The organism is Streptomyces sp. NPDC013455 (genome assembly GCF_040632975.1).
Classification (GTDB): domain Bacteria; phylum Actinomycetota; class Actinomycetes; order Streptomycetales; family Streptomycetaceae; genus Streptomyces.
Genome location: NZ_JBEYCX010000012.1, coordinates 164493 through 222163, shown reverse-complemented (window position 1 = coordinate 222163; position 57671 = coordinate 164493). Strand labels below are relative to the sequence as shown.

At 73.2% G+C, this 57671-nt stretch carries 47 protein-coding genes (1 of these 47 only partly in view); 29 read left to right on the top strand and 18 right to left on the bottom strand.

Features of this window, described 5'->3' with window-relative positions; translation table 11 throughout:
* Positions 1-1275: the 3' portion of a S41 family peptidase gene (locus tag ABZ576_RS21040; RefSeq protein WP_360742710.1), read on the top strand. The gene continues 69 nt to the left of window position 1, outside the view; the window shows 1275 of its 1344 coding nt (coding positions 70-1344); its start codon lies beyond the left edge, outside the window; the stop codon is at positions 1273-1275.
* Between the two features lie 6 nt (positions 1276-1281).
* On the opposite strand, the gene ABZ576_RS21035 is transcribed toward ABZ576_RS21040, so the two are convergent.
* Both ABZ576_RS21035 and ABZ576_RS21030 read right to left on the bottom strand, forming a co-directional pair.
* Positions 1282-2760 (bottom strand): glutamate--cysteine ligase, encoded by a 1479-nt coding sequence (locus ABZ576_RS21035; protein WP_360742629.1) that lies wholly within the window; start codon positions 2758-2760, stop codon positions 1282-1284.
* A 393-nt stretch (positions 2761-3153) separates the two neighbouring features.
* Positions 3154-3963 carry an SAM-dependent methyltransferase gene (locus tag ABZ576_RS21030; protein ID WP_360742626.1) on the bottom strand — a complete coding sequence of 270 codons (810 nt, stop codon included), beginning with the start codon at positions 3961-3963 and terminating at the stop codon, positions 3154-3156.
* Positions 3964-4735: 772 nt separating this feature from the next.
* Between ABZ576_RS21030 and ABZ576_RS21025 the strand changes: the two genes are divergently transcribed.
* The 3 genes from ABZ576_RS21025 (at position 4736) to ABZ576_RS21015 (ending at position 8818) form a co-directional block, all read left to right on the top strand.
* Positions 4736-5440 carry an SDR family oxidoreductase gene (locus ABZ576_RS21025; protein WP_360742623.1) on the top strand — a complete coding sequence of 235 codons (705 nt, stop codon included), beginning with the start codon at positions 4736-4738 and terminating at the stop codon, positions 5438-5440.
* A gap of 165 nt (positions 5441-5605) precedes the next feature.
* Positions 5606-7210, top strand: coding sequence for an ABC-F family ATP-binding cassette domain-containing protein (locus ABZ576_RS21020; RefSeq protein WP_360742620.1), 1605 nt, complete (start codon positions 5606-5608; stop codon positions 7208-7210).
* A gap of 156 nt (positions 7211-7366) precedes the next feature.
* Entirely contained in the window at positions 7367-8818 is a 1452-nt protein-coding gene (locus ABZ576_RS21015; protein ID WP_360742617.1) for a WGR domain-containing protein, read from the top strand.
* A 225-nt stretch (positions 8819-9043) separates the two neighbouring features.
* Here the strand turns inward: ABZ576_RS21015 and ABZ576_RS21010 are convergent, their stop codons facing one another.
* Both ABZ576_RS21010 and ABZ576_RS21005 read right to left on the bottom strand, forming a co-directional pair.
* Positions 9044-10615, bottom strand: a complete 1572-nt coding sequence (locus tag ABZ576_RS21010) for a glycerol-3-phosphate dehydrogenase/oxidase (protein WP_360742614.1) — start codon at positions 10613-10615, stop codon at positions 9044-9046.
* Positions 10612-11211, bottom strand: a complete 600-nt coding sequence (locus ABZ576_RS21005) for a TetR/AcrR family transcriptional regulator (protein WP_360742611.1) — start codon at positions 11209-11211, stop codon at positions 10612-10614. Before ABZ576_RS21005 ends, ABZ576_RS21010 begins: the two co-directional genes overlap by 4 nt.
* 105 nt (positions 11212-11316) lie before the next feature.
* On the opposite strand from ABZ576_RS21005, the gene ABZ576_RS21000 reads away from it, so the two are divergent.
* The 3 genes from ABZ576_RS21000 to ABZ576_RS20990 all read left to right on the top strand — a co-directional run bounded on the left by ABZ576_RS21000 (position 11317) and on the right by ABZ576_RS20990 (position 16638).
* Entirely contained in the window at positions 11317-12909 is a 1593-nt protein-coding gene (locus ABZ576_RS21000; protein WP_360742608.1) for an FAD-binding oxidoreductase, read from the top strand.
* A gap of 37 nt (positions 12910-12946) precedes the next feature.
* Positions 12947-13828, top strand: coding sequence for a diacylglycerol kinase family protein (locus ABZ576_RS20995; protein WP_360742604.1), 882 nt, complete (start codon positions 12947-12949; stop codon positions 13826-13828).
* Between the two features lie 278 nt (positions 13829-14106).
* Positions 14107-16638, top strand: a complete 2532-nt coding sequence (locus ABZ576_RS20990; RefSeq protein ID WP_360742601.1) for an AAA family ATPase — start codon at positions 14107-14109, stop codon at positions 16636-16638.
* Positions 16639-16671: 33 nt separating this feature from the next.
* On the opposite strand, the gene ABZ576_RS20985 is transcribed toward ABZ576_RS20990, so the two are convergent.
* Complete coding sequence (locus tag ABZ576_RS20985) at positions 16672-17145, bottom strand: GreA/GreB family elongation factor (RefSeq protein ID WP_360742598.1); 474 nt, start codon at positions 17143-17145, stop codon at positions 16672-16674.
* Positions 17146-17444: 299 nt separating this feature from the next.
* Positions 17445-17765, bottom strand: coding sequence for an STAS domain-containing protein (locus tag ABZ576_RS20980; RefSeq protein ID WP_360742595.1), 321 nt, complete (start codon positions 17763-17765; stop codon positions 17445-17447).
* Positions 17766-18149: 384 nt separating this feature from the next.
* On the opposite strand from ABZ576_RS20980, the gene ABZ576_RS20975 reads away from it, so the two are divergent.
* The 3 genes from ABZ576_RS20975 (at position 18150) to ABZ576_RS20965 (ending at position 22479) form a co-directional block, all read left to right on the top strand.
* The gene (locus ABZ576_RS20975) at positions 18150-19022 is read left to right on the top strand and encodes a trypsin-like serine protease (protein WP_360742592.1); all 873 of its coding nucleotides are present in this window, start codon (positions 18150-18152) and stop codon (positions 19020-19022) included.
* A 426-nt stretch (positions 19023-19448) separates the two neighbouring features.
* Entirely contained in the window at positions 19449-20453 is a 1005-nt protein-coding gene (locus tag ABZ576_RS20970) for an urea transporter (protein WP_360742589.1), read from the top strand.
* A 439-nt stretch (positions 20454-20892) separates the two neighbouring features.
* On the top strand, positions 20893-22479 hold the full coding sequence (locus tag ABZ576_RS20965) for an LCP family protein (protein ID WP_360742706.1): 1587 nt from the start codon (positions 20893-20895) through the stop codon (positions 22477-22479).
* A gap of 115 nt (positions 22480-22594) precedes the next feature.
* On the opposite strand, the gene ABZ576_RS20960 is transcribed toward ABZ576_RS20965, so the two are convergent.
* The 3 genes from ABZ576_RS20960 to ABZ576_RS20950 form a co-directional block, all read right to left on the bottom strand.
* A complete protein-coding gene (locus tag ABZ576_RS20960; protein ID WP_360742586.1) occupies positions 22595-23374 on the bottom strand; it encodes a DUF1206 domain-containing protein in 780 nt (259 codons plus the stop codon).
* Positions 23375-23637: 263 nt separating this feature from the next.
* Positions 23638-24165: a GNAT family N-acetyltransferase gene (locus ABZ576_RS20955; protein WP_360742583.1), complete on the bottom strand. Its 528-nt coding sequence runs from the start codon at positions 24163-24165 to the stop codon at positions 23638-23640.
* Between the two features lie 186 nt (positions 24166-24351).
* Complete coding sequence (locus ABZ576_RS20950; protein ID WP_360742703.1) at positions 24352-25494, bottom strand: MFS transporter; 1143 nt, start codon at positions 25492-25494, stop codon at positions 24352-24354.
* Positions 25495-25796: 302 nt separating this feature from the next.
* On the opposite strand from ABZ576_RS20950, the gene ABZ576_RS20945 reads away from it, so the two are divergent.
* Complete coding sequence (locus ABZ576_RS20945; protein WP_360742580.1) at positions 25797-26459, top strand: ScbR family autoregulator-binding transcription factor; 663 nt, start codon at positions 25797-25799, stop codon at positions 26457-26459.
* A 147-nt stretch (positions 26460-26606) separates the two neighbouring features.
* Here the strand turns inward: ABZ576_RS20945 and ABZ576_RS20940 are convergent, their stop codons facing one another.
* Entirely contained in the window at positions 26607-27428 is an 822-nt protein-coding gene (locus ABZ576_RS20940; protein ID WP_360742577.1) for a DUF1684 domain-containing protein, read from the bottom strand.
* A 364-nt stretch (positions 27429-27792) separates the two neighbouring features.
* Between ABZ576_RS20940 and ABZ576_RS20935 the strand changes: the two genes are divergently transcribed.
* Entirely contained in the window at positions 27793-29982 is a 2190-nt protein-coding gene (locus ABZ576_RS20935; protein ID WP_360742574.1) for an MMPL family transporter, read from the top strand.
* Positions 29983-30148: 166 nt separating this feature from the next.
* On the opposite strand, the gene ABZ576_RS20930 is transcribed toward ABZ576_RS20935, so the two are convergent.
* Positions 30149-30571 (bottom strand): RidA family protein, encoded by a 423-nt coding sequence (locus ABZ576_RS20930; RefSeq protein ID WP_360742571.1) that lies wholly within the window; start codon positions 30569-30571, stop codon positions 30149-30151.
* A 409-nt stretch (positions 30572-30980) separates the two neighbouring features.
* Between ABZ576_RS20930 and ABZ576_RS20925 the strand changes: the two genes are divergently transcribed.
* The 9 genes from ABZ576_RS20925 (at position 30981) to ABZ576_RS20885 (ending at position 38678) form a co-directional block, all read left to right on the top strand.
* Positions 30981-31703 carry an FAD binding domain-containing protein gene (locus ABZ576_RS20925; protein ID WP_360742568.1) on the top strand — a complete coding sequence of 241 codons (723 nt, stop codon included), beginning with the start codon at positions 30981-30983 and terminating at the stop codon, positions 31701-31703.
* Between the two features lie 109 nt (positions 31704-31812).
* A complete protein-coding gene (locus tag ABZ576_RS20920) occupies positions 31813-33240 on the top strand; it encodes an MFS transporter (RefSeq protein WP_360742565.1) in 1428 nt (475 codons plus the stop codon).
* A gap of 53 nt (positions 33241-33293) precedes the next feature.
* Positions 33294-33755 (top strand): ATP-binding protein, encoded by a 462-nt coding sequence (locus ABZ576_RS20915; RefSeq protein WP_360742562.1) that lies wholly within the window; start codon positions 33294-33296, stop codon positions 33753-33755.
* 179 nt (positions 33756-33934) lie between these two features.
* The gene (locus ABZ576_RS20910) at positions 33935-34804 is read left to right on the top strand and encodes an MBL fold metallo-hydrolase (RefSeq protein ID WP_360742560.1); all 870 of its coding nucleotides are present in this window, start codon (positions 33935-33937) and stop codon (positions 34802-34804) included.
* A 186-nt stretch (positions 34805-34990) separates the two neighbouring features.
* A complete protein-coding gene (locus ABZ576_RS20905; protein WP_360742557.1) occupies positions 34991-35248 on the top strand; it encodes a DUF6400 family protein in 258 nt (85 codons plus the stop codon).
* Entirely contained in the window at positions 35235-35492 is a 258-nt protein-coding gene (locus ABZ576_RS20900; protein ID WP_360742554.1) for a hypothetical protein, read from the top strand. The genes ABZ576_RS20905 and ABZ576_RS20900 overlap by 14 nt, the downstream gene beginning before the upstream one ends.
* Positions 35493-35732: 240 nt before the next feature.
* Complete coding sequence (locus tag ABZ576_RS20895) at positions 35733-36305, top strand: hypothetical protein (RefSeq protein ID WP_360742551.1); 573 nt, start codon at positions 35733-35735, stop codon at positions 36303-36305.
* A gap of 334 nt (positions 36306-36639) precedes the next feature.
* The gene (locus tag ABZ576_RS20890) at positions 36640-37752 is read left to right on the top strand and encodes a Gfo/Idh/MocA family oxidoreductase (RefSeq protein ID WP_360742548.1); all 1113 of its coding nucleotides are present in this window, start codon (positions 36640-36642) and stop codon (positions 37750-37752) included.
* Positions 37749-38678 (top strand): PmoA family protein, encoded by a 930-nt coding sequence (locus tag ABZ576_RS20885; protein WP_360742545.1) that lies wholly within the window; start codon positions 37749-37751, stop codon positions 38676-38678. The genes ABZ576_RS20890 and ABZ576_RS20885 overlap by 4 nt, the downstream gene beginning before the upstream one ends.
* A gap of 150 nt (positions 38679-38828) precedes the next feature.
* Here the strand turns inward: ABZ576_RS20885 and ABZ576_RS20880 are convergent, their stop codons facing one another.
* Positions 38829-39968 carry a glycoside hydrolase family 19 protein gene (locus tag ABZ576_RS20880; protein WP_360742542.1) on the bottom strand — a complete coding sequence of 380 codons (1140 nt, stop codon included), beginning with the start codon at positions 39966-39968 and terminating at the stop codon, positions 38829-38831.
* 406 nt (positions 39969-40374) lie between these two features.
* Between ABZ576_RS20880 and ABZ576_RS20875 the strand changes: the two genes are divergently transcribed.
* On the top strand, positions 40375-41589 hold the full coding sequence (locus ABZ576_RS20875; RefSeq protein WP_360742539.1) for an alginate lyase family protein: 1215 nt from the start codon (positions 40375-40377) through the stop codon (positions 41587-41589).
* 158 nt (positions 41590-41747) lie between these two features.
* Here the strand turns inward: ABZ576_RS20875 and ABZ576_RS20870 are convergent, their stop codons facing one another.
* Both ABZ576_RS20870 and ABZ576_RS20865 read right to left on the bottom strand, forming a co-directional pair.
* Complete coding sequence (locus tag ABZ576_RS20870; protein ID WP_360742536.1) at positions 41748-42632, bottom strand: DUF6424 family protein; 885 nt, start codon at positions 42630-42632, stop codon at positions 41748-41750.
* A gap of 224 nt (positions 42633-42856) precedes the next feature.
* Complete coding sequence (locus tag ABZ576_RS20865) at positions 42857-43333, bottom strand: SRPBCC family protein (RefSeq protein ID WP_360742533.1); 477 nt, start codon at positions 43331-43333, stop codon at positions 42857-42859.
* 247 nt (positions 43334-43580) lie between these two features.
* On the opposite strand from ABZ576_RS20865, the gene htpG reads away from it, so the two are divergent.
* Entirely contained in the window at positions 43581-45491 is a 1911-nt protein-coding gene (htpG, locus tag ABZ576_RS20860) for a molecular chaperone HtpG (RefSeq protein ID WP_360742530.1), read from the top strand.
* Positions 45492-45809: 318 nt separating this feature from the next.
* Here the strand turns inward: htpG and ABZ576_RS20855 are convergent, their stop codons facing one another.
* On the bottom strand, positions 45810-46013 hold the full coding sequence (locus tag ABZ576_RS20855; protein ID WP_360742527.1) for a hypothetical protein: 204 nt from the start codon (positions 46011-46013) through the stop codon (positions 45810-45812).
* Positions 46014-46353: 340 nt separating this feature from the next.
* Between ABZ576_RS20855 and ABZ576_RS20850 the strand changes: the two genes are divergently transcribed.
* A complete protein-coding gene (locus ABZ576_RS20850; RefSeq protein WP_360742524.1) occupies positions 46354-47898 on the top strand; it encodes a carboxylesterase family protein in 1545 nt (514 codons plus the stop codon).
* A 70-nt stretch (positions 47899-47968) separates the two neighbouring features.
* Here the strand turns inward: ABZ576_RS20850 and mmuM are convergent, their stop codons facing one another.
* Entirely contained in the window at positions 47969-48886 is a 918-nt protein-coding gene (mmuM, locus tag ABZ576_RS20845) for a homocysteine S-methyltransferase (protein WP_360742521.1), read from the bottom strand.
* 339 nt (positions 48887-49225) lie between these two features.
* Between mmuM and ABZ576_RS20840 the strand changes: the two genes are divergently transcribed.
* A complete protein-coding gene (locus ABZ576_RS20840) occupies positions 49226-50305 on the top strand; it encodes a glycoside hydrolase family 43 protein (protein WP_360742519.1) in 1080 nt (359 codons plus the stop codon).
* Between the two features lies 1 nt (position 50306).
* Positions 50307-51716, top strand: coding sequence for a family 43 glycosylhydrolase (locus tag ABZ576_RS20835; RefSeq protein WP_360742516.1), 1410 nt, complete (start codon positions 50307-50309; stop codon positions 51714-51716).
* Positions 51717-51722: 6 nt separating this feature from the next.
* Here ABZ576_RS20835 and ABZ576_RS20830 read toward each other — a convergent pair whose 3' ends face one another.
* The gene (locus ABZ576_RS20830; RefSeq protein ID WP_360742513.1) at positions 51723-52661 is read right to left on the bottom strand and encodes an NADP-dependent oxidoreductase; all 939 of its coding nucleotides are present in this window, start codon (positions 52659-52661) and stop codon (positions 51723-51725) included.
* A gap of 95 nt (positions 52662-52756) precedes the next feature.
* Here ABZ576_RS20830 and ABZ576_RS20825 point away from each other — a divergent pair, with 95 nt between their 5' ends.
* The gene (locus ABZ576_RS20825) at positions 52757-53152 is read left to right on the top strand and encodes a helix-turn-helix domain-containing protein (RefSeq protein WP_360742510.1); all 396 of its coding nucleotides are present in this window, start codon (positions 52757-52759) and stop codon (positions 53150-53152) included.
* Between the two features lie 4 nt (positions 53153-53156).
* Here the strand turns inward: ABZ576_RS20825 and ABZ576_RS20820 are convergent, their stop codons facing one another.
* Positions 53157-54836 (bottom strand): rhamnogalacturonan lyase B N-terminal domain-containing protein, encoded by a 1680-nt coding sequence (locus tag ABZ576_RS20820; RefSeq protein WP_360742507.1) that lies wholly within the window; start codon positions 54834-54836, stop codon positions 53157-53159.
* A 190-nt stretch (positions 54837-55026) separates the two neighbouring features.
* Between ABZ576_RS20820 and ABZ576_RS20815 the strand changes: the two genes are divergently transcribed.
* Together ABZ576_RS20815 and ABZ576_RS20810 are read left to right on the top strand one after the other, a co-directional pair.
* Entirely contained in the window at positions 55027-56097 is a 1071-nt protein-coding gene (locus ABZ576_RS20815; RefSeq protein ID WP_360742504.1) for a rhamnogalacturonan acetylesterase, read from the top strand.
* A 67-nt stretch (positions 56098-56164) separates the two neighbouring features.
* A partial coding sequence (locus ABZ576_RS20810; protein WP_360742501.1) for a DUF2264 domain-containing protein occupies positions 56165-57671 on the top strand: 1507 nt, incomplete at its 3' end.

The following is a 57671-nucleotide window of genomic DNA, read 5'->3' as shown; positions in this document are numbered from 1 at the left end:
GTGTGGCGGACCGACGGCTACGGCACCCTGCTCGTGCTCGGCGGGCACGCCCTGCGGGAGTACCAGACCACCTCCGTCAGCTGCGTCGAGGGCGACTCCGCACGCCGGACCGGCCCCGGCAGGTACGTCACGCCGGACGGCACGCTGCTCACCGTACGGACCGCTCCCGACGGCGAGCACGCCCGGCTCACCGCCGACAGCTCCGTCGGCCACCGGCGGCTGACCCGCGTCCGGGCCCTGCCCGCCGACTGCACGCGAGCGCCGTCCAGCGATCCGCGTGCCGCCTTCGACGTGCTCTGGCAGACGTTCGAGGAGAACTACCCCTTCTTCGCGCGGAAGGGCGTCGACTGGCACGCCGTCCGCGACCGCTACCGGCCCCGGGTGCACCGCGACACCACCAGGGCCCAGCTCTTCGACATCTTCAGCCGCATGCTGCGACCCCTGTACGACGCCCATGTCGCGGTCCGGGACGGCGACCGTGTCCTCGCCGAGGTACGGCCCGGCACCGAGCAGCCCAGCGAGGAACTGGACGCCGAGGTCAAGGCCTACGTCGTAACCCGCGACCTCGAGGGCGCCGTCCACCGCCAGGACTTCGGCGCGGGGCGCATCACCTACGCCGACCTGCGCGGCGGCCTCGGCTACCTGCGGATCTCCGGCTTCGGCGACTACGCCGGCGACGACGCGCCATACACCATGGACCAGGCGGAACTCGACCGGGCGCTCGACACCGTCCTGACCCCGGGCCGCACCCGGAGCCTGCGCGGGCTGATCATCGACCTGCGGGTCAACGGCGGCGGCTCCGACGCCCTCGGCATCCGCATCGCCGCACGGCTGACCGACACCCCGTACACCGCGTACGCCAAACGCGCGCGCAACGACCCGGCCGACGCCACCCGGCACACCCGGCCCGAACCCGTCCCCGTCGTCCCGGCCGACGCGCCCCGGTACACCGGCCCGGTCGCCGTCCTCACCGGCGGATCGACGGTCAGCGCCGGCGAGACCTTCACCCAGGCCCTGCTCGACCGGCCCGGCCGCACCGTACGGATCGGGCAGCCCACCCAGGGCGTCTTCTCGGACGTGATGGTGCGCGATCTCCCCGGCGGCATGGTCTGCGCGCTGCCCAACGAGGAGTTCCTGACCCGCACCGGCCGCACCTTCGACGCCACCGGCATCCCGCCCCAGGTGACCGAACCGGTCTTCACCGAGGAGGAGTTCGCGGAGCACCGCGACTCGGCTTTCGACCGCGCGGTGACCCTGCTGCGGCCGCGCGGCTGAATCCCGTCAGTCGACCGGCCAGGTGTGCACCGGCGCGTTGAGGTGCATGTAGTCGATGTACATCTGGGTCATCCGGCGCAGCGCCTCGTGCCGGCCGGCGCGCGTGGTGGCGGCGATGTGATGGAACATCTCCTTCTGCCACACGGCCCCGTTGCGCGCCGTCACACAGCGCTGCTCGATGATGCCGAGCCGCGGCTCCCGCCACGCCTCGTCCATGCCGGAGTGCTCCAGACCGCGGTGCGCCAGCGGCAGCAGCCGCCGCAGGACCAGCTCCGGCGCCGGCACCTCGCCCATCCCGGGCCAGTACAGCGGCGCGTCGATGCCCTGCCGGGCGGCGGCGTGCAGGTTGTCCTCGGCGGCCGAGAACGACATCCGCGACCACACCGGCCGGTCCTCCTCCACCAGGGCCCGGGTGAGCCCGTAGTAGAAGGCGCCGTTGGCGAGGGTGTCGGCGACCGTCGGGCCGGCCGGCAGCACCCGGTTCTCCACCCGGATGTGCGGCCGGTCCTGGGCGACGGCGTACACCGGCCGGTTCCAGCGGTAGATCGTGCCGTTGTGCAGGGTGAGTTCGGACAGCTCCGGGATGTCGCCGCGGTCCAGAGTCTCGGCCGGGTCCTGCTCGTCGCAGAGCGGGAGGAGGGCCGGGAAGTAGCGCAGGTTCTCCTCGAAGAGGTCGAAGACGCTGTTGATCCACCGCTCCCCGAACCACACCCGGGGCCGTACCCCCTGCACCTTGATCTCCTCCGGCCGGGTGTCGGTGGCCTGCTCGAACAGCGGGATACGGGTCTCGTGCCACAGCTCCTTGCCGAACAGGAAGGGGGAGTTGGCCGCGAGCGCGACCTGCACCCCGGCGATCGCCTGCGCCGCGTTCCAGTAGCCGGCGAACTCCTCGGGCGACACCTGGAGATGGAACTGCGTGCTGGTGCACGCGGCCTCCGGGGTGATGGTGTCCGCGTAGGTCCGCAGCCGGTCGGTCCCGTCGATCTCGATGCGCAGGTCCTCGCCGCGGGCCGCGAAGATCTGGTCGTTGAGCAGGTGGTAGCGAGGGTTCTCCGACAGGGCGCCGCCGTCGATGTGCTCCTGGCGCAGCGTGGGCAGGATGCCGACCACGATCAGCCGGGTGCCGACCGAGCGGGCCCGCTCGTCGGCGTGGTTCAGCGCGGCCCGGATCTCCGACTCCCAGGCGTCCGGGCCGCCCGCGATCAGCCGCCGGGGCGGAACGTTGATCTCCAGGTTGAACCGGCCCAGCTCGGTGGACCAGGAGGGGTCGGAGATCGCCTCCAGCACATCGGTGTTGCGCATCGCCGGCTCGGCGTCGTCGTCCACCAGGTTCAGCTCTATCTCCAGGCCGACCTGCGGCCGCTCCGACTCGAAGCGTGCCTCGCGCAGCATCTGCGCGAACGTGTCCAGGCACTCCTGCATCTTGATCCGGTACCGGCGGCGGTCCTCGCGGGTGAAGACGAGCGCCGGGACGTCGCGCCCCATCGGCCCTCCAGGTCCCCTCGTCGGACACCTTCCCTCCAGCGTCGCACCAGCACGCTACCCGCACCAAGCCGGCCACCGCCCCGCCTGGTGCGAGCCCATGCCCCACCTGGTGCGAGCCGCTGCCCCACCTGGTGTGAGCCGCTGCCTGCGGCCACTGCCCACTCGGTGCGAGTCCCTGCCTGCGGCGCCGCGGGCCCGTGGGGCGGGTCCCCTGCGAAGTGGGCCGTGCCGGCTCGGGGCGGGTGAGCCGCGTCGGCCGGCGGGCGCGGAGAGCGGTGCCGGCGGGGCGGTCCGGGCGGTGTCGTGCCCGCGGTGGCCGCAGGTGCGGCCGGCAGTGCTCGTCAGGCGGTGCGGTCGGCGGTGCTCGTCAGGCGGTGCGGTCGGCGGTGCTCGTCAGGCGGTGCGGCCGGTGTTCTTGCGGGCCACGCCGCCGTAGAAGCCGATCTCGTCGGACCGGGGCGGGGGCGGGGTGTCCGGACGCCAGAACGGAACCTGCGCCAGGCCCGGTTCCACCAGCTCGAAACCGTCGAAGAACCGCTCCACCTCCGCGCGGGTGCGCAGGTTCAGCGAAGCGGTGGCGTTGGTGTACACGGCCTGGGCGGCCGTGCGGTCCGCGAAGTCGCCGGTGGCGTGGGAGAGCACCAGGAAGCTGCCGGCCGGGAGCGCCTCGCGCAGGGTGGCGACGATGTCGGCGGGCCGGTCCGCCTCGGTGAGGAAGTGCAGGATGGCCACGAGGAGCACGGCGACCGGCTGGTCGAAGTCGATGAGCTGGCGGACGTCGGGGTGGTCCAGCACCGACCGCGGGTCGCGCAGGTCGCCGAGGATGATGCGGGTCGTACCGGACCGGCTGAGCAGGGCGTTGCCGTGCGCGGCGACGATCGGGTCGTTGTCGACGTAGGCCACGCGCACGTCCGGCGCCGCAGCCTGGGCGATCTCGTGCACGTTCGGCGAGGTGGGCAGGCCGGTGCCGATGTCGAGGATCTGGCGGACCCCGCTGCCGACGACGTACCGGACGGCGCGCCGCAGGAAGGCCCGGTTCGCCCGCACGCCGATCCGGGCCTCGGGCGCCGCGGCGACGAGTGCGTCACCCGCCCGCTGGTCGACCTCGTAGTTGTCCTTGCCGCCCAGGAGGTAGTCGTAGATCCGCGCGGGGTGCGGTCGGCTGGTGTCGATGTCCACGGCCTCGAAGCCGTCCTGTATCACGCTGAGCTCCTCTCCCCGGCCGGCACGCTTTGGTCCGTACCGGCCGGGCACAGCTTCCCACATCAACTTTCCGCTCTGCGCAGGGAGTTCCCGCAGGCCGCTGCCACAGGGCCGGACTCGGGTGCCTCGCGGTCGGGGCCGGGTGCCTCGCGGTCGAGGCGGGGTGCCTCGCGGTCGGGGCCGGGCGGGTGGAGGCCAAACGGGCGGGCGGACGGAGGCCGGGCCGGGGGGAGGCCGGGCCGGGGGGAGGGTGGACGGTGGCCGGGCCGGGGGGGGGAGGGTGGACGGAGGCCGGACCGGGGGGGGAGGGTGGACGGAGGCCGGGTCGGCGGGGCAGGTGGCGGGTCGCCTGCCCCGCCTCACCCGGCCGGACCTTCCCGGATGGCCCGCGGGCGCCCGGCGTCGCAGGGTTCGAACAGGATCGGTGATGCGGGCACGTCCGTCGCGGCGGTGCCCCCGGAGACCGGCCCGCCGCCTTCGCAGGCACCCGGCGGAGGGCCGACCGGCAGGGACGGGGAACGGTTAATCCATGCGCTCGGGCCGTTCCCCGCCCCGCCGGCCACAGGCCACCCGTCGCCCGCCGACCACGGGCCACCCGTCGGCCACCAGCCACGGCCTGTCTCCCGTCGGCCCGTCGGTCCCGGTTCCCTCTTCCCACGGCACGCGCGGAGCGTCGTCATCACCCCCTTGTGCTTGCCGTTGGAAACCGATCGGTTTACGGTTGACGCGGAAACCGATCGGTTTCCCCTCCTGTTTCCCCCTGGAGACGCACATGACGTCGATCAAGAACTCCGTCGCGCTGGTCACCGGCGGCAGCCGCGGGCTCGGCAAGGCGCTGGTGGAGGAGCTGTACGCGCGCGGTGCCGCCAAGGTGTACGCCACGGCCCGCGATCCGCGCAGCGTGACGCACCCCGACGCCGTACCGCTCGCGCTGGAGGTCACCGACCCCGCTTCCGTCGACGCCGCGGCGGCGCGGGCCCAGGACGTCACCGTCCTGGTCAACAACGCCGGCATCTCGCTCGGCGCCCACTCCCTCCTCGACGCGCCGCTCGACGACGTACGCCGGGAGTTCGAGACCAACTTCTACGGGCCGCTGCTGGTCGCCCGGGCCTTCGCGCCGGTCGTCGAGCGCAACGGCGGCGGACACCTCTTGAACGTCCACTCCGTGCTCTCCTGGATCGGCGTCGCCGGTTCCTACAGCGCCAGCAAGGCGGCCCTGTGGTCGCAGACCAACTCGCTGCGGCTGGAGCTGCGCCCGCGGGGCATCGGGGTCACCGGCCTGCACGTCGGCTACATCGACACCGACATGGCCGCGCACGTGGACGCCCCCAAGTCCACGCCGCGCGACGTCGCCGCGCTCGCGCTCGACGGCGTGGAGGCCGACGCGTACGAGGTGCTGGCGGACGACCTCAGCCGACGGGTCAAGGCGGGGCTCTCCGGGGACCTGGCCGCGTTGTATCCGCAGCTGGCGGCCTGAGCCGGACCCGGTGCGACGCCAGGGACTCCGGTCGTCGGGAAAACGGCGTGCTGCGCCGCGGCCCCCCGCGCTACCGTGACCGCATGTCGACGCCCCGCATCTCCTAGCCGAGGACCCGCTTCCACGCCAGAAGTGTGTCCTCTCGCTATTTCGGAGCGTCTTCCCATGATCACCGTTCGTGACGCCGAGCTGCGCGCCGGCGCCCGTCTCCTGCTGTCCGGCGTCTCCTTCACCGTCTCGCCCGGCGACCGGATCGGCCTCGTCGGCCGCAACGGCGCCGGTAAGACCACCCTGATGAGCGCCCTGGCGGGCCGGTCGCGGCCCGCCGCCGGCGACGTCACACACACCGGGCCGGTCGGCTACCTGGCCCAGGACTCCCGCGCCGCCGACCCCGCCGTGACCGTCACCGACCGGATCCTCTCCGCGCGCGGCCTCGACGGCGCGCTGCGCGCCCTGCGCAAGGCCGAGACGGCGATGGCCGGCGCCGCCGACGCGGCGGCGCTGGAGCGGGCCCTGCGCGCCTACACCCGCGCCGAGGCCGCCTTCCAGGCCGGTGGCGGATACGCCGCCGAAGCCGAGGCGGCCCGGGTCGCCGCCGGACTCGGACTGCCCGGACGGGTGATGGACGAGCCGGTCGGAGCGCTGTCCGGGGGGCAGAAGCGGCGCGTGGAACTCGCCCGCATCCTGTTCGCCGGAACCGACCGCACCCTGCTGCTGGACGAGCCGACCAACCACCTCGACGCCGACTCCCTCGCCTGGCTGCGCGCGTTCCTCCAGGCCCACCAGGGCGGTCTGGTCGTGATCAGCCACGACACGGGCCTGCTCGCCGACGTCGTCAACCGCGTCTTCCACCTGGACGCCACCCGGGCGACGATCGACATCCACAACACGGACTGGCGGACCTATCTGGGCAGGCGGGACGCGGAGGACCGCCGCCGCACCCGGGAACGGGCGAGCGCCGAACGCAAGGCCGCCGCCCTGCACGCCCAGGCCGGCCGCATGAAGGCCCGCTCCGCCACCGCGACCCTGGCCCGCAGCATGGCCCGGCGGGCGGACCGGATGCTGGCCGACCTGGAGCCGGCCCGCCGCACCGAGCGGACCGCGCGGATCCGGTTGCCCGAGCCGGCCCCGTGCGGCCGGACACCGCTCGGCGCGGTCAGCCTCGTCAAGTCCTACGGCGGTCACCGGGTCCTGGACGGGGTGGACCTGGCGGTGGACCGGGGCAGCCGGCTGGTCGTGCTGGGCCTCAACGGCGCCGGGAAGACCACGCTGCTGCGCCTCCTCGCCGGGGCCGAGCGGCCCGACGGGGGGCGGGTGGTGCACGGACACGGGCTGCGCCTGGGCTACTTCGCGCAGGAGCACGACACGCTGGACACCGGGCGCACGGTCCGGGAGAACCTCGCCCTGGCCGCGCCGCACCTGAGCGAGGGTGAGGCCCGGCGCGTCCTCGGTTCCTTCCTGTTCGGCGGCGACGACGCCGACAAGCCCGCGGGCGTGCTGTCCGGCGGCGAGAAGACCCGGCTGGTGCTGGCCGGCCTGGTCCACTCCGGGGCGAACGTGCTGCTGCTGGACGAGCCGACCAACAACCTCGATCCGGCCTCCCGCGACGAGGTGCTGGCCGCGGTCGGCTCGTACCCCGGAGCGATCGTGATGGTCACCCACGACGAGGACGCCCTCGACGCCCTGCGCCCCGACCGCGTCCTGCTCCTGCCGGACGCGGACGAGGACCTGTGGAACGAGGACTACCGCTCCTTGGTCGCCCTCGCCTGACGCGGGCTCCCCCCGGCCGGGCCCGACCGGCGCCGGACCGCCCCGGCCGTCGGGGAGGCCGTCGGCCGAGGCCGTTGTCAGTGGGTCCCTCTACGGTGAGGAGCAGTTGAGGACCTGCTGGGAAGGCCGCGGGTCCGTCTGGGGGAGGGGTGTGCCATGTCCACGGCGTCCGCGGTGTCGACGACGTATCTGGAGCTGTCGCAGGAGGGCGGCGGCGCGCACAAGTTCTACGAAGTGACCGTCGCCGGCCAGGTGGTGACGGTGCGGTACGGCAGGATCGGCGCCGCTGGGCAGACCCAGACGACGACGTTCGCCACCGTGGAGAAGGCGCGGGCCGCCGCCGCGAAGAAGGTGGGGGAGAAGGTCCGCAAGGGGTACGCCCCGGCGGTGCCGGGGCAGCGTGCGCCGCGCGCGGTGACCCGCCGTCAGGTCAGCTCGGCCCCGTCCACCGCGCGGGCCGTGGCACCCGTGCTGTGGCGGTTCCGCACCGGTTCCGCCGCGTTCGGCATCCACGTCGACGACGACCGCTGCTGGGTGGGCAACCAGGCCGGTGACGTCTACACCCTGGACCACGAGGGCGCCGTCCTGGCCCGCTTCAGCCTGCCGGACGGGGTGAAGTGCCTGGTCGCCGACGACTTCTGGATCTACGCCGGCTGCGACGACGGCAAGGTCTACGACCTCTCCTCCAAGCTGCCCTTCGCCGCCTACGACATCGCCGCCGACGTCGACATCTTCTGGCTGGACATCCACGAGGGCATCCTGGACGTGTCGGACCGCGACGGCCGGCTCACCGTCATCGACCACGAGGACGAACACCAGTGGTCCCGCCGCAGCCAGGGCGAACACGCCTGGATGGTCCGGGCCGACGACCGGGCCGTCTACCACGGTCACCACCGGGGCGTCACCGCCTACGCCCCCGACGGCGGCGGCGAACTGTGGCACACGCCCACCAAGGGCGGCGTGCTGTTCGGCTGGCAGGAACAGAACGCCGTGTACGCGGGCACCGCGCACCGCGTCGTCCAGCGGCTGGCGAAGGACACCGGCGCACTGGAGGCGACGTACGCCTGCGACAGCGCGGTGTACTCGTGCGCCACCTCCCCGGGGGGCCGGTTCGTCTTCGCGGGGGACGCGGCGTCGTCCGTCTACTGCTTCGACCAGGACGGCACCCGGCTGTGGAAGCTGGGCACGGGCAGCGGTTCGGCGCTGTCGATGCAGTACCGCGACGAGCGGCTGTACCTGGTGACCACGGACGGCTCCCTCGTCTGTGTGGACGCGAGCGAGGCGGCCATTGCCGCGGCCCAGCAGGGCACGGTGCCGGTGGCGCGCGACGTCAAACTCGCCGCCGCCCTGCCGACGTACGCCCCGGCCACCGCCGTGGCCGCCGTGGCCACGGTCACCCAGGCACCCACCGGATCGGTCGTGGTCGAGTGCATCCAGCAGGGCGGCCGCCTCCGGGTCCACGTCGTCTCCGACGGCTACGACCCCTCCTGGAACGTCCAGTTCCCCCGCGCGATACGCCAGCCCGGCGCCCGCTACGTGGTCGACGCCCTGCACCCGGCGGCAGGCGGCTTCTACCGCGTACGGGGCGACATCCGACGGCTGCTCTGACGGATCCACCACGCCGCTGCGGCACCCGGCGCCGACTCGCGCGTCGTGTCACACCGGTGCACCCCTGAGTACCCGGCAGGGTGGCTCCCGCTCGCCGGCGGTCCCCTGCAGCGGGCCGCCGGTCCCCGGCGCGTCGGCACCCGCCCGGTGCAGCACGCGCCCCGTCGCCGGGTGAGGCCGCAGCGGGTGGGGGCGACCGGCGGGGCGGGGTGTCCGCCCCCGGGCTCAGGAGCGGACGGTTTTCTCCCGTTCCAGGATCTGTCGGGCGGTGGGGAGGGAAGCGGTGCGGTCTGCGGGGATCAGGCCGATGCGGGTGCGGCGGTCCAGGAGGTCTGATTCGTCCAGGGCGCCCTCGTGGTGGACCGCCCAGTGGAGTTCGGCGCGGGTGACGGGGTGGCCGGGCAGGACCGGTTCGGCGAGGGAGGGGTCCTGGGCGGTGAGGGCGTGGACGGCCGTGGCCTCGGTGCCGTAGCGGCGGACCAGGCGGCCGGGCGCGGGCAGCGCCCGCAGCCGTTCGGGGGCGGCCGCGCCGACCAGCGGCAGGGCGGCGGTGGGGGAGGGGCCCACCCGCAGGCCGCGCGCCGCGGCCGCGGCGTCCACCGCGTCCTGGGCCATCCGCCGGTAGGTGGTGAGCTTGCCGCCGACCACGGTGGTGACCCCGTCGGGCGAGGTCAGCACCGCGTGCCGGCGCGAGATGTCGGAGGTGCGGGCCGGGCTGTCGCCGTCGGAGGTGTCCAGCAGGGGACGCAGGCCGGCGAAGGCGCCGACGACCTCGTCGCGGGCGACGGGGACGTCGAGGACCGACCCGAGGACGTCCAGGAGGAAGCCGATGTCGGTCTCGGGCACCTCCGGCACATCCGGTACACCGCCGTCGACCGGCTCGTCGGTGAGGCCCACGTAGACGCGGCCGTCACCCTGGGGGAGGACCAGTACAAAGCGGTTGGTCTCCCCGGGGATCGGCACGTGCAGGCCGGCCGGCAGGGCGCCGAGCCGCTCCAAGCGCAGCACCAGGTGGGTGCCGCGGGAGGGCCGTATCCGGATGCCGTCGGCGAGGGCGCCCGCCCACACCCCGGTGGCGTTGATCACCGTGCGGGCCCTGATCTCGCCCTCCTCGCCGGTGAGTTCGTCCCGGATCCGGGCGCCCGCCCCGGTCAGTTCCAGCGCCCGCACCCGGGTCAGCACCCGGGCGCCGTGCGCGGCGGCGGTCCGGGCCAGGGCGGTCACCAGGCGGGCGTCGTCGGTCACCTTGCCGTCCCAGGACAACAGCCCGCCCCGCAGCCCGGCCGCGCGGACCGAGGGCACCAGGTGCCGGGCCTCCGTCGCGGACAGCCGGCGCGGCGCGGGCAGCACCTGCCGCGGTGTCCGGGCGGCCAGCCGCAGCACGTCCCCGGCCCGGAACCCCGTCCACGCCAGCGAGGTCTGCGCCCGGGACACCAGCGGGGTCAGCGGCAGCACGAACGGCTGCGCGGCGACCAGGTGCGGGGCCGTACGGATCATCAGCACCCCGCGCTCGACGGCGCTCTCGTGGGCGACGTCGAACTGCGCGGAGGCCAGGTAGCGCAGCCCGCCGTGGATGAGCTTCGAGCTCCAGCGGGAGGTGCCGAAGGCCAGGTCGTGGGCGTCCACCGCGACGACGTCCAGTCCGCGGGCCGCCGCGTCCAGCGCGGCCCCGGCGCCCGTGGCGCCGAGCCCGACGACCAGCACGTCGGCCACCCGGCCGTCCGCGGCCTCGGCCAGTTCCCGGCCGCGCCGGTGTGCGCTGAGGGACGAGCCGGGCGCGGCCTCGGTGTGGCTCATGGCGTCAGGGTCCTCTCCAGGAGGGTGCGCAGCTCCTTGAGGAAGGCGGCGGAGTCCAGCTCCGGATCGTCCTCGTCGGTCATCGTGCGCAGGGACAGAGTGAAGGACTGCACGGTCAGCAGCAGGGCCCGCGCCTGCCGTTCGACGTGGCCGGGCCGCACGGACCCGTCCGCGTGGCCCTCGCGCAGTGCGTCGCCCAGCAGCGCCAGCAGCGCCTCCTGGCTCGTGCCGCGCCGGTCGAGCACATAGGGCAGGAGCAGTTCCGGGTCGACGTCGACGATCTTGCGGAAGAGGGGGTGCTCCCGGAACGCCTCGACACCCGCCACCAGCCCGTCCACGATCCGGGCGCGCGTGGCGGTGCCCTCGGCGGGCTGCGGTATGGCCCGGGTGGCCACGTCGATCCACTCCCGGGTCATCAGATCGCCCACCAGTGTCCGCAGGTCGGGCCAGCGCCGGTAGAGGGTCATCCGGGAGACGCCGGCGCGACGGGCCACGTCGGCGAGGGTGGTGCGCCGTACCCCGACGGCCAGTACACAGTCGCGTACCGAGTCGAGGACGTGATCGCTGTCCGAACCGTTGTGACGAATAGGCGTCATGTGTAACAGTGTAACGCCCCGGGGTCCGGACGGAAGCGGTCCACCCCCAAGACGGCAGCCGAGCCGCGCGAACCGACCACACCGACCTGTGAGGACGACCGTTCAATGGACATGCTGTGGAACGGCTGGGGCGACCCGGCCAAGGCGGCACCGCTGCCCGAGACGGTGACCGGACTGCTGCGCGACCTGCTCGGCGTCACACCGCGCACCGCCCCCGCGCTCGCCCTGGAGGACGTCCGTCCACCCGCCCCCACCGCCGGGCCCGCCGCCCTCACCGCGCTCGCCGAGGCCGTGGGCGGCGACCAGCACGTCCGCACGGACGCCGAGAGCCGCATCCGGCACACCCGCGGCAAGTCCACCCCCGACCTGCTGCGGATCCGCGCCGGCGACCTCGCCGACGTCCCCCAGGCCGTCGTCCTGCCCGCCACCCACGACGAGGTCCTCGCCGTCCTGCGTGCCTGCGCCGCGCACGGCCTCGCCGTCGTCCCCTTCGGCGGCGGCACCTCCGTCGTGGGCGGACTCGCCCCGCAGCGCAGCGCGTTCATCGCCCTCGACCTGCGCCGCATGAACGGCCTGCTCGACCTGGACCCCGTCTCCCGCACCGCGGTCCTCCAGCCCGGCCTGCGCGCCCCCGAGGCCGAAGCCCTGCTCGCCGGACACGGCTTCACCCTCGGCCACTTCCCGCAGTCCTTCGAATGGGCCACGATCGGCGGTTTCGCCGCCGCCCGGTCCAGCGGACAGGCGTCCGCCGGATACGGCCGCTTCGACGAGATGGTGCTCGGCCTGACCCTCGCCACCCCCGAGGGCACCGTCGAGACCGGTCGCGCCCCCCGCTCCGCCGCGGGCCCGGACCTGCGCCAGCTGATCCTCGGCTCCGAGGGCGCCTTCGGCGTCATCACCTCCGTCACCGTACGGATCCGCCCCCTGCCCGAGGTACGCGTGTACGAGGGCTGGCGGTTCGCCTCCTTCGAGGAGGGCGCCACCGCGCTGCGCCGGCTCGCCCAGGACGGGCCCCGGCCGACCGTGCTGCGCCTGTCCGACGAGACCGAGACGCTCATCGGCCTCGCCCAGCCCGACGCGATCGGCGACGGCCTGGCCAAGGGCGGCGCCGGCTGCCTGGCGATCGCCGGGTACGAGGGGACGGCCGAGGACACCGCGCACCGCCGGGAACGCGCGGCGGCGGTGCTGACGGACTGCGGCGGCACCCTGGCCGGCACCGAACCCGGCGAACGCTGGGCCCACGGCCGCTACTCCGCGCCCTACCTGCGCGACGCCCTGCTCGACGTCGGCGCCTTCGCCGAGACGCTGGAGACGGCGGCCTTCTGGTCCCGGATCCCCGACCTGTACACGGCGGTCCGCACCGCCCTGACCGACACGCTCACCGGCGCCGGCACCCCGCCCCTGGTCATGTGCCACATCTCGCACGTGTACGAGAACGGCGCCTCGCTGTACTTCACCGTCGTCAGCGCCCAGGGCGAGGACCCGGTGGCCCACTGGACGCCCGCCAAACACGCCGCCAACGAAGCCGTGCTGGCCGCCGGCGGCACCATCTCCCACCACCACGGGGTCGGCACCGACCACCGCGACTGGTACGTCCGCGAGGCGGGCCCGCTCGGCGTCTCGGCCCTGCGCGCCGTCAAGCGCCGCCTGGACCCGGACGGCCTGCTCAACCCGGGCGTCCTGCTGCCCACCGACTGACCCACCCGATCCGACCGCCTGCCTCGGAGGCACACCGATGCGCCAGTTCACCGCCGTCGTCAATCCCACCGCGGGCGGCTCCACCGGGGCGGCGACCCTGCTCTACCTGGCCCGGCTCCTGCGCGAGGGCGGGGCCGAGCTGGAGACGGAGTACAGCCACAGCCTCGCCCACGCCCAGGACATCGCCCGCGCGGCGGGGGAGCGCGGCCGGATCGTCCTGGCCGTGGGCGGAGACGGCATCGCCGGCGGCATCGGCGGCGCGCTCAGCGGCACCGGCACCGTGCTCGGCCTCGTACCCGCAGGGCGCGGCAACGACTTCGCCCGCGCCCTCCACCTGCCCGCCGAGCCGGCCGCGCTCGCCGGCATCCTGCTCGGCGCCGAACCCCGGCCGGTCGACACCATCGAGGTCGAGTCGGCCGTCCACCCGCGCACCGTGGTGCTGGGCAGCGTGTACGCCGGCGTCGACGCCGAGGCCAACCGGCACGCCAACAACGCCCGGCTGCTGCGGGGCTCGGCCTCCTACTACGCGGGCGGCCTGCGCGCCGTCACCGCCTGGCGGCCGGCCGGCTACCGCGTCACCGTCGACGGCGAGGTGCACACCCACCGCGGTTACACGGTCGTCGCCGCCAACTCCCCCTACTACGGCTCCGGCCGGCTCATCGCCCCCGGTGCCCGCGTCGACGACGGGCTGCTGGACATCGTGCTGATCCGCGAGGCCCCGCGCCGGCTGTTCTTCACCCTGATGAACGAGCTGAAGACCGGCGCCCACGTCCGCCGTCCCGAAGTGCGTGTCCTGCGCGGCCGCGAACTGCGTATCGAGGCCGACCGGCCCGTACCCTACGGCGCCGACGGCGAGGTCGACGCCACCCTGCCGGTGACGCTGCGGGTACGCCCCGGGGACCTGCCGGTGCTGTACTGACCAGGCGCCAGGACACAGTGCGGTCCGCAACGCTCGCTCGCGGCACCCCCGCACCGGCTCCGGCTTCTCCGTTCGCGCCGCTCCCGGCACCGGTTCGGCGGCTCGGGGTTCTCCGTCCACGGCGGCCGCGGCACCGGACCGGGGCCCTCCGTCCGCGGCGGCCCCGCCACCCGATCGGCGTCCCGGTTGCTCCGCTTGCGGCACCCCCGGCGCCGGGGTTCAGTGAGTATGACCCCACGGCCCCCACGGATACCGCCCCTCGCGCGCCAGGAGCTGTCATGTCGATGTCGTTCGGTGCACCCTTCGGTTCGTCGGATCCGTTCAGTGAGCTGCTGAATCGTTTTTTCGGTATGTCACCGGCGTCATCGCCCCCCGCGGTGCAGCGCGTGCCCATCGGACGGCTGCTGACCGAGTCCTCGCAGGGACTGCTGGGCCTGGCCGTGCAACGGGCCGTCGAGGACGGCACCTCCGACCTGGACACCGAACACCTGCTCTGGGCGGCCACGCAGGTCGAGCCCTCCCGCCGCCTGCTCGCCCAGGTGGGCATGGACCCCGACACGCTCGCGGCCGAGCTGGCCAAGGTCCTGCCGCGGGAGTCCGCCGAGCCCTCCGCCCAGCCGGGCCTCACCCCGGCGGCAAAGCGCACACTCCGCGCCGCCTACGCCGAGTCCCAGGCGGCCGGTGTGTCCTACATCGGACCCGAGCACATCCTGAGCGCCCTGATCGGCGACGGCGAGACGGGCGCGGCCCGCATGCTGCGGGCCGAGGGGCTGGACGCCAAGCGGCTCGCGGGCCTCACCGAACAGTCGGCGGCCGCCCGTACCGAGGGAGCCCCCGCCGAGCGGAAGAGGCCGGCCACCACCCTGGACGAGTTCGGCCGCGACCTGACGGAGGAGGCAAAGGCCGGCAGGCTCGACCCGGTGGTCGGGCGGGCCGGGGAGATCGAGCAGACCGTCGAGATCCTCTCCAGGCGCTCCAAGAACAACCCGGTGCTCATCGGCGAACCCGGCGTCGGCAAGACCGCCATCGTGGAAGGGCTGGCCCAGCGCATCGTGGCGGGCGAAGTCCCCGACACGCTGAAGGACAAGCGGGTCGTCGCGCTGGACCTGTCGGGGATGGTGGCGGGCGCCCAGTACCGGGGGCAGTTCGAGGAGCGGCTGAAGAAGGTCATCGAGGACGTCCAGGCCGCCGGCGGCGACATCATCCTCTTCGTCGACGAACTGCACACCGTCGTCGGCGCCGGCGCGACCGGCGAGGGCTCCATGGACGCGGGCAACATGCTCAAGCCCGCCCTAGCTCGCGGGGAGCTCCATGTCGTCGGCGCCACGACCATCGACGAGTACCGCAAGTACGTCGAGAAGGACGCCGCTCTGGAGCGCCGGTTCCAGCCCGTGCTGGTCCCCGAGCCCACCGTGGAGGAGACCGTGCAGATCCTGGAGGGGCTGCGCGACTCCTACGAAGCCCACCACCAGGTCCGCTTCGACGACCAGGCGTTGGCGGCCGCCGCCGAACTCTCCGACCGGTACATCAGCGACCGTTTCCTGCCCGACAAGGCGATCGACGTCATGGACCAGGCCGGCGCCCGGGTACGGCTGCGCGGCGCGAGCCGCTCCACCGAGGTCGCCGGCCGCGAGGACCGTATCGCCACACTCCGCCGCGAACTCGAACAGGCCGTGTCCGCCGAGGACTTCGAGAGAGCCGCGGAACTGAAGCGGGAGATCGCCGAGGTCGAGGGCGAACTCGCGGGCATCGAGGAGCGCCGCGAAGGCATCGTCTCCGTCACCGCATCCGACATCGCCGACGTCGTCTCCCGCCGCACCGGCATCCCGGTCTCCCAACTCACGGCCGGCGAGAAGGAGAAGCTCCTGCGGCTCGAAGAGGAGATGCACGCGCGGATCGTCGGCCAGGACGAGGCGGTCACCGCGGTCTCCCAGGCCGTGCGCCGCAACCGCGCCGGAATGGGCGACCCGAACCGCCCCGTCGGGTCCTTCCTCTTCCTCGGCCCGACCGGTGTCGGCAAGACCGAACTCGCCAAGACCCTCGCCGCCCTCCTGTTCGGCGAGGAGGACCGGATGATCCGCTTCGACATGAGCGAGTTCCAGGAGAAGCACACCGTCGCCCGGCTGGTCGGGGCGCCTCCCGGATACGTCGGCTACGAGGAGGCGGGCCAGCTCACCGAGAAGGTCCGCCGCCGGCCGTACAGCGTGGTGCTCTTCGACGAGGTGGAGAAGGCCCACCCCGACGTCTTCAACACACTGCTGCAGATCCTGGACGACGGGCGGCTGACGGACGCCCAGGGCCGTACCGTCGACTTCCGGCACTGTGTCGTCATCATGACGTCCAACATCGGCGCGCACCGCATCCTGGACCACAAGGGGGACGTGTCCGAACTCAAGGACGCGCTGATGGAGGACCTGCGCGGCCGTTTCCTGCCGGAGTTCCTCAACCGGATCGACGACATCATCATCTTCCACGCCCTGACCGAGGAGGACCTGGGCCGGATCGTGGACCACCTGCTGGACCGGAGCAAGCACAAGGTGCACGCCCAGGGCATGGGCCTGGAAGTCACGGAAGCGGCCAAGAAGCTGCTCATCGCCCACGGGCACCAGCCGGAGTTCGGCGCCCGTCCGCTGCGCCGAACCATCCAGGCCGAACTCGACAACCGGATCGCCACCATCCTGCTCGGCGGCGAGGCCGGGCCGGGCGACACCATCGTCGCCGACGTGCAGCACGACTCGCTGCACTGCTCGGTACGCAGGAACGCGCCCGGAGCGACGGCCGCACCCGGCGACACACCGCCTGCCCCGTAGCGCAACCACCGGTCGGGACCGCTATCGGGACCGCTACGCCGACCCGTCCGTCCCGATCGACACCACGACCGCCGTCGCCGGTCCGTCCGGGGTGTCGTAGTGGACGGTGTCGCCGGGCCGGCGCCCCAGCAGGGCGCGGCCGAGCGGGCTGTCGGCGGTGACCAGGTTCTGGTCCAGCGCCTCGGCGGCCTCGCCGATGTCGAGGGTCTCGGCCGTGCCGTCCGGGAAGCGGACGGTGACGGTGCTCCCCACGCCGACCGCGTCGGTGGGGGCGGGGCCGGCCGAAGCCGCCTCGCGGAGCCGTTCGGTGATGTCGTCCATGCGCTGGTCCAGGCGCTTGAGCTGTTCGGCGCGCTGCAACTCGTCGGCCTGGTCGGCCTGGTCGCCCACCGAGGTGGTGTCCGTCAGCGTTCCCGCGACCATCCGTCGCTCGGCCTCCAGGTCGGCCAGCTCCTGCTCCAGCGCGCGACGGGCCTGGGCGCTGATCGGCGCCGGATCACCGGTCATCTCTGCTCCTCTGCTGCGGACGGCCACCGGACGCGTGTCGCGAGTCCGGCATTTCGCATCATAGAGTCATTCGCCGATTCGCCCCGTTTGCGGTGGAGGGGTAGGTAACGCGGATATATCGTGCTTATGTCCATATCCCCGGAGCCGAACGTGCTCCGATCGCGGCAGTGTGGAGGCTTCCATGTCCTCGAAGCGACGCCGGAAGAAGAAGTCGCGCCGTAACCACGCGGCCAATCACGGACGCCGCCCGCAGTCCTGACGGCGGGCGGCACGGCCGGGGGCGTGAGCGGCCGGCTCCCTCACCCCGTCAGGGCGTCACGGACGCTCGGGTAGCAGGCGAGGAGGGGGGTGAGGCCGACGATCTCCAGGGTCCGCAGGACGGGCCTGCGGACCCCGGCCAGCCGTAGCCAGCCCCCGCCGGTGTGGGCCTGGTGGGCGGTGATGAGGACGTTGATGCCGCTGGAGTCCATGAACGGAACCCCGCTCAGGTCCGCGACGGTACGCGCCCCACCGTCGGGGTCCGCGGGGGTCAGGGCCTGGCGCAGGGCACCGGACGTGTGGTGGTCGACCTCGCCGGTCACCGTGACGACGGTGACGCCGTCGACGGTGGACCACGTCACCGACAACCCTTCGGGTTGCGCCTGTTCGCTTATGTCACCCGTGTCAGTCACGCGTCCCTCGTCCAACTCGCAGATATACCGCTCGGTGCAGTCCTCAAAGAGCGGCTGCCCCGGATCGCGCGAAGAATGCCGACCGGCCCCGCCCGCCTCACCACATCCGCCTGGGTCTCCCCGCAACCTCCGCAACCCTTCTCGTCACCGCACATGGTGCCCGGTCGGCGAGACCGGGCCGCCGTCGGCGTGCCGTGCCACCGGGTCCACGGGACGCATGTCGTCCCGAACCGGCGGCACGGCCGTCTTGTCCCGCGCCGCCCCGCCCAGTTCAATGCTCCCTACCCCCACAGGAGAACACCTGTCGCACACCACCCAGTGAAGGGGTTCTTCTTGAGAGCCGTACGCGCCACCGCCGTCACCGCCGCCGCCTGCGCCACCGTACTCGCCGCGGCACTGCCCTCCTCCGCGATCAACTCGTACAACGCCACGCCCGCTCCCGAACGCACCGAGGTCGGCGCGCTCGTGGCCACGTGGGACGACGACGACGATCCGGCGACCCCGGACCGCGTCGACTGGGTCTGCTCCGGCACGATGATCGACACGAACACCTTCCTGACCGCCGCCCACTGCACCAGCGACTGGCCGGCCGGCGTCCGCTTCCACGTCTCCCTCGACCAGGACGTCCAGGCCGGACTCGACGCGGCCGCGAAGGCCCATCCGGGCGACCCGGCAGCCCAGGCGAACGCCGTGGCCGTCGAGGGGACCGCGCACACCCACGCCGACTATCCGGGCCCCTCCTCCGACACGCACGACATCGCGGTCGTCGAAGTGCCCGCCGCCAAGGTCGCGGCCCGCTGGTCCTTCACCCCCGCCGCCCTGCCGACCGCGAACCAGCTGGGAGCCCTCGGCCCGCAGCGGCTCGACTCCACCGACTGGTTCGTCGCCGGCTACGGCACACAGGAGGCCGCCAACGGACCCGGCGGCCAGACCCACCCCGGTGGAGGTTTGCGCCTGAAGGCCCCGGTGACCTTCGACGCCCTGAGCGGAGCCTGGGCCCGGCTCGCCATGACGGCCCCCCAGGGCAACGGCGGCGCCTGCTACGGCGACTCCGGCGGGCCCAACTTCGCCGTCATCGGCGGCCGGAACGTCCTCGCCGCCACGACCATCACCGGCGACACGCCCTGCTACGCCACCAACGTCACCTACCGCCTGGACACTCCCGGAGCCCGCGCCTTCCTGGCCCCCTTCGTGAAACTGCCGTAGACACCCGGGCCGGGGGGTGAAAGGACCGGGCGGGAAGGCCCGGGCCACCCGCACACGGGGCGCGAGCGCGCAGCCCGCGGGGGCCCGGCGCCCGGGCGGGCCTCGCCCGCGGCCTTCCCGCGCCGCGTCACCGGTGGGCCGCCCCCCGCCTCGCGAGGTCCCGGGCCCGGACGGCCCGGACGGCCCGGACGGCCCGGACGGCCCGGACGACCCGGACGGCCCGGACGACCGCGCCCCTTTCCCGTCGGCGTCACCGTCGGCCCGTCGGTCACGCCGTGGCCCCCGGCACCTGCTCCCTCTGCCATCGCGCCCGCCCAGGCCCCACCTCCGCGCGACCCCGACAACGCGAAGCAAGTATCGTATGACGGAAGCTGAATGCCGCCATGCGGAAAAAATGGGGGTCGGGGCGGAATGAGGGGGCGGGACGTGCGACGGTCGGAGGCTGCTCGGTCGTGGCGCAGGCGTGAACGCGGCCGGGGCCTCGGACCGCAGCTGCTGCGGGGCCCGGCCCAGGTGATGCTCCTGTCCCGCGCGCCGGCGGGCGCCGTCTTCTGCCTGGCCCTGGCGGCGGCCGACTGGCGGTACGGCGCCTACGCCCTGGGAGGCGCCGCCGTGGGCACCGGCACCGCCCGGCTGCTCCAGGTGTCCGGTGACCGGGTGGAGGCGGGACTGGAGGGGTACAACGCCTGCCTGCTCGCCCTGTGCTGCGCCGTGTTCCTCGGCCCGGACCGGCTCTCCACGGCGCTGCTCGCCGCCGCGAGCTGCGTGGTGGCCGCGGTCGCCACGGCGGCCGTCGTACGGCTGCTCCGCGTGTGGCAGCTCCCGCCGCTGACCCTGCCGTACTGCCTGCTCGCGAGCGCGGTCACGATCGCCGCGCCCGCCTTGTCGCGGATCTGGCCGCACGACGCCGGCCCCGCCGCGCTGCCCCGCGCCGCCGCCGAACCGACCGCGCCGAGCCCGGGCGAGCTGTGGCGAGCCTTCTTCCGCAACGTCTCCCAGGTCTTCTTCATGGACGAGTGGTACGTCGGGGCGCTGCTCCTTGCGGGTGTGTTCCTGGCCGGCCGGGTGGCCGGGCTGGTGGCCTGCGCCGGCAGCGCGACCGGCATCCTGACCGCCTGGGCGCTCGGCGCGCCCGCGGCCCGGATCGCCGACGGCACGATGGGCTACAACGCGGTGCTCGTCGCCCTCGCCCTGTGCGGGGTCTTCCTGGCGGTGACTCCGGCCACGCTGCTGTACGCCCTGCTCGGCGCCGCGACGGCGACGGTCGTGACACCCGCCGTCGCCCATCTGCTGGCCCCGTCCGGCGGCCACGCCTTCACCTGGCCGTTCGTCCTCACCACCCTCGGCTTCCTGGCCGCGGCCCGCTCCTTCCCCGGCCTGACCGCCCGGACGCCCGTTCCGGCCCAGCCGGTCCTCGGCGGGGACACGTAGACTCCCGCTGCCTGTCGCCGCGGGCGGTGCCGCACCGCCATGAGATGCCTCACCTGTGAATCCTGTAGGGATCTGCGCTGTTCGGGCGACGTGTTTGTTAGATTGCGCAACTACGCAAACGACTGCCGCGCAGCGTTTTGCCCGCCCGTACACCGCCGCGCACGCCGGCCGCTCCGGCGACCGGTCCGACCGGCCCGACCGCCCAGGGGAGTGGGAGATGAGCGACCCGTGGGACGGGCCGGCCGGCCAGGCCACGCGCAGCCGCGGCCGGCAGGCGCCCGGACGGCGCCCGGCCACACCGGACGAGCTCCGTCCCGAGCCGGACGAGCTCCGTCCCGAGCCGGACGAGCTCCGTCCCGAGCCGGACGAGCTCCGTCCCGAGCCGGACGAGCTCCGGCCCCAGCCGGACGCGGTCCGCCCGGCGTGGCGGGGCAGGCGGTTGCTGAAGATCGCCGCGATCGTCCTCTCCGTGGTGGTCGTCGTCACGGCCGGCGCCGGCTGGTGGTTCTACCGGCACCTGAACGGCAACATCCACAGCGTCTCGCTGGACGGCAAGGGCGGCACGGAGAAGCCCGACGCCTTCGGCCGCACCCCGATCAACATCCTGGTCATGGGCTCGGACGGCCGTACCAGCAAGACGGACTGCAGACTCGGCGGCGGCTGCTCGGCGACCGGGGTGCAGACCGGCAGCAACGCGGACGTGCAGATGGTGCTGCACATCTCCGCGGACCGCTCCAACGCCACCGTGATGAGCATCCCCCGCGACACCATGACCAAGGTCCCGGCCTGCGAGGACGCTGACACCGGCCGGTCCACCTCCGGGTACTACGGCCAGATCAACAGCGCGCTGCAGTACGGTCCCGCCTGCCAGGTGGCCACCGTACACCGGCTCACCGGCATACCCATCGACCACTTCGTCAAGCTCGACTTCGCCGGAGTGGTCACGATGTCCGACGCGGTCGGCGGCGTCTCCGTCTGCGTCAGCGACGACGTCTACGACACCTACTCGCACCTGAAGCTGTCGGAGGGCACCCACACCCTGGAGGGCGAGGCGGCGCTGCAGTTCGTGCGCTCCCGGCACGGCTTCGGCGACGGCGGCGACCTCGGCCGTACGATCTCGCAGCACATCTTCCTGAGCGCGATGATCCGCAAGTTCAAGAGCGCGGGCACGCTCACCGACCCCACCGCGGTGTACAGGCTGGCCGACGCCGCCACCAAGGCGCTGACCGTGGACGACGGTCTCGGGAGCGTCAAGAAGCTGATCGGGCTCGCGGCCGACGTGAACAAGGTCCCCACCGGGCGGATCACCTTCACGACGATGCAGACGGCCCCCGACCCGGCCGACGGCGACCGCCTGGTGGTGGGCGCCGGCGCGAAGTCCCTGTTCGCCACCATCGCGGGCGACCAGTCCCTGACCACCGGTTCCGGCAGGAAGTCCGCGGCGGCCACCGCCACCGCCACCGCCACCGCCAAGGCCACCGCCGGTTCCACGGCCAAGACCACCGCCGGTTCCACCGCCAGGGCCGAGGCCACCGCCTCGGCCGTGCCCGCGTCCGGGATCGCCGTGACGGTGCGGAACGGCACCGGCATCACCGGCCGCGCCTCCACCGTCGCGACCGCCCTCGTCGACCAGGGCTTCAGCCCCGCCACGACCACGGGCAACGCCCCGGGCCCCGCGGCGACCACCACCCTCACCTACGGCACCGGCCACAAGGCCGCCGCCCGGACGGTGGCCGAGGCGCTCGGACTGCCCTCCTCCCGTCTGCGGCGGGGCTCCGGCGACGGACTGACCCTGGTGGTCGGCAGCGACTGGCCCAGCGGCAGGAGCTACCCCAGCGGGTCCACCGCGTCGCCCGCGCCCGCCGACACCGAGGCGGCGGTCGGCGGCGCCCACGCCTCGACCGCCGCCGAGGCCAAGACCTGCGCCAAGGTGAGTCCCTACAAGACGGTCGTGCTCGATGGTGTGCCCATGACGCCGTCCCAGGCGTACGAGGCGGCTCGGACCAAGCCCGACTCCGACGCCTGACTCCGCCGCCTGACCCCGGGGCCCCGGGCCCGTCCGGCACCCTCGACCCTCCTGGCGGCGAGCGGGCTCACCCGTCGTGGGTGCTGCTCGGCGAGACACCCCTCAGGGCCTCGGGTCAGACGTCCCGCCAGCGTGCGTTGCACCAGGAGAAGACACCGAACGCGGCGAGGCCGAGCGCGACCAGGGCGAGCAGCCAGGGGCCGGCCGGCAGATCCCGGAACCCGCGCAGGGTGTCGTCCATGCCCCGGGCCTTGCCCGGCTGATGCTGGACGGCCGCGACCAGGGCGAACACACCGGCCACGGCGAAGACGACACCGCGCGCCGCGCCGCCCGTCATCCCGAAGAACTCGACGACCTTCCGGGTGCGGGCCGACATGGCCCCGAGCCGCAGGTCCTCCCGGAACTTCTTCTGCACGGCCCGCACCGCGATCCACAGGCCGGCGATCACCACGGCGGCACCCGCGAGCCCGACGAGCCACTGGCCGGCGGGCCACTCCAGCGCCCGGGCGGTGACGTCGTCGGTCTGCCGGTCGGACGAGCCGCTGCCGCTGCCCCGGTCCCCGGCGGCGTAGGAGAGCACCGAGTAGGACACGAAGCCGTAGAAGAGGAAGCGGAAGAAGGCCGCCGCCCGCCGGGAGACCTTCCTCCCCTTCGGGCCCGATCCGCCGAACGCCGCCTCCGACAGCCGCCACAGGCCCATCCCGGCGAGCGCGACACCCACGACCCACAGCATCACCGACCCGAACGGCCGGTCCGCCAGCTGGGCGAGGGCGCCGCCGCGGTCGGCCTGCTGCCCGCCGCCGTCACCGCCGAAGGCGATCTGGAGCGCGATGACACCCACGAGGAAGTAGATCAGCCCGCGCGCCGCGAAACCCGCGCGGGCGGCCGCGGTCATCGCCGTGCTGTCCGCCGCCCGGCGGGCCCGGCCGCGGCCTCGCAGTGCCCATGACGATGCATTCATACAACGGCCCATGCCCCCGTGGCCCGGTCCGACACCTGCCGGCCGTGAGCAGGCCGGGACGCGGCGAGGAGAGCCGGCGAGACGGCCGGGCCGGCGGTTCGGTCCGGTGCGCACGTGCCGGGGCCCGGCACGTGCGCCGGCGGTGGTTTCGTCCCCCGGGGGGAAGGGGCCGGCGGTGTGCGCCGGCCCCTTCGGGGTCACCGTCGGGGGCGATCCGCGTCGGTGATCACATAGCGGGCCACGCCGTCCTCGGTCGCCGTCAGACGGAAGCCCGCCTTCTCCAGGACGCGCAGCGAGGCCGGGTTCGACAGCTCCGCGCCGGCCGTCACGGTGTGGACGCCGGGCGCTCCCAGGGCGAACTCCGTCAGTGCCCGGGTGGCCTCGGTGGCGTAGCCCAGGCCGCGGCGGGAGGCCACGATGCCGTAGCCGATCTCGACGCTTCCCCCGGTGGGCGGCCAGAACAGGCCGATGGAACCCACCACCAGACCGCCGGCACGCTCGACGACCAGACGATGGCCGTGTTCGCCGAGCCAGCCGGGATGCCGCTCGAGGAGACCGGCTATGACGCGGTCGCCGTCGGCGGGGAAGTCGTCCGCCCACTGGGCGGACCTGCCGTCACCGGAGACCGCGGCGGCCTCGGCGATGGTCCAGGGCCGCAGGACGAGGCGGTCGGTGGTCAGCTGCGGACGGGCCGCGGCAGAGGAAGCGGCAGAGGGAAGGGACACGTATCACTCCAGGTCGTGGGTACGACCGGACCGCGCCGATCAGCGCGCGGGCCGGATGAGGGCATGCCGATGAGGGCCGACGGCGGCCATATTCATCAACCTCCCCATCCCGTGATCGCGCGTCTCTCGCGCCGGCGCGACCGTAGCAAGCCCGCCCCCGCCCGGGCAAAGGATTTCGTCCGGCCGCTACGGCGTCCCGGACGAGCCCCGTGGACCGCGCACCCGCGCTCGCGACAGCCGCTCGCCCAGCAGCACCGCGCACGCCCCGCCGGTCAGCAGCCCGCCGGCGAGGAAGGCCCCCCGCACGCCGGCGAGTGACAGGATCAGCCCGCCGAGCGCGGCACCCGCGGCGATACCGGCGTTGTAGGCACCGGAGTTCGCCGCGAGAGCGATGTCCGTGCGGCCCGGCGCGCAGTGCAGCATCGCGTTCTGGGCGGTCATGAACACCGGCCCCAGCGCACCGCCCGTCAGGACCAGGAACACCACCGCCGCCACCGGACGGCCGCCCGCCGCGTACAGGCCGAGCATGCCCACCGCCTGTACGGCCACGGCCGCGGCCAGTGCGGGGTACGGGAAGCGGTCCAGCAGCGCGGCGGTGGCGCCGACCCCGGCCAGACACGCGGCACCGAAGGCCGCGAACAGGGCGCTGACCGTGTCCGCGGAGAACCCGCTGACGTCACCGAGGAACGCCGTGAGGTAGGTGTACCCCGCGAACGCTCCGGTGGCGGAGAGGAAACCCGCCGCCACCACGGCCTTGAACCGGCGGGTGTCGGGACCGGTGCCGTAGGCGGCGGGCTCGTCGTCCGGCCGCGCGGTCGGCAGCAGCGCGGCGGTCGTCACCAGGGAGACGAAGCCGAGCGCGGCCACCAGGGCGACCGGCACGGGCCAGCCGGCGTGCCGGCCCAGCCACGTCCCGGCGGGCACACCGAGCACCAGGGCGAGCGAACCGGCCACGGACAGCGCGCCGAGCACCCGCCCCCGGGCGCCGGGCGCGAACAGGCCCACCGCGACCGGCCCCGTCACGGCCCAGAACAGCGCCTGGGCCAGCGCGGTCAGCAGGCGCGCCAGGAGGAGCACGCCGTACGAGGTGGCCTGCGCCGCGACCAGACTGGACACGACCAGCGCGGCCAGGACCCCGGTGAGCACATGGCGCCGGGGGACCGCTCTCAGGGCGTGGGCGAGCGGCAGCGAGGCGACGGCCACCGTCACGCCGTAACCGGTGACCAGCAGGCCGACCGCCGATACCGGCACCCGCAGGCTCGCGGAGACGGGTTCCAGGAGCCCGATCGGCAGGCTCTCGGTCGTGTTGAAAGTGAACGCGGCCAGCATCAGGGCCGCGAGCACCGCACGTGAGCGCCACGCGGCCGGTGGCTCCGCGGCCCCACGGCCCCGTTCCGTCCCGGCCCGTCGCACCTGCCGCGTGGCACCGTCCATGCGGCTACCCCACCCGCCCGGCCGGCCCCGCCGCAACCTGATTTCGGCGGACTCCGCCGCCCGTCGCGGTCGGCGCCGTCCCGTGTCGGCCGCATGTGCCAAGTCCCGGTTCAACCGCCCCGGCGCGCCTTCCCGTTGACCAGCCGTGCGGTATGGTACGAGCTGTTTGGTTTAATTTTCAGCTTGGGGGAGGGTCCATGGCTCAGCAGGAGCGAGCTGTCCGGACCCGACGCGCTGTTCTGGAGGCCGCCGCGGCCGTGTTCGCCGAACGGGGCTACGCGGCCGCCACCATCGCCGAGATCCTCAACCGGGCCGGCGTGACCAAGGGCGCCCTGTACTTCCACTTCGACTCCAAGGCCGCCCTCGCCCGGGGAGTGCTCCAGGAGCAGATGAGGACCGAGTACCACCTGCCCCGCGAACTGAAGCTGCAGGAATGGGTGGACGCCGGCATGACCCTGGCCAAGCGTCTGCCCCAGGAACCCATGCTGCTCGCCGGTGTCCGGCTCTCGGCCGACCTCCAGGGGCACGACGTCCTCGGCAGCACCTGGCCGGCCTGGGCCAGGCTGACCTCCTGCGTCCTGACGGAGGCCAAGGAACGCGGCGAGGTGCTCCCGCACGTGGTGCCCGAGGAGACCGCCCAGGTCTTCCTCGGCGCCTGGATCGGCGTGCAGTTCGTCTCGCAGGCCGTGGCCGGCTGGGCCGACCTGGACGAACGCATGTCGGCGCTCTACGGCCATATCCTGCCCTCGGTCGCGGCCCCGGCCGTCCTCGTCCGGCTGGACACCGCGGCGGACCGGGGAGCCCGGGTGATCGCCGAGGTCCACCAGAAGTCGGCGGCCCTCGCCGGCGCCCCCGCCTGACCCCGATCCCGGCTCCGGCCGCCCCGCCCGGTGGCCCCCACGCGCCGCGGCGGGCGCGGTCCGCGCCGTGAAGCAAACCGCTGAGACGGTTTGCGCACGAGGTGTCCGTCCGGCGCCGCCCGCAGTGGCTGCGGGCGGCGCGGAACCTCAGGGCCGGCCGCCGCGCTCCAAGGGGATGCGCTGGCCCGCCTCGATCGCGACCGGCAGGCGGTTCTCGGCGGGCGGCAGCGGGCAGGTCGCCAGGTCCGTGTAGGCGCACGGCAGATTCGCGGCGCGGTTGAAGTCCAGGGTCACCGTGCCGTCGGGGCCGGGCGCGGCGATCTGCAAGGAGCGGTTCGCGGCGTACGTCGTCACGCCCGAGGTGGCGTCGGTGAAGAGGATCGTGAGGGTGCCGGGGGTCATGCCGTTGAACGTGGTGAGGCGGTGCCGCACGCCGTCCAGCTCGAACTCGACGCGGCCGGGGGAGTCGTAGACGTGCTCCAGGCCCTCCACGCTGGCGCCGACCGTGACCGGCTGCGGCTCCTCGAAGGGCAGGAAACGGCCGGTGACGACCCAGCGCGGGTCGGGGGCGTAGGCGGGCGTGTAGCGGAAGGCGGTCCGCAGCGCGTTGCCCGGGTGGCGGGGGCGCAGGATGTCGTTGCCGCCGCGCCGGGCGACTTCGAGTACGGCGTCGCCCCAGCCGACGTACAGGCTGTCGCGTTCGGCGATGACACCGAAGTCGTGGCGGCCGCGCACCGCCCGCCCGTCGACGGTCACCTCCTCACCCTCGTCCAGTTCGACCACCACGCCGTCGGCGGTGGCCGACCAGGCACCGGGGGCGTCCTCGAACCGGGCCGGTTCGGGGCTCAGCCAGCGCAGGCTGGTGATCGCGAGGAAGCCGTGCGGTGCGGCCAGCGTCTCCTCCTGGTTCCGGTGCCATTCCTCCCATTGCTCGGTGAAACCCGTACGGTCGATGTCCTGGACGGTCATGGCCGCTCCCCTGTCTGGCGTTCCGGTCGGTTGGCGTCCCGCTTCTCCTGCAACCGCCGGGCCGCGCCGGTTCATCCCGTTCGCCGGAAGCCGGCCCGGCGTGTCCGCGGCCGGCCGTCCCTCCGACCGCCGCCGTTGGCGGGCCGTTCACCGGCGGCCCGTCGCAAGGGCCTTATGGACACTCCACTTTGACGGTCTGTCGGGCGACGCGGAAATCGATGAGGGGATGCGCGGGTGCGGTCACTAGGATGGGTCGCAAGACACGTATGCGACCGGCCCGTTCCCTGTGCGCCGGTCGAGGTCGCCGATGCCAGGGACCGCTCCCCGGGCTGCGGTGATCTTCCTTATCAGGAGGACCCTCCGCATGTTCCGACGAATAGGCAACGCCGTCGTCCGTCATCCCGTTTGGACGATCGTGGCGTGGCTGATCGCCGCGGTGGCGATTGTCGCCACCGCACCAAGCCTGCCCTCGAACAGTGACGAGAGCAGTTTCCTACCCAAGAGTTATGAATCCATCAAAGCGGCGGACCTCCAGGAAAGGGCGTTCCCCAGCGCCTTCACCCCGTCCGCGATCGCGCTGTACCAGCGCACCGACGGCGGCAAGCTCACCGCCGCCGACCGGAAGGACGTCGCCCGGATCACCTCCGAACTGGGCGAGAAGCACATCGACCAGGTGCAGAAGGTCATCCCCGGCCAGCCGTCCAAGGACGGCAGGTACGCCCTGACCCTGGTGCAGATGGACAGCAGGAACGCCGGACAGCCCAAGCAGGCCGACGCCGCCGAGGTGCTGCGTGACGAGGCCAAGAAGCTGGCCAAGGGTACGGACCTCGACGTCAAACTCGGCGGCTCCGCCGCGCAGGCGCTCGACCAGCAGGACTCGTCCAAACGCGGCGAGGCGTTGATCGGTATCGGCACCTTCGTCATCATCCTGGTGACGCTGCTCATCATCTTCCGGGCGCCGATCCTCGCCGTACTGCCCCTGGTGCTGATCGGTCTGGTCTCCGCCGTCGCCAACGGGCTGATCGCCTACGCCACCAAGCTGTTCGACCTGGAGGCCAACAGCTCGATCTCGTCCATTCTGATCGTCGTGCTCTTCGGTGTGGGCACGGACTACTTCCTGTTCCTGATATTCCGTTATCGCGAAGCCCTGCGCGCCGGTGACGAGCCCAAGCAGGCCATGATCAACGCGGTCGACCGGGTCGGCGAGGCCATCGCCTCGGCGGCGGGCGCGGTCATCATCGCGTTCCTCGCCCTGGTGCTGTCCACGCTGGGCTTCCTGAAGCAGATGGGCCCGGCGCTCGCCATCGCCGTCGGCGCCACCCTGGTCGCGGGCCTCACCCTGATCCCCGCCGTGGTCTCGCTCATCGGGCCCAAGGTGTTCTGGCCCTCGAAGTCCTGGCAGAAGGAGCCGCAGAACGCCCGCTTCGCCGCCCTCGGCCGGAGCGTCCAGCGCCGACCGGCGCTGACCGCGGCCGTGTCCGGCCTCATCCTGCTCGCCCTGTCGGTCGGCACCTTCGGCTACAAGGCCACCTTCGACCTGGCGTCGGGCTCCATGCCCAAGACCAAGGAGTCCATGGTCGTCCAGGACGAGATGCAGAAGGCGTACTCGGCGGGCGCCGCGGCACCCACCGACGTCTACCTGTCCAGCACCGACGGCAAGCCGCTGGACAAGGCGGGCTTCGACGCGTACGCGCGCGAGCTCGGCGCCGTCGACGGTGTCGCGAACGCCCGTATGACCCAGCTGAACAAGGAGGGCACCACCGCGGACTTCACCGTCACGCTCAAGTACGAGGCGTCGACGGACAAGGCGATCGAGGCCGTCGGCCGGGTCCGCGACGTCGCGCACTCCGAGGCGCCCGACGGCACCGAAGCGCTCGTCGGCGGCATGTCCTCGATCTACAAGGACATCAACGCGGCGGTCAACCACGACTACAAGACGGTCTTCCCCGTCGCCGCCGTCCTGATCATGCTCATCCTGGGACTGCTGCTGCGCAGCGTGGTCGCCCCCTGGTACCTCATGGCCTCGGTGGGCCTCGGCTTCGGAGCCACCCTCGGCGCGACCGTGTGGATCTTCCAGGAGGGACAGGGCCACTCGGGCCTGATGTTCATGCTGCCGGTGATCATGTACCTCTTCGTGGTCGCGATCGGCACCGACTACAACATCCTCATGATCGCCCGGCTGCGTGAGGAGGCCCGTGAGGGCCGGGAGCCCCGCGAGGCGGCCAGCATGGCACTGCGGCACGCCGGGCCGACCGTGGCCGCGGCCGGCTTCATCCTGGCGGCGACCTTCGCCACGATGATGCTGGCGGGCAACTCGCTGCTGTCGGAGATGGGCTTCGCGGTCTCCTTCGGCATCGCGGTGGCCGCGTTCGTCATGGCGATGTTCTTCACCCCGAGCCTCACGGCCCTGATCGGTCACGCGGCCTGGTGGCCGGGGCACGGGGACCGGGCGAAGCCGTCGGCGGCCGGCCCGGCCGTCACGGGCTCCGGGCCGGTCCCGGGCGACGAGGGCCGGGACGCCGGCGCCCACGACCCCGCCGGACGCCGCCGCTGACGCCGGTAGGCGTGTGTGATCGAGTCCTGCCGGGCCACGCGGCCCGGCAGGACTCTTCTCATGTCCCGCCCGCCCGAACGACGCCGCCGACAGCGGGTGTTGTCGTCCGGCCCGGGGACGGCGGCGCTCGGAACGGCGCTGCGCGGACGCCCCGGGCCCCGGCCGTTCAGGAGCCGCCCGGTACCTCCGGCCGGACGGCGACCGCGTCGACCTCGAAGAGCATGCCCGGCAGGGCGAGGGAGGCGACGCCGCTCAGTGTCTGGGCCGGCAGCCGGTCACCGAAGCGGGTGTGCAGGGCCTTGCCGAGGACGCCCAGCTTCGTGGCGTCGTGGTCCACGACGAAGGTGCCGAGCCGGACGACGTGCTCGTACCCGAGCCCCTCGGCTTCCAGGGCCAGCCGGAGGCGGTCGAAGGCCAGGTCCACCTGGGCGGCGAAGTCCCCCGGCACCGGGGCGCCGGTGGCGTCGGAGGCGTACTGGCCGGCGATGAAGACCACGTCGCCGGGTGCCGAGACGGCGTGGCTGTAACCGAAGGGGGTCGGGTCGTGGAGGGTGGGCGGATTGGTGATCGTACGCGCGTCGCGCGGCATGGTTCGTGCTTCCTTCCTGGTGACACCTCCGCCCGCGGCCGCCCCGACACCAGGGACACGGCACAGGCCGTACACGGGCCACAGACGCTTCTCACCACGCCAACACCCCGACGGCGCACCGCATTCCACCCGGTCGCAGGGCCGTACCGAGGCCGGCCGGCGGCCCCCCCCCGGACCCCGCTGCCACCACGGTGACGGCAGTCAGGCCCGGGCCACCCCGCCGCGCGGTGCGAGGGCAAGCAGACGACGGAAAACGGCGAGAAGCGCTGTTGCGCACGGCGCGCATCGCATGCTCGTGTGAGCCCTGTACGCGCCCCCGTCCGTAGGACAAGACTGCGCTCTCGCCGGGCAGCTGACCGCCCGGCGCCGCCCACCCATCGCCCGAGCCCAGGAAGGCAGGTGGACCGCTGTGCAGTTGCGTCTGCCCACGTCCGTGTCCGAAGCCCAGGAGTGTCTGGCCGAAGGAGCCGTGCCGGTCGGCGGGGCCACGCTCGTGTGGGCGACGTGGCAGCGGGACGGTTTCCCCGAACTGGCCATGTCGCTGCGCGAGTTGCCGGAAGCCAACGTCGTGGGCCGGGAGTCGGTGGGGGGTGCCGTCGTCCTGCACCGGATCGACGCACGGGTACCGGACGTCCTCCGGCTCGCCGCGGCCACCATCGGCACCGGCGCGGTACGGCGGACGGCGACCGTCGGCGGCAACCTCGTCGGCAGTACGCTGCGCTGCCTGCTGCCCGCCGCGCTCGTGCTGGACGCCCGGGCGACGGTGCTGGAATCCGACGGCGTCCGTGAGGCGGAGCTGGCCGAGGTGGTCGCCAAGCGCCCCCTGCTGCTCGGCCTGCGGTGGCGTACCCCGGCAGCCTCCGCCTACCGCAAGCTGCCCGGCGAGGCCGGCGGCGAGCCGCCCCTGGTCGTGGCCTCGGCACTGCACGCCGGGGACGGGAGGCCCGACCGCCTGCGCGTCGCCGTGCGGGACGGCTACGAGGTGCTCAGCGGCCGCGCCGACGCCGGCTCCGGCACCGAGGAGACCCTCGACGCACTGCGCGGGACGGCCCTCGGTGAACTGCCGGCCGCCGCGTGGGCGATCATACGGCCGCAGGTCATCGGCCTTGTGGAAGGCCGCGGTTCGCACTGAGGCGGCGGCCGCGCCCCCGGTCTTTTGCGGTCTTCGCAAAGACGCTGGTCGGCGGGGGTCGTCCTGGCCGAGCCTGGCCCGGTACGACCCGCGTACCGAGAGGCGGACGATGACCGTGACGACGATTTCCCCTGCCCAGCCCCCCGCGCTGAGCAGACGCAGACGCTGGACGGTGCTGGCCGTCTGCTGCCTGAGCATGTTCCTGGTCGGCCTGGACACGACCATCGTCAACGTCGGTCTGCCCGCCATCGGGGACGGCCTGGACGTGGGGACCCGCGGACTCGAGTGGACCGTGGACGCGTACACCATCGTCCTGGCCGCCCTGCTGATCTCCTCCGGGGCGCTGGCGGACCGGTTCGGGCGCCGCCGGGTCTTCCAGTGGGGGCTGGCGGTCTTCGGCGCCGCCTCGCTGCTGTGCGCGCTGGCGCCCTCGGCGGGCGCACTGGTCGCGGCCCGCGCGGTGCAGGGGATCGGCGCCTCGATGCTCAGTCCGGTGGCCCTCGCCATCGTGGTGAACGCGATGCCCGACCCGCGCGAGCGGGCGCAGGCCATCGGTGTCTGGGCCGCGGTGTTCGGGGTCAGCATGGCCGCCGGCCCGGTCACCGGCGGCGCCCTCGTCGACGGACTCGGCTGGCGCTCGTTGTTCTGGATCAACGCGCCGGTCGTCGTGGCCGCCCTCGTGCTCAGCGCGGTGTTCGTGCCCGAGTCCCGGGCGCCGAAGGCCCGGCGGCTCGACCTGCCGGGGCAGATCCTGCTGACCGTGACCATCGGGGCGTGGACCGGCGTCCTCATCGAAGGACCCCGCATCGGCTGGACGTCACCGACGGCGCTGGCCGCCTACGCGGTCGCCGTCGCGGCGACGGCGGGATTCGTCGGGGTGGAGACCCGCAGGGAAGAACCGCTGATGGATCCCCGGCTCTTCCGCGGCCCGGTGTTCAGCGGTGCGGTCCTGGGCGCCGTGGCGGTCTTCGTCGCGCTGAACGCGGCGCTGCTGCTCAACACCCTCTACCTCCAGCACACCCGGGGATTCACCCCGCTCGCCGCCGGGACGGCGACCCTCCCCATGGCGCTCGGGGCGACCGTCTGCGCACCGTGGTCCGGCCGACTGGTCGGCCGCATCGGCCCGCGGCCGCCGCTGTACCTGGCGGGCGGCTTCCTCACCGCCGGCGGACTGTGCCTGGCCGGGCTCGACCGGGACACGAGCCTCCCCCTGCTCCTCTTCGCCTACCTGCTCATCGGCATCGGGTTCGGCTTCGCCAACGCGCCGATCACCAACACCGCGGTCAGCGGCCTGCCCCCCGCCCGGGCCGGTGTGGCGGGCGCGATCACGTCCACCGCACGGCAGGTCGGCGCCGCGCTCGGCATCGCGCTGGCCGGAGCACTGGTGACGGGGAGCGCTCCGGCGGACCTCGGCCGGGCCTCCCGGCCGGGCTGGTACCTGGTCGCCGCCTGCGGACTGGTGGTCCTCCTCGTGGCCCGCGCCTCCCGCACGAAGAAGCCCGCCGAGAGCGCGCCGTCCCTGGCAGGGGCACGGTGAGCTCCCGGGCAGGCTTGCTCGCCGGGCCGCCGGCGCCATGCCATCGTGTCGGTATGGCGACGAAAGCGGACCTCGCCGTACTGGTCGGGCTGCAGGCTTCCGGGAAGTCGGCCTTCTACGCGCAGTGCCTGTCCGACCGGTACGAGCTGGTCAGCAAGGACCTGTTCCCGCGCGCCGCCAGGAACAAGCAGCGCCGGCAGATGCGGCTGGTGGCCGAGCACCTGGCGGCCGGCCGCGCCGTGGCGGTGGACAACACCAACCCGGCACCGGAGGAGTGGGGCCCACTCGTGGCAGCGGCCCGCGCCCACGGGGCGAGCGTGACGGCCTACTGGTTCCCGCCGGACGTGCCGGGCTCCCTGCGGCGCAACGCCGCGCGCGAGGGCCGCGAACGGGTTCCCGACGTCGGTGTGCTGGCCACGCTGAAACGGCTGCGCAGGCCCTCGGCCGCGGACGGGTTCGACGCGGTCCACGAGGTGCGGTTCGACGGGCGGGGCGGGTTCGACGTACGGGGCTGAGTCGAGCGGCACGACGGCCGGACCGTGCCACCTCGACGGCCGCGGGGAGCACCGCGCCGAGAGCGCCCGGCAGCGGGAAACACAAGACCGGTACGGCCTACCCGTTCCCGGGCCCGGCGGGTTACCCCTGAAGAAGCGGCCCGCACCGAGGCCGCTTCCGACGTCGAAGGAGCCCAGCCGTGGACGGATGGTACGTGGACGACCGCTGCTTCAACTGCGATGTGGCCCGGCAGTTCGCACCCGAGCTGATCGGCGAGGTCGACGGGAAGTCGCGGATCCTGCGCCCGCCGGCCGACGAGGCGGAGAACCGGCGCTTACACGCCGCGGTCTTCGCCTGCCCCACCCGCTCGATCCGGCCCCGGACCGGCCGGGCGGACCAGCAGCTGGACCCCTTCCCGCTGGCCCTGGACGACGGCGTACAGATCTGCGGGCACAACTCGACGCACACCGCGGGCGCCAACTCCTACCTCCTCCTGCGGCCCTCCGGCACCCGCATGATGATCGACACGCCCCGCTGGAGCCGGACGCTGGCCGAGCGCTACACGGCGTCGGGGCCCGTCACCGACGTGCTGCTCACCCATCGCGACCACGCCGCACACGGCCGCCGCTACGCCGACCACTTCGGCGCCCGGCTGTGGATCCACGAGGGAGACCTGGACGCCGCACCGGACGCCGACCAGGTGATCCGCGGACTCGAGCCGCTGGAGATCGCCGAAGGCGTCACCGTCCACCCGCTGCCCGGCCACACCCGCGGCAGCGTCCTGTATCTCGCCGACGACCGGTACTGCTTCAGCGGCGACAGCTTCTACTGGTCGCGCACGACCGGTGACCTGGAAGTCGCCGAGAGCGTGACCTGGTACTCCATCGAGGAACTGGCCCGCTCCCTGGTCCGGACGGCCGGGCGGCTGCGCTTCGAATGGGTCCTGCCGGGCCACGGCGACCGGCGCCGCCTGCCGGCCGACGAGATGTCCCGGCGACTGCACGGCCTGACGGAACGCACCCGCATGCTGCGCCCCCGCCCGGTCGACCTCACGGGCGTCCGCTGGTGACGGAGCCGGCGCGCGTGGCGCACCGCGATCACGGCAGAGCGGCGCCACGGTGCCCAGGAGGCAGCCGGCAGACAGGCGACGAGCGCGGGTCCCCCTGCGGCGCACTCCCGCGCGTCCCCACGGACCTGCTGTGATGTCTCCCACGAGCCCTTGTCCCGGCCGCCCGGTCTCCCTAGGTTCGGTGACATGTCCGCCCAGAACGCCCCTCTTCCCGACGAGCCGGTCGAGTTCACCGTCGACCTCACCAGCCATGAACTGACCCGACGTGCCCACGTCATGGAGGCACTCGGTGCGGGCTGGGACCCCGTCGCGATGATGCGGGGCGAGGAGGAGGCGTACGACCTGCTGTACTCCGGCCTGGACGAGGAACAGCAGCGGTTGTACGACACGCTCGTCTCGGCCGGTGTCCTCCCGCAGCGCGGTGGCGGCCGTGCTTCCGCTTGATCCGCAGGCGGACATCGGGCGCCGCGCCTGGGTGACCTGCCCGAACTGCCAGGACCACCTGGAGTGCGCCACATGCGGACAGGGGCGCAGGTGCCTGGCGCACTGGCGCTACCTGCTGTCGAACACCGGCAGCCTCCTCCACCTCCAGTGCCCCGCGTGCACCCACGTCTGGGACCACGAGACGGGCTTCGGAGCCACCCGCACCCCCTGGACACGCACCATCGGCGGTCCGGACGGACAGTGAGCGGACGGGGACGCCGGCGCCCCGAGTCCGCCCGCCGGGATCGCGGGTGCCGCCGTCGGCCTACGAGCCCGCCCGCCGGGATCGCGGTGCCGCCGGTCCCCGAGTCCGCCCGCCGGGACCAGGGGGCCGCCGCCGTCCGTGCGCCGGGTCCGCCCGCCGGGATGCGCCGTGCGCGTGCGGTCGCGCCGACGTGCCGGTCGGGTCGTTGCTTCCCCGATCGGCGCTGGCCACCGTGGACGGATGCTTCTGGTTCCGGGCTGGATGTGGCAGCGCGGACCGGTGACCCGGGCTGCCGGCGCCGGTCTCGCCTCCGGCGTCTTCTTCGGCGCCTTCGTCCTCGTCGAGGCGGGTTCCTGGGCCGGCGCCGCGGTCGTCTTCCTGGTGCTGTGCCTGCTCCACGGGTTCCGGGTGCCGCGCCGGATGAACCGGATCTGGCCCGAGGGCAGACACCTCGACACGGCCGACCGCACGGCCGTGGTCCGCGCCACCCGCCGCGGTGAGGCCATCGGCGACCCCCGCCTGGCGCCCTCGGTCCTCGGCTACGCGGACGCCCTGCGCCGGACCGCCGAAGAGGACCGGATCCGCCGCTGGGTGATCCCCGTCGTCACCGTGCTCTCCGTCGGCCTCGCCGTGTACGACACCCTGGAGAGCGCCACCGGCGAGATGATCGCCTCCTGGCTGCTGGTCGCGCTCCTCCTGGCCGAGCTGGTCTGGTGGCCCCGCCGGGTGTCCCGGCTGCTGGCGAGTGCCGACCGCGCCGAGGCAGCCGCCCGCCGCATGACGGACGCCGGTCACGCGGCGGGCGACACCTGACGCGGCACACGCCCGGTCACACCTGATTCCGCGCATGCCGGGACTCACCTGACGCCGCGCATGCCGGGTGACACCTGGCGTCGCGCATGCGTACGGCCCCGGCTACGGAGTGATCGCCGTCCTCCGGGGTCCCCCGGACCGAGAGGGCATGGCCCGGCCGAAACCCGCCGCCCGCCAGGGAGCCTCCGGCGTACGTGATCGGGGGGTTGTCCCGGTGATCGCCCGGGCCTAGGGTCGTCGCCGAAGGGGGTAAGCGCTTTCTAACGGCCGTGCTGCGCCGGCGGCCGACGTCGCTGCGCGTGCCTCCCGCCCGCCGCCTACCGAGGAGTGCCGCATGTCCCTGCCCGCGCCCCGCCGGGTCGCCGTGATCGGTACCGGTGCCATCGTCACCGGCGGCCATCTGCCCGCCCTCAGGGCCCACGCCGAGCGGGTGGAACTGGTCGCCGCCGTCGACGTGGACGAGGGTCGGCTGGACGCCTTCCGGCGGCTGGCGGGCGCGCAGGTCGCCGGGTTCACCTCGGCGGACGCCATGCTGGACACCGTACGGCCGGACCTGGTGCTCATCGGCACGCCGCCGGCCCTGCACCGGGCGCAGATCGTGTCCGCGCTCGAGGCGGGGGCCTGGGTGCTGTGCGAGAAGCCGCTGTGCCTCGCGCCCGCCGAGCTGGACGACATCGCCGCGGCCGAGGAGGCGTCCGGCGCCTACGCGGCGGTCGTCTTCCAGCACCGCTACGGCTCCGGTGCCGTACACGCCCGCGAACTGATCACCCGCGGCGAGCTGGGCGCCCCGCTCGTGGCGCACTGCCAGACGACCTGGCACCGGGACGCCGGCTACTACGCCCTGCCGTGGCGCGGCCGGTGGGCCACGGAGGGCGGCGGGCCCACCATGGGGCACGGCATCCACCAGTACGACCTGCTGCTGCACCTGCTCGGCGAGTGGGAGGAGGTCCGGGCCATGGCGGCCCGCCTGGTCCACGACATCGAGAGCGAGGACGTCTCCACGGCGCTGGTCCGTTTCCGCGGCGGCGCGCTCGCGACCGTCGTGAACAGCGTGCTCTCCCCCCATGAGGTGAGCCGCATCCGCATCGACTGCGCCGACGCCACGGTCGAGCTGACCCACCTGTACGGGCACGGCAACGACGACTGGGTCTACACCCCGGCCCCGCACGTGCGGCCCGAGCGCGCCGCGGCCTGGCGCACCCCCGCACGGAACGTGCCCAGCTCGCACACGGCCCAGCTCGGCGCGCTCCTGGACGCCTACGACCGCGGCGTGCGCCCCCCGGGCAGTGGCCCGGACGCCCGCGCCGCGCTGGAGTTCGCCGCGGCCCTGTACAAGGCGGCGTTCACCGGGCGGCCGGTGCGGGCGGGTGAGATCGGCCCCGGCGACCCGTACTACACGGCCATGCACGGCGACCACCCCGACTGGGCACCGAAGGAGCGCGCATGAGCATCCGCGTCCACCACGTGCACGGTGAGCACATCGCGGTCGAGGCGCCGAACGGCACCGAGATCCTGCGCTACGTCTACCGTCCCGACCCGGACCCCTTCGAGTCCCGCAAGCCCTACGCCCACCCCCTGCGCACCCTGGCCGGCCGCACGGTCACCGGGTACCGGCCGAGCGACCACCGCTGGCACAAGGGCCTGCAGATGACGGCCAGCCACCTGTCCGGGCAGAACTTCTGGGGCGGCAACTGCTACGTGCACGGCGAGGGGTACCGGGCGCTGCCCGACCGGATCGGCTCCATGCGCCACGACCGCTTCACCGCCCTCACCGTGGACGACGAACGCTTCGCGCTCACCGAGGAGTTGACCTGGCTCGCGCACGGCGGCGGGGAGTGGGCCCGGGAACGGCGGGGGATCGCGGTCCACTCGGTCGACGAGGCGGCCGGTGCCTGGGCGCTGGACTGGTCGATCCACCTCGCCAACACCCGTGCCGAGCCGCTGGTGTTCGGCTCCCCGACCACCGCGGGCCGTGAGAGGGCCGGGTACACCGGCCTCCAGTGGCGCGGCCCGCGCGACTTCACGGGCGGCCGGGTCCTCGCCCCGGACGGTGAGGACGCCGGCGCGGCGCGGCTGATGGGCACTCAGGGGACATGGCTGGCCTTCACCGGCGAGCACGACGAGGTCGACGGGCACTCGACGCTGGTCTTCGCGCACGCGCCGGAGAACCTGGACGAGGCCTCCGCGATCCACGAGTCCCACTGGTTCGTGCGTGCCGAGCCCATCCCGTCGGTCGCCGTCTCCTGGGCGTTCTTCGAGGAGTTCACGCTGGAGCCGGGGGAGTCCTTCGGCTACCGCTACCGGGTGGTGATCGCCGACGGTGCCTGGGACCGCGACCGGATCGCCGCCCATCTGCGGGGCCTGTCGTGGTGAGCGGCCCGCTACGGAGGAGCGGCCCGCGGCGGCGGCCGGCGTCTGCGCGTGGGGCGGGCCGGGGCGCGCGGGGCAGGCCGATGGCCGTGCGGGCCGGCACGGCACTCCGTGCGGCCCGCACGGCTCGGTGCGACGCGGTGCTGGGGGACGTCAGCAGTACAGGTTGGTGCCGGGGCTGACGCCGAGGATCTGGGTGAACCGCTGGTAGGCGTCGACGCGGCTCTGGACCTGCGCGGGGTTCTTGCCGTCGCATTCCAGGGAGCCGTTGATGGAGCGGATGGTCTGGCCGAAACCGGCGCCGTTGACCATCGCGTTGTGCGGGGTCATGGTGCCGGGCCCGGTCTGCGTGTTCCAGTACCACAGGCCGGTCTTCCAGGCGACCGCGGAGTCGTTCTGCACCAGCCAGGGGTTGTTCAGCAGGTCGATGCCGAGCGCGTCGCCGGCGGCCTTGTAGTTGAAGTTCCAGGACAGCTGGATGGGTCCGCGCCCGTAGTACGCCGCCTGGCCCGCCGGGCACCCGTACGGCCGGCTCCAGTCGCAGTACGTCGGGTAGTTGGCCGTGTTCTGCTCCACGATGTGGACGAGCCCGCCGGTCTCGTGGCTGACGTTGGCGAGGAAGGCGGCGGCCTCCTGCTTCTTCACGGTGTCGCTGCCGGAGTTGGCGAAGGCCGGGTAGGCACCGAGGGCCGCGGTGAGACCGTTGTAGCTGTAGAAGGAGTTCCGGTTGGGGAACATCTGGTTGAACTGCGCCTCGGAGACGACGAACCCGGAAGGCGCGGTGCCGCCACCGCCGGCCGGCGCGTTCCACTTCTGGTTCGCGGCGCCGGAGCAGCTCCAGATCTGGAGGCGGGTGCCGTTGGCGGAATTGTTGTCGCGCACGTCCAGGCACTTGTCCGCGGCCGGGTTGACGATGTCGTGCGCGGCGGTGACGACCCACTGCTGGTTGGCTCCGCCGGAGCAGTCCCACAGCTGCACGGCGGCGCCGTCGGCCGTGCTGCGGTCGACGACGTCCAGGCACTTGCCGAGCGCCCGCAGCGTGCCGTCGCCCGGATTGGACCACCGCTGGGCGTTGGTGCCGTTGCAGTCGTAGAGCTGGACGGCGGTGCCGTTGGCGCTGTTGGCACCCGCCACGTCGGCGCACTTGCCGGCGAGGCCGGTGATCTGTCCGTCGGCGGCCTGGGCCGGTGTGACGGCGAACAGGACGGCGAGGCAGGCGGCGAAGGCGGCGGCCAGGATCCGTCCGAGGCGGAGGCGCCGCAGCGGGAGCCGTCCGGGATACGGGATACGCATGAAGAGTTCGCTCCGGTTCAGTGGGGCGGAAGAGGCTGGGAAGGGCGCGCGGGCGTCGGCCGAGGACGGTCTGGGAGAGATTCCGGCCTTTCCGTGGTGGACGAAGGCCGGGGGAGTGCTCACCGACCCGCGTGCTGCGCGGAAAGGCCCGCCCGGCACCCGGGAACCTAAGTGGTCTGAACCAGTAGCGTCAAGACGTGAACTGGACTGCCTGACAACGTTGTTGAGGGCGCCCGGACCCTTTGTTCAGGCCGGTTCCCCGATGCGGACGGACCGCGTCCGACGTTCCTTCGCCGCGAACCGGCTTGACTGCCGGGCCACTTGACGGGGGTCAGGTCCGTACCTATGGTCTCGTCCACCGAACGTTCAAGAAGCCGCATATTGTTCACATACGAGGACGGACTAGATGCAGGACACACCCACCCGGCGCCGCCGTACGTCCCCGCGTTCCGCTCTCGCCCTCACGGCGGCGGCACTGCTCGGCGCCGGACTGCTCTCCTGGCCCGGCGCCCAGCGGGCCGAGGCCGCGCCCACGGTCTTCGCCCACCCCGGCGTCACCGTCTCCCGCGCGCAACTCGACTTGGCCCGCGACCGGGTGCTCGCCGGCGCGCAGCCCTGGAAGAGCGCGTACGACCAGATGATGGCGAGCAAGTACGCGAGCCTCAGCCGTACACCCCAGCCCCGCGCCGTCGTGGAGTGCGGTTCGTACTCCAACCCCAACTACGGCTGCACCGACGAGCGCGAGGACGCGATCGCGGCCTACACCGACGCGCTCGCCTGGTACATCACCCGTGACGAGCGCTACGCCAAGAAGGCCATCGAGCTGATGGACGCCTGGTCCGCGGTGCTGCAGGACCACACCAACAGCAACGCACCGCTCCAGACCGGCTGGGCGGGCTCCTCCTGGCCGAAGGCCGCCGAGATCATCAAGTACACGTACACCGGCACCTGGGCCAACTCCGGCCGCTTCGCGTCCATGCTCCGCAACGTCTACCTGCCCGAAATCATCAACGGCTCCAACTCCAACGGCAACTGGGAGCTGTCGATGATGGAGGCGGCCGTCGGGATCTCCGTCTTCCTGGAGGACAGGGCGTCGTACGACACGGCCATGGCGAAGTTCCGCACCCGCACCGCGGCCTACGTGTACCTCGCCTCCGACGGCGATCTGCCGAAGACCGTACCGAGCCAGAACCTCAACACCCGCGACAAGATCGTCGCCTACTGGCAGGGCCAGTCCACCTTCGTCACCGGCCTGACCCAGGAGACCTGCCGCGACTTCACCCACACCGGATACGGCATCTCCGCCATCTCGCACGTCGCCGAGACCAGCCGCATCCAGGGTCAGGACCTGTACGGCACCGACGTCGGCGAGCGGCTGCGGCAGGCGCTCGGCTTCCATTCCAAGTACGAACTCGGTGCCGCCGTCCCGAGCTGGCTGTGCGGCGGATCCGTCAAGCGGGGGCTCGGCCCGGTCACCGAGGTCGGCTACAACGCCCTGCACAACCGCCTGGGCGTCGCCATGACCAACACCCAGGCCCTGACGGAGCAGAACCGTCCGGCGGGCAGCAACAACCTCTTCGTCGCCTGGGAGACCCTCACGCACGGGGACAACCCGAACTGACCGCGGGCGCACGGGCGCACGGGCGCACGGGCGCACGCGAGGGTCGTGGCGGCGCGAAGGAGGGACGTACGACCCTCGGCGCGCCGCGGCCGGCCCCGCCCCGCCGGTCCCCGGCCGGCGGCCGCCCCCGGCGCGGCCACCGCCACCGTGGCCGGGCGTCAGGCCGGGCGGCGGCCGTTCCCGCGCCCGCGGCGCGTGGCGAGCGGGCCGGACGCCGTGCGCTGCCCCGGCTCGATCTGCGCGGAGAACGCCTGGAGCGCGGTCGAACTGTTCGGCGGCAGGACCGCCATCAGCCCCAGGTCCTGCGCCTCCGCGAGGGTGCCCGCGGCCCGGCTGCCCTCCGGGGCGTGCACCAGCCGCACATGCCCGTCGCCGGAGCCCCGCCGGTCCACCGGCGTCACGGCCCCGTGCGTGCCGTCGGGCAGCGTCACCCACAACTGGAAGTCCTCGTACCGGACGAAGTCGGCGCCCTTCACCGGCCACGGGTAGTGGTGCTCGCCGGGAACCTTCGGCAGGATCCCCTGGTGGTTCCCGCGGCTCATCGGGACACAGGCGTTGAAGAGGGAGTCCGTCCACGCCTCGACGCCGTCGGCGTCCTCGACGGGTGTCCGGAGCAGGTCACCGGCCTCCTCGTAACCGAGTTCGGCCAGCGCCGGCAGGGTGAGCGGGAAGGCCGCCACGAGTTCGGCCGCGTCCCGGCGCAACCGGTCCACGCGCCACGGCTCGGCGCAGAACTGCATGCTCCACTCGATGCCCACGCGGGCCCGGTACATCCGCCAGCCCCCCTCCGCCCTCACCCAGAGGCTGCCGCCGTGGTGCATCTCCCAGTGCTCCGACCCGGTGGGCCGGGGCCCGTAGGGGAGGTCCTCGTCGGCCATCTCCGCGATGATCTTGCGCGCCGTCTGCTTCGCGGCTCTGAAGAACGCCGATTCGAACCGCTTCGGGTGCTTGACCAGCCGAATCTTCCAGGGATGGTTCTCCGAACGGGTGCCGCCGGGCTCGATGGTGTCGGGCAGACCGGCGACGCTGCCGGCGCGGGTCATGGTGGCCTCCTCGTGCCGACCGCGGTTCCCGCGTACGGTCCGCGGTGCCGAGTGCCCCCCGGGTGACGAGTGCCCCCTGTGATTATCGTGCGCCCCGGGGCGCGAGTGTGCGAGCCGGGAGCCCCGTCGCCCCGATGGACGCAAAAGCCGCCGCCTCCGCCCGGAGGGGGAACTCCGGGGCGGAGGCGGCGGCTCGACGGCGTGTGCCGTGTGGCGGCGGGCGGTCACACGGCCGAGCCGGGGTCTCCCGGACGGATCCGGCCGCGCCACTCACCGGACTCACCGCCGCGCTCCTCGATGTACTCCTTGAACCGCTTCATGTCCCCCTTGACGCGCCGGTCGATCGTGCCGATCAGGTCGCCGACCTTCTCCACGGCTCCACTGGGCTCCACGTCCATCACCAGCTCGACCCTGGTGTGCATGTCGTCCACGCGCTCGAAGCGGACCATGCCCCTCTGGTTGGTGTCGCCGCTGGTGGTGCGCCAGGTGATGCGCTCGTCGGGGAGCTGGTCGACGATCTCGGTGTCGAACTCCCGGGTCACGCCACCGATCTTCGTGGTCCAGTGATTGTGCCGGGCGTCCAGCTGCCGGACCTCCTCGACGCCTTCCATGAACTTCGGGAACTGCTCGAACTGCGTCCACTGGTTGTAGGCGGTGTGGAGCGGGACCTCGACCTCCACCGTTTCCCTGACCGTGCTCATCTGTGTACCTCCGTGTCACTGCTTGCGTTCCCGACGGCCGAGTACCCGGGGAATGCGGGGTCATGAGCCCCGACTTCGCGGTCTCCGCAGCGTGAGGAGGTGGACACCCAGCGCATCGGCCACGCCGGGACGCAGGGGCCCCAGTTCGATCCGGCCACTGCCCCCTGTTTCGGCCACCCGCCCTGACGTGGTGTTTTACAGTGTCTGCCATCGGTTCCGGCGACAGCACCTGTGAGGTATCGCGAACATGCCGACTGAGACGTTTGAGTTTCAGGTGGAGGCCCGTCAGCTGCTCCAGCTGATGATCCATTCGGTCTATTCGAACAAGGATGTCTTCCTGCGGGAGCTCATCTCCAACGCCTCCGACGCCCTGGACAAGCTGCGTCTGGAGAAGCTCTGGGACGACTCGCTCGACGCCGACGTGTCCGACCTGCACATCGAGCTCGACATCGACAAGGACGCCCGTACGCTCACCGTGCGGGACAACGGCATCGGGATGTCGTACGACGAGGTCGGCCGGCTCATCGGCACGATCGCCAACTCGGGCACCGCCAAGTTCCTGCAGGAGCTGCGCGAGGCCCGGGACGCGGCCGGCGAGGAGGGGCTGATCGGCCAGTTCGGCGTCGGCTTCTACTCCGGCTTCATGGTGGCGGACGAGGTCACCCTGCTGACCCGGCGCGCCGGCGAGAGCCAGGGCACCCGCTGGTCGTCGCGGGGCGAGGGGACGTACACGCTGGAGCGGGTGGACGAGGCGCCGCAGGGGACCTCGGTCACGCTCCACCTCAAGCCGGCCGACCCCGAGAACCAGCTCCACGACTACACCTCACCGTGGAAGATCAAGGAGATCGTCAAGCGGTACTCGGACTTCATCACCTGGCCCGTCCGGATGGTGCCCGAGCGGCCCGCCTCCGCCGACGGCGGCGACGAGGCGCCCGAACCCGAGACGCTCAACTCCATGAAGGCGCTGTGGGCGCGGCCGCGCGACGAGGTGTCCGACGACGAGTACCACGAGCTGTACAAGCACATCGGCCACGACTGGCGTGACCCCCTGGAGACGATCCGGCTCCAGGCGGAGGGCACCTTCGAGTACCAGGCCCTGCTGTTCCTGCCCGCGCACGCCCCCCACGACCTCTTCACGCGGGACTTCAGGCGCGGCGTCCAGCTGTACGTCAAGCGCGTGTTCATCATGGACGACTGCGAGGCGCTGCTGCCGCCGTACCTCCGCTTCGTCAAGGGCGTGGTCGACGCGGCGGACCTCTCGCTCAACGTCTCCCGCGAGATCCTCCAGCAGGACCGCCACATCGAGATGATGCGGCGGCGGCTGACGAAGAAGGTCCTGTCCACGGTCAAGGAGATGATGACCAAGGACCAGGAGCGGTACGGCACGTTCTGGCGGGAGTTCGGCACGGTCCTGAAGGAGGGACTGGTCACCGACTCGGAGAACCGCGACGCCATCCTCGCCGTCGCGTCCTTCGCCAGCACGCACCACGACACCGAGCCGACCACGCTCAAGGGCTATGTGGAGCGGATGAAGGACGGGCAGGAGGACATCTACTACCTGACCGGCGAGTCCCGGCAGAGCATCGAGAACTCCCCGCACATGGAGGCGTTCCGGGAGCGGGGCATCGAGGTGCTGCTGCTCACCGACCCGGTGGACGAGGTGTGGGCGGACGCCGTCGGCGAGTACGAGGGCAAGAAGCTGCGGTCCGTCGCCAAGGGGCAGATCGACCTCGACGCCGAGGACGAGGACACCGCCGAGGGCGAGCGGGAGAAGCAGACCGAGGAGTACTCCGGGCTGCTCGGCTGGATGAAGGAGCAGCTGGAGGAGGACATCAAGGAGGTACGCCTGTCCTCGCGCCTCACCGTCTCCCCGGCCTGTGTCGTCTCCGACGCGCACGATCTGACCCCGGCCCTGGAGAACATGTACCGCGCGATGGGCCAGGAGGTGCCGAGCGCCAAGCGGATCCTGGAGCTCAACCCGGACCACCAGCTGGTCAAGGGCCTCAACCAGGCGTACAAGGAGCGCACGGACCGCGCGGAGCTCGCCGAGACCGCCGAGCTCCTGCACGGCCTGGCCGTGCTCGCCGAGGGCGGCCAGCCGAAGGAGCCGGCCCGGTTCGTCAAGCTGATGGCGGACCGGCTGGAACGCGCGCTGTAACGCGACCGCCCCCGGCACCGGCGGCCCGCCCCACGGAAGACACCCGGGGCGACGGGCGGACCGCCCGCCGGGGCGTGCCAGGGGGTGTCCCGCCGATCATCGCGGGCTCCGGCCCGATCGACGGGACGCCCCTAGGCCGTGTCTTTCGGATCACCCCGGGGCCGCGGGGCTTGGCACGCACATCTGCCGCGTTGTCGTCGGTCGCCGACGCGCCGCGTCGACTCCCTCCTCCGCCTTGCAGCTGCACGCACCAAGCCCCGCTCACCGGCACCACCAACGAACCGCACCCCGGAGTCGGGCTGATCCGAAAGACACGGCCTAGTCCTCGGTGAGGTCGGGGCGGCCGTTCTCGTCGACCTCGACGTCCTCCTTCGGGTCGTGCTCGTCGGCGGGCCCGGCCACGGTGGCGCGCTGCTGTCCGGGGGCGAGGGTGCGGCAGGCGGCGTGGGCCGTGCCGTAGGCGGTGACCAGGGCGACTGCGGCCACGGCGAGGGCCGCGGCGGTACGCGTGGTGTGGTTCATGCCCGGCAAACGATCTCCACGGGTGCGGGGTCACCGCCCGCAGGGCGAACCGGCCCGCGATATCACGCGGTCGGCCGCTCCGCGGCGACGGACGCGCGGGCCGTGCGGCGGTTCGCCGGCGGCGGGACCGCGCGTCAGCCGGGTTCCCCCGCCCCGATGTCCACCGAACGGCCCAGTGAGCGGCCCCTGCGCCGGAATACCGCCGCGCACTGTGGTGCTCTGATGTGAACGGTGCACGGCGCCGCCGGCGCGCGTGCGGGCGCCGGAGCACGGCGAAGGGGTGGTGGGCGAGGTGACGGCAGAGCAGCCGGGGCCCGTGGCGGCGAAACGGGCGGAGCCCGTGGTCACCACACCCCACGGAGCCGTGCGCGGCCGGTACGAGCGGGGGATCGCGGTCTTCCGCGGCATCCCGTACGCCGCCCCGCCCTTCGGCCCCCTGCGGTTCCGCCCGCCCCGGCCGCCCGAGCCCTGGGACGGGGTGCGGGACGCGGGTGCCTTCGGGCCGACCGCGCCGAAACCGCCGTACTCCGAGGCGTTCGCCCAGTACCTGTCCGACCCGGTGATTCCCGGCGACGACTGCCTCAACCTCAACGTGTGGACCCCCGAACCCGGCCCGGGCGCCCGGCTGCCGGTGCTGGTCTGGCTCCACGGCGGAGCGCTGACCAGGGGCTCCTCGGCCGTCCCGGTGTACGACGGCAGCGCCTTCGCGCGCGACGGGGTCGTCTGTGTCTCGGTCAACTACCGGCTGGGGGTGGAGGGGTACGGCCTCTTCCCGGACGCACCCCCCAACCCGGGCCTGCGCGACCAGCTCGCCGCCCTGCGCTGGGTGCACGACACGATCGAGGCGTTCGGGGGTGATCCCGGCCGGATCACCCTGTGCGGCCAGTCGGCCGGTGCCATCAGCGCGGGCGTCCTGCTCGCCGCGCCCCAGACACGGGGCCTGATCCGGCGCGCGGTGCTCCAGAGCGGCCCGCCCGAGGTCTGCGACCGCGACAAGGTGCGCCGGATGGTGCGCCGGATGGCGACCCGGCTGAGGATCCCCGCCACCGCCGAGGCGTTCGCCGCCGTCGACCGCGAGCTGCTGCTGCGCACCCAGGCCGAGGCCGGCCGGCTCGGCGGCCCGGTGCTCGGCGGACCCGCCTTCGGCATCGTCGTGGACGGCGACCTCGTACCCCGGGACCCGCTCAAGGCGCTGACCGAGGGCACCGCGGCACCGGACGTGGAGCTGCTGATGGGCTGGACCCGGGACGAGTACCGGCTGTGGCTGGTGCCCGGCGGGCTGCTGGAGCGCGTCGACCGGCTCGGCGCGGTCGCCCTGGCCGGGGCCATGGCCCGCTGCCACGCCGGGCACGAGGTGCCGCGCGGCTACCGCGCGCTGCACCCCGACGCCGGGGCCGCCGAGATCGTCGGCCAGATGGTCACCGACCACCTGCTGCGGATACCGCTGCACCGGCTCGCCGACGCCCGCCCCGGCGCCGCCTGGCTGTACGAGTTCGCGTGGCCGTCGGGCCTTCCCGGCCTCGGCTCCTGCCACGCCCTGGAACTGGGGTTCGTCTTCGACACCGGGGACGTGCCCGAGTCCAGGAAGCTGGCCGGCGAGGGCGCCCCGCGGGAACTGTGCGACGCGATGCACGCCGCCTGGGTGCGGTTCGTGACGACCGGGCATCCCGGCTGGGCGGCCTGGGACGCCACCCATCCGGTACGGATCTTCGACGGCGGCGCCCCGTACACGGCCTACGGCCCACGCGACGCGGAGGTCGCGCTGTGGTCGGCGGCGCCCACCGTCCCGGCACCGCCGCGCACCTCCGTGCCCCGCGCGCCCGGCGCCGAACTCGCCGCCGCGATGCGCCGCCTGCGCCGCTCGGTGACCACACTGCGCCGCTGACCGGCCCGCCCGCGTGCGGGGGAGCACCGGCATGCGGGGAGTGCCGGGGGAGGGTGTGGCGGGACGTGGATCACACCGTTCGGGCGATCGCGGCGATCCCCTCCGGCCCCACCCGGCAGCACCCCCCGATCAACCGGGCCCCCGCCTCCCGCCACGCCGTGACCTGCGCGGCGCCGAACGTCGTACGCCCCCGCCAGGCCCGGGCCCGCGCGTCCCAGCCCTCACCGCTGTTCGGGTAGACCACGACCGGCCTGCCGGTGACCCGGGCCGCGATCCCGGCGGCGGGCCCGACGTCCTGGGGGGCGCAGCAGTTCACCCCGACGGCGATCACCTCGTCCACGCCGGCGGCGAGGGCGAACGCCTCCTCCAGCGGCTGGCCGGCCCGGGTCCGCGGACCGTCGACGGTGTACGACAGCCAGACCGGCACGCCCAGCCCCCGCACCGCCCGCAGCAACGCGGCGGCCTCGTCGGCGTCCGGGACGGTCTCCAGCGCCAGCACGTCCGGCGCGGCGGCGGCCAGCACCTCGATCCGCGGGCGGTGGAACCGTTCCAGTTCGGCCACGCTCAGCCCGTACCGGCCCCGGTACTCGGAGCCGTCCGCGAGCATCGCCCCGTACGGTCCCACCGACGCGGCCACCCACAGCGGCCGTTCGACGCCCTTCTGCGCCGCCTGCCGGGCCGCCGCGCGGGCCAGTTCCACGCTGCGGGCGAGCAGCCGCGCGGTCTCCTCGCGGCCGGTGCCGCGCTTGGCGAAGCCCTCGAAGGTGGCCTGGTAGCTGGCCGTGATGGCCACGCTCGCGCCCGCGAGGAAGTAGGCGAGGTGGGCGTCGGTGACCGCCTCGGGCCGCTCGGCGAGCAGCCGCGCCGACCACAGCTCGTCGCTCAGGTCGTGCCCGGCCGACTCCAGCTGGTTCGACATGCCGCCGTCGAGCACGACCGTCCCGGCGGTGAGGGCGTCGGCGAGGCTGGGGGAGGTGTCGCTGGTCATGTCACGACGCTAGTCGACGGGGAGCGGAGCGGGCCCCGGCGTCCGGCAGGTGGGAGCGCGTGGCGGTGGACGTGAGGCGCCGGCTTGCCGGCCGGGCGTCTCGCGGCGGCAGAGCCCCCCGGCTGTCCGGCCGCTCGGCTCCCCGCTCGCCCGGCTCGCCGACCGCTCGGCTCCCCGGTCGCCCGGCCGGAGAAAGCGTTTTCCCCCGCTCGCGTCGGACCCATTGACCACTCCCAGGCGCACCCTTACCTTTTCCGCGTTCGGTATCACAGATGATGATCGGTATTTCGGACAATCGATACGCCGAACGACCGCGTTCCCCACCGAGAGGCAGTCCGCATGAGCCGCGACCACGACCTGCCCGACGTCCCCAGCCGCAGACTGGTGCTCAAGGGCGCCGCGCTGGCCGCCGGCGCCCTGGCCGTCGCCCCCGGGGCGGCCCAGGCGGCCCCCGCCCCCGCGAAGCCGGCCCCCTACGCCAACCCCCTCGTCCTCCAGCGCGCCGACCCCCACATCACCCGCCACACCGACGGCCGCTACTACTTCACGGCGACCGTCCCCGAGTACGACCGCATCGTCCTGCGCCGCTCCCGCACCCTGGGCGGTCTCGGCACGGCGGCCGAGTCGGTGATCTGGCGGGCGCACGCCACCGGCCCGATGGGGGCCCACATCTGGGCGCCGGAGCTGCACCGGATCGGCGGCAAGTGGTACATCTACTTCGCCTCGGCCCCCGCCGAGGACGTGTGGGCCATCCGCATCTGGGTGCTGGAGAACGCCCACCCCGACCCCTTCCGGGGGACCTGGGTCGAGCGGGGTCAGGTCAAGACCGCCTGGGAGACCTTCTCCCTGGACGCCACCACCTTCAAGCACCGCGGGACCCGCTACCTGGTGTGGGCCCAGCACGAGCCCGGCATGGACGGCAACACCGCGCTGTGGATCTCCCGGATGGCCGACCCCTGGACGCTCACCGGCCCCCAGGTGCGGCTGTCCACGCCCGAGTACGACTGGGAGTGCGTCGGCTACAAGGTCAACGAGGGCCCGTACGTGCTCCGGCGCAACGGCCGCGTCTTCCTCACCTACTCCGCCAGCGCCACCGACCGGCACTACTGCGTGGGCCTGCTGACGGCCGACGCCGACAGCGACCTGATGGACGCCGCGAGCTGGGCCAAGTCGCCCGTTCCCGTCTTCACCAGCAACGACACCACCCGGCAGTACGGGCCGGGCCACAACTGCTTCACCGTGGCCGAGGACGGCCGTACCGACGTCCTCGTCTACCACGCCCGCCAGTACGAAGAGATCACCGGCGACCCGCTGCACGACCCCAACCGGCACACCCGCATCCAGAAGCTCGGCTGGAAGCCGGACGGCACCCCGGACTTCGGCGTCCCCGTGGCGGACACCGTGCAGGAGGGTGTGTGAAATGAAACGCGCGTACGCGCTCCTGCTGGCCCTGTGCTGCTCCCTCGCCGCCGCCCTGGCGACGGCCGGTCCGGCGCGGGCGGCACCGCTGACGATCACCAACGGCACACGGTTCACGGACACTTCGGGCAACCCCGTGCACGCCCACGGCGGCGGCGTGCTCCGGGTCGGTGCCTACTACTACTGGTTCGGCGAGGACCGCAACAGCGACAACACCTTCCGGTCCGTGGACGCCTACCGCTCCACCGACCTGCGGAACTGGGAGTTCCGCGGCCACGTCCTGACCCGGTCCTCCGCCCCCGAACTGGCCACCGCCTACATCGAGCGCCCCAAGGTCGTCTACAACGCGGCCACCGGCACGTTCGTCATGTGGATGCACAAGGAGAACGGCACCGACTACAGCGAGGCCCGGGCGGCCGTCGCCGTCTCCGACACCGTCGACGGCGGCTACTCCTACCGCGGCAGCTTCCGGCCGCTCGGCCGGTACATGTCCCGCGACCTGACGACGTACGTCGACACCGACGGCACCGCCTACCTGGTCTCGGCCGCCAACGAGAACTACGACCTGCACATCTACAAGCTGACCGCCGACTACACCGGCGTCGCCGGCCTGGTCGCCAACCCCTGGCCCGGCGGCCACCGCGAGGCCCCGGCCCTCTTCAAGCGCAACGGTGTGTACTTCATGCTCACCTCGGGCGCCACCGGCTGGAACCCCAACCAGCAGCAGTACGCCACGGCCACCTCGCTCGCCGGGCCCTGGACCTCCTGGACCAACACCGGCGACTCCACGGCCTACGGCTCGCAGACCGCCTACGTCCTGCCCGTGCAGGGCGGTTCGGGTACCTCCTACCTCTACCTGGGCGACCGGTGGGGCAACTCCTTCGGCGGCACGGTCAACGACTCCCGGTACGTCTGGCTGCCGCTGGCCTTCCCCACCCCGACCTCGATGAGCATGTCCTGGTACCCGGAGGTCACCGTCGACGCCGCCGCCGGCACCGTCGGCGGGACCAGCGCCGCCTATCGCACGCTGACCGCGCGGCACAGCTCCAAGTGCGCCGACGTACCGAACCAATCTTTGTGGCAGGGCGTCGCCGTCGGCCAGTACACGTGCAACGGCGGCACCAACCAGAAGTGGTGGTTCAAGGACCTCGGCAACGGCTACCAGGCGCTGCTCGGCCGGGGCAGCTCCCTGTGTCTCCAGGAGAACGCCAGCGGCGTCACCCAGGAGGACTGCACCGGCGCCGCCGCCCAGCAGTGGTCCGTCGTCACCTCCGGCGCCTACGTGACGGTCCGGGCCCGGACGACCGGGGAGTGCCTGGACGTCTCCGGCGCGTCCACCGCCGATTCCGCCGCGCTCATCACCTACACCTGCAGCGGAGCCGGCAACCAGCAGTGGAAACTGGGCGGTTGACGGTCCTCACGGCGTCAGGACGATCTTGCCGGTGGTGCGCTTCGCCTCGATGGTGCGGTGGGCCTCGGCGGCCTCGGCCAGCGGAAGGACCCGCTGGACCGCGACCCGCAGCCGGCCCGCCTCGATGCGCTCGGTGATCTGCTCCAGCAGCCGGCCGGAGGGCTCGGCCGTGACCCAGGTGTAGCGCAGGCCGCGGGAGGCGGCCTGCGCCTCGTCCGTACCGGGATCGATCGACGCGCCGACCAGCAGACCGCCGGGCCGCAGCACCTCCAGGGACCGCGGCCCGTAGTCACCGCCGACCAGGTCCAGGACCACGTCCACCGGAGCCACGGCGGTCCGGAAGTCGGTGGTGGTGTGGTCGATCAGTTCGTCGGCGCCCAGCCCGCGCAGGAGGCCGTGGTTGGCCTCCCGCGCGGTGCCGGTCACATGGGCCCCGAGCTCCTTGGCCAGTTGCACCGCGACATGACCGACGCCGCCCGCCGCCGCGTGGACGAGCACCCGGTCGCCGGGCCGGACCCGTGCCAGCACGGCCAGCGCCTGCCAGGCGGTGATCGCGACCAGCGGTACGGCCCCGGCGTGCGCGAGGTCGAGGTTCCCCGGCGCGAAGGCCAGCGCGTCGGCCGGGGCGGTGGTGAACTCGGCGTACGCGCCGCGCGGTCCGACGGCCAGCATGCCGTACACCGCGTCGCCCGGGCGGAACCGCGTCACGCCCTCGCCCACCCGTGCCACGACACCGGCCACGTCGTTGCCCGGCGTCCACGGCAGGGGGACCAGCTCCGGCACCCGGCCGGACCGGAGCACCGCGTCGCCCGGGTTGACCCCGGCGCCGGCGACCCGCACCAGCACCTCGCCCGGACCCGGCTCCGGCACCTCGGTCTCCGTGTACGTGAGCACCTCGGGACCGCCGAACGCGGACTGGACAATGGCATGCATACGGGCGGACATCAGGACTCCTCGTCAGCGGATCGCGGTGCCTTCCCATGGTCGGTCCGCCCAAGGGCCGCGCGGAAGAAGGCACTTGTCTGATATCGAGGTTCCTCATGGATACCGGCTTCGACCTGAGAAAACACGGCGGCGTGGACGTCTTCTTGCGCGACTGCCCCACCCGCGCCGTCCTGGAGCTGATCGCCGGCAAGTGGACCATGCTGGTGCTGGTGGCACTCGAGGACGGCCGGCCCATGCGGTTCGCCGAACTGCGGCGGCGCCTCGACGGCGTGACACCGAAGGTCCTGACGCAGACCCTGCGCGCGCTGGAGCGCGAGGGCCTGCTCGTCCGGACGGTGTACCCCACCGTGCCGCCGCGCGTGGAGTACCGGCTGACGGTGATGGGCCAGGAGGTCGGCGGGCTGGTGCAGGGCATCACCGACTGGTCGCAGGCGAACATCGCGGCCATCCAGGCGGCACGGCAGGAGTTCGACGAGCGGGCCGTCGGCTGAGGGCTCAGGCCAGCAGGTCGATGGCGTCGATCGCCGTGCCCGCGCTGAGGAAGCCCGTCGTCCCCGACCCGCTCACCACGTCGATCCTCAGCACGTTGTACCGGCTGGTGTCCGTGTGCCAGGCGCCGGCCGGGACGACGTAGGTGAAGGTGTGGTTGTTGCCCCGGTACGAGCCCACCGTCAGGGAACGGGTGCTCGGCTGGGTGGGCGGGGAGGGGATCGCCGACGTCCAGGTGTCGTTCACCGTGACCTGCGGGCGGCCGTTGGCGTAGGCCGTCGTCACGCCGATCCGCAGGGTGTGCGCGGCGGCGGCCTGCGCGGCGGTGAGCCGGAAGTAGACGAGCAGGCCGCTGTTGACGTCCTTCCACAGGTAGCAGGGGAAGGCGGACGTCTCGGTGCCGCTGCCGATCACCACGTTGCCGGTCCAGGGCGCGGCCCGGACGTCGGAGGGATGGGCGTACGTCATCAGGTCGGCGTTCTTGAAGCCGCTCGGCGTGCCGTTCCAGTCGCCGATGCGCCAGACGGCGTTCGCCGCCGACGGGTCGTTGGAGGCCGGGACCGTGAGCGTGTTCAGGGTGGTCGTCGCGCCCGCGGACACGGTCACCTGGGTGCTGTGCACGGCCAGCTCGCCCTTGTACACCGTCAGGGTGTAGGTGCCCGGCAGCACGCGGGAGACGGAGAAGTACCCGTCCGAGGCGCGGGCCGCCGCCCAGTACTGCGCCGACGCGCCGGCCAGTCCCACGGTGTAGGGATGGGCCGTGTCCCGCCCGGCGATGCCGACCCCGGCGACCCGCCCCCGGCCGCTGTCGGGTACGTACCCGGAGATGCCCAGCGAGTCGGCCCACGGCGTGGTCAGCGTGCCGGGGTACAGCGCGGACGACGGTGCCCCGCCGTCCGTGAACGCGATGACGTACGGGCCCTGCAGGCCGTACCGCTCGGCCTCGGTCTGGTTCTCGCCGTAGTGGAGGATCTCGTACAGCCCGCCGCCGTCCGCGCTCTGGTGGCGCAGCAGCGAGCGGTAGAAGGGGCCGCCGGACGCCTTCTCGTGGTTGCTGCGCACGATCCACAGGCCGACGCTGCCGGTGGTCCAGCCGATGGAGTCGTAGTCGATGACCCGGAGCCTGGAGTAGTGCTTGGAGCGGGTCTGGCCGTCGGACTTCGCGAACACGTCCGATGCCTCGATGGTGCTGGTGGTGTAGGTGTAGGAGTCCGGCTGGTCGTTGGGGAACAGGCCCGCCCTGACCCGGAGGATGTAACGGGTGGCGCTGACCGAGGAGTCGGCCTTGCGGGTCCACAGGTAGATGTTGTTCTCGCCGCTGCGGGCCGCGTAGTAGTGGCGCAGGGTGCCGTACGCGACGGAGACCAGGATGGTCGAGCCCGACTGAGTCAGGGTCACCGTGGAGGCGCCGAGGCCGGATTCGATGTGGGAGTTCTTGCCGCCGTAGCCCTGGTACTCGGTGCCCCGGTAGACCAGGGAGGTCAGGTCGCCGTTGGCCTTGCCGACCTTGAAGACCAGGTTGGCGCCGGTGTCGACGACGTAGTGCGTGCCGTCGTCGCGCCAGCCGAAGCCGGCCGCCGCCGCGGGGCGGGTGAGGGGGCCGGCCAGCGCGGCCGCGGCGGTCGCGGCCGCGGAGCCGAGGACGAAGGCACGGCGTCGGACCGTGCTGCTCCCGGATCCGGACATGGGGGTGCCTCCTGCAAAGGCCGTGGGGGGTGCGGGTGTTGGCAGGGTGACAGCTGGAGCGAGTCGGCGAAAGCCCTTTCGCAGCGCTCAAGTTGAAAGGCGAGCGGATTTGTCCCGCACTCTGGAAAGCGCTTGTCGGAAGGGGTACGGTCTCGGGTCGGCCGAGGTACGACCGATGGAGGAGCCGCGCATGAGACGTGTCACCGCCGCATCCCTGGTGACGGCCGCCCTGGCCGCCGCCGTGACGGCGGCACCCGCCCGGGCCGTCGTCACGACGGCGGCAGCGGCCCAGGCGCACGGCGGCCGGCCGCTCGGCACCGCCGGCTGCACCGCCACCGGCTGCCACTTCGACCTCCCGCCGGGCGCTTACGACGTCACCGTCCGGCTCGGCGGAGCGGCCGCGTCCAGCACGAGCGTCACGGGAGAGGCACGCCGCGCCCTGCTGCCCGAGACCGCCGTCGCACCCGGCGAGCGGGTCACCCGCGGCTTCACCGTGAACGTCCGCACCCCCGAGGGCGAACCGACCGGCGCGGACGGAACCCCCGGCCTGGACCTGTCCCTCGGCGGATCCGCTCCCGCCCTGGCCGGCATCCGGGTCACCCCCGCCCGGCACGACCGGCGGATCATCCTCATCGGTGACTCCACGGTCTGCGACCAGCCCGCCGCCCCCTACTCCGGCTGGGGCCAGCAGCTCCCGCAGTACCTGCGCAAGGGGCTGTCCGTCGCCAACTACGCGGACTCCGGCGAGAGCACGGTCAGCTACCTGGAGGACCCGCGCCTGTGGGCCACCGTCCAGCCACTGATCCGGCCCGGCGACCTCGTCCTCGTCCAGCTCGCGCACAACGACAAGACCACCGACGGGGCCACCTACCGGGCCAACCTGGAGAGGCTGGTGGCCGGCGTCCGGGAGAAGGGCGGCGAGCCGGTGCTGGTGACCCCGGTCGTGCGCCGCTGGTTCAACACCGACGGCACCCTGGACAACGGCACCGCCCTGCTGGTCAACGGTCTCGGCGTCGACCACCCGGCCGTCGTCCGCGCGGTCGCCGCCGCCGAGCGCGTCCCGCTGATCGACCTCACCGCCCGCACCAAGGCGCTGGTCGAATCCCTCGGCGTCGAAGGCTCCAAGGCGGTCTACCTCGTCGCCGAGAAGCGCGACAACACCCACACCTCCGTCCTCGGGGCCACTCTCTACGCGAGCCTGGTCCGCGACGAGCTCCTCGCCCTGCGGCTGGTGCCCGAGGGCAAGGTGAGGGTGGGATGAACTCCCGGGGCGCCCCGACCGGAACCGGGGCGTCCCGGGTTCCGCGAGGAAGGACGACACCGCCGTGATCCGACTGCCCGCCGACGACCGCGCCGTGAGCCCCCGCACCGGCTACACCCGCGCCCACTGGGAGTCCGCCGCCGACGCCCTGCTCGCCGCCGTCGAGCCGTACGCCACCCCCGACCGGGCCCTCTACCACCTGCCCGGCGACCACGTGGGCCACGCCGGCCGGCTCTCCGACGGCCTGGAGGGGTACGCCCGCACGCTGCTGCTGGCCGCGTTCCGCCGCGACGAGACCGCGCTCGGCCGGTATGCCGAGGGCCTCGCGGCCGGACCCGGCGGCGTCTGGCCGCGGATCACCGACCGCGGCCAGCCGCTGGTCGAGGCCGCCTCGATCGCGCTCGCCCTGCGGCTCACCAGGCCCCTGCTGTGGGACCGCCTGGACGACACCGTGCGGCAACGGACCGCCACCTGGCTGGCGGACGCGCTCACCGCCGAGCCGTGGCCGTGCAACTGGGAGCTGTTCCCGGTCACCGTCGGCGGCTTCCTCGCCGAGACCGGCCACCGGCAGGAGGCGGCCCGCAAGGCGATCGACCGCGGACTGGAGCGGATCGAGGACTGGTACGTCGGCGACGGCTGGTACACCGACGGCGACGGCCGCAAGTTCGACTACTACAACGGCTGGGCCATGCACCTCTACCCGGTCCTGCACGCCTGGCTGGCGCACGACGGTGACCTGCTGTCCTTGTACGGCGGCAGGCTCTCGCGCCACCTCGCCGACTACGCCCGCCTGTTCGGCGCCGACGGCGCCCCGCTCCACCAGGGCCGCTCCCTGACCTACCGGTTCGCCACGGCGGCCCCGCTCTGGCTCGGCGCCCTGACCGGACACACTCCGCTGCCCCCGGGCGAGACACGCCGCCTGGCCTCCGGCGCGCTGCGCTACTTCCTCGACGGCGGCGCGGTCGACGCGCGCGGCCTGCTGCCGCTCGGCTGGCTCGGCCCCGACGAGTCACTCGTGCAGGACTACTCGGGCCCCGCCTCCCCGTACTGGGCGAGCAAGGGCTTCCTCGGCCTGCTCCTGCCGCCGGACCACGAGGTCTGGACGGCACCGGAGGAACGGGGGCCGGCCGAACGGGCGGACGCGGTCCGGCCGCTGCCCGCCCCCAACTGGCTTCTCCAGTCCACCCGTTCCGACGGCCTGGTCCGACTGCACAACCACGGCAGCGAGGACGTCCGCTACGACCCCTACTACACCCGGCTCGCCTACTCGACCGCCACCACGCCCGTGCCGTCGTACGACAACAGCGTGCTCGTCGACGGCGATCCGAGCCGTGCGGAGATCGAGCCGCTCGGCACCGGGGAGGGGTGGGCCGCCTCCCGGCACACCGTGACGGCCGGCACCACCGTCACCAGCCTGGTGGTCGCCCGGGGCGCGGCGGAGGTGCGGGCCCACCTGGTGGCGGGCGCGGCGCCGGGAACCCTCGTGCGGGTGACGGGCTGGGCCGCCGGAGAGGGCGTGCGGGCCGATCTCGTCCCGGCGTACGGCCTGTCGGCGGGGCTGACCGGCCCGGCGG

Coding starts and splice junctions, on each gene's coding strand:
- ABZ576_RS21035 (WP_360742629.1), bottom strand. CDS start 2,760: ATGGGGCGCGACGTCCCGGCGCTCGTCTTCACCCGCGAGGACCGCCGC.
- ABZ576_RS21025 (WP_360742623.1), top strand. CDS start 4,736: ATGACGTCGATCAAGAACTCCGTCGCGCTGGTCACCGGCGGCAGCCGC.
- ABZ576_RS21020 (WP_360742620.1), top strand. CDS start 5,606: ATGATCACCGTTCGTGACGCCGAGCTGCGCGCCGGCGCCCGTCTCCTG.
- ABZ576_RS21015 (WP_360742617.1), top strand. CDS start 7,367: ATGTCCACGGCGTCCGCGGTGTCGACGACGTATCTGGAGCTGTCGCAG.
- ABZ576_RS21010 (WP_360742614.1), bottom strand. CDS start 10,615: ATGAGCCACACCGAGGCCGCGCCCGGCTCGTCCCTCAGCGCACACCGG.
- ABZ576_RS21005 (WP_360742611.1), bottom strand. CDS start 11,211: ATGACGCCTATTCGTCACAACGGTTCGGACAGCGATCACGTCCTCGAC.
- ABZ576_RS21000 (WP_360742608.1), top strand. CDS start 11,317: ATGGACATGCTGTGGAACGGCTGGGGCGACCCGGCCAAGGCGGCACCG.
- ABZ576_RS20995 (WP_360742604.1), top strand. CDS start 12,947: ATGCGCCAGTTCACCGCCGTCGTCAATCCCACCGCGGGCGGCTCCACC.
- ABZ576_RS20990 (WP_360742601.1), top strand. CDS start 14,107: ATGTCGATGTCGTTCGGTGCACCCTTCGGTTCGTCGGATCCGTTCAGT.
- ABZ576_RS20985 (WP_360742598.1), bottom strand. CDS start 17,145: ATGACCGGTGATCCGGCGCCGATCAGCGCCCAGGCCCGTCGCGCGCTG.
- ABZ576_RS20960 (WP_360742586.1), bottom strand. CDS start 23,374: ATGACCGCGGCCGCCCGCGCGGGTTTCGCGGCGCGCGGGCTGATCTAC.
- ABZ576_RS20950 (WP_360742703.1), bottom strand. CDS start 25,494: ATGCTGGCCGCGTTCACTTTCAACACGACCGAGAGCCTGCCGATCGGG.
- ABZ576_RS20945 (WP_360742580.1), top strand. CDS start 25,797: ATGGCTCAGCAGGAGCGAGCTGTCCGGACCCGACGCGCTGTTCTGGAG.
- ABZ576_RS20940 (WP_360742577.1), bottom strand. CDS start 27,428: ATGACCGTCCAGGACATCGACCGTACGGGTTTCACCGAGCAATGGGAG.
- ABZ576_RS20935 (WP_360742574.1), top strand. CDS start 27,793: ATGTTCCGACGAATAGGCAACGCCGTCGTCCGTCATCCCGTTTGGACG.
- ABZ576_RS20930 (WP_360742571.1), bottom strand. CDS start 30,571: ATGCCGCGCGACGCGCGTACGATCACCAATCCGCCCACCCTCCACGAC.
- ABZ576_RS20920 (WP_360742565.1), top strand. CDS start 31,813: ATGACCGTGACGACGATTTCCCCTGCCCAGCCCCCCGCGCTGAGCAGA.
- ABZ576_RS20915 (WP_360742562.1), top strand. CDS start 33,294: ATGGCGACGAAAGCGGACCTCGCCGTACTGGTCGGGCTGCAGGCTTCC.
- ABZ576_RS20905 (WP_360742557.1), top strand. CDS start 34,991: ATGTCCGCCCAGAACGCCCCTCTTCCCGACGAGCCGGTCGAGTTCACC.
- ABZ576_RS20895 (WP_360742551.1), top strand. CDS start 35,733: ATGCTTCTGGTTCCGGGCTGGATGTGGCAGCGCGGACCGGTGACCCGG.
- ABZ576_RS20890 (WP_360742548.1), top strand. CDS start 36,640: ATGTCCCTGCCCGCGCCCCGCCGGGTCGCCGTGATCGGTACCGGTGCC.
- ABZ576_RS20885 (WP_360742545.1), top strand. CDS start 37,749: ATGAGCATCCGCGTCCACCACGTGCACGGTGAGCACATCGCGGTCGAG.
- ABZ576_RS20880 (WP_360742542.1), bottom strand. CDS start 39,968: ATGCGTATCCCGTATCCCGGACGGCTCCCGCTGCGGCGCCTCCGCCTC.
- ABZ576_RS20875 (WP_360742539.1), top strand. CDS start 40,375: ATGCAGGACACACCCACCCGGCGCCGCCGTACGTCCCCGCGTTCCGCT.
- ABZ576_RS20870 (WP_360742536.1), bottom strand. CDS start 42,632: ATGACCCGCGCCGGCAGCGTCGCCGGTCTGCCCGACACCATCGAGCCC.
- ABZ576_RS20865 (WP_360742533.1), bottom strand. CDS start 43,333: ATGAGCACGGTCAGGGAAACGGTGGAGGTCGAGGTCCCGCTCCACACC.
- htpG (WP_360742530.1), top strand. CDS start 43,581: ATGCCGACTGAGACGTTTGAGTTTCAGGTGGAGGCCCGTCAGCTGCTC.
- ABZ576_RS20855 (WP_360742527.1), bottom strand. CDS start 46,013: ATGAACCACACCACGCGTACCGCCGCGGCCCTCGCCGTGGCCGCAGTC.
- mmuM (WP_360742521.1), bottom strand. CDS start 48,886: ATGACCAGCGACACCTCCCCCAGCCTCGCCGACGCCCTCACCGCCGGG.
- ABZ576_RS20840 (WP_360742519.1), top strand. CDS start 49,226: ATGAGCCGCGACCACGACCTGCCCGACGTCCCCAGCCGCAGACTGGTG.
- ABZ576_RS20835 (WP_360742516.1), top strand. CDS start 50,307: ATGAAACGCGCGTACGCGCTCCTGCTGGCCCTGTGCTGCTCCCTCGCC.
- ABZ576_RS20830 (WP_360742513.1), bottom strand. CDS start 52,661: ATGTCCGCCCGTATGCATGCCATTGTCCAGTCCGCGTTCGGCGGTCCC.
- ABZ576_RS20825 (WP_360742510.1), top strand. CDS start 52,757: ATGGATACCGGCTTCGACCTGAGAAAACACGGCGGCGTGGACGTCTTC.
- ABZ576_RS20820 (WP_360742507.1), bottom strand. CDS start 54,836: ATGTCCGGATCCGGGAGCAGCACGGTCCGACGCCGTGCCTTCGTCCTC.
- ABZ576_RS20815 (WP_360742504.1), top strand. CDS start 55,027: ATGAGACGTGTCACCGCCGCATCCCTGGTGACGGCCGCCCTGGCCGCC.